This is a genomic window from Bacillus sp. AFS031507 (assembly GCF_002584635.1).
Lineage (GTDB): Bacteria > Bacillota > Bacilli > Bacillales > Cytobacillaceae > Neobacillus.
Map to the genome: position 1 here is coordinate 1 of NZ_NUOW01000036.1, position 57,671 is coordinate 57,671.

The following is a 57,671-nucleotide window of genomic DNA, read 5'->3' on the forward strand; positions in this document are numbered from 1 at the left end:
TTGGCTTAGCTTCACTTTCTGACGAAAGATTCACTAATAAAAAATTTGTTGACGTTTCTGCTTTGTTTAGTTTTCAAAGAACTATTTCGTGACAGAATAACATTGTATCATCTCGCTTCGATAAAGTCAAATATTATTTTGAAATAATTTTATTTGAATCAGCGAGGTTTTTATCATATCAATCTATATCATTTTTGTCAACTGGTGAAGGATTATTTTTTAAGAAGATCATATCCTCTTTCGCAATGCCCTCATCAGATTTACTATATTACTATCGTATCCTTCCAAAGTCAACTACTATTCTACTAAAAATCTAATTAATTATTTAGATCATGAAAATACCACCTCCCTGTTACTTAGTCGATTAGCATTTGGCTAATCAGGTGTCAGGTACCTTTCGTTATTATAGTGATTCCATCAATGCACTTGTTGTCGTCCACTGATACTACAAAACATCCTGGTTATATTATACAATTATGCAAAGATTAACTGAAAAACGCGGGATTGCAATGGTGTCAGGCACCGCTAAGGAAGGTACTTGTATGACAAACATTAAAGATGTGGCGAAGATGGCAGGCGTATCTGTAACAACTGTTTCTCGAGTGTTAAATAATCATCCTTATGTAAGTGAAGAAAAACGGGGTGCAGTTTTAGAAGCGATTAAACAGAGTAACTACCAACAAAATATTAATGCCGTCCATTTAAGTATGGGGAAAACCTTTCTTGTTGGTGTGGTTGTTCCTTTTATCGATCACCCTTATTTTGCACTATTAATTAAAGGGATAGCGAATGAAGCGTTACAAAACAACTACAAGTTGGTTTTATTTCAGACCAATTACGTGGAGACCAGGGAATTAGAAGCCCTTCAAATGCTCAAACAAAAGCAGATTGATGCTTTAATTATTTGTTCGAGAATATGTACTTGGTCGACAATCGAAGCGTATTTGCCTTTTGGACCCATTGTTTTATGCGAAGATACCAGAGGAAAAAATGTATCCTCCATATTCGTGGATCACTATAAAAGTTTCATTTTCGCCTTAGATTACTTGTATCAAAAAGGTCATCATAAAATCGGTTATTGCATCGGACGGAAATCAGGAACAAATAGTAGAAACAGGGAATTAGCGTATATGCATTTTATCAAGAACTATCATTTGCCTTTTGACCCTGCCTATATTTTTGAGGATTGTCTTCACTTTGAGGATGGAGAAAAGGTAATAAATCGGATTAAACAAATGTCTAATCCTCCTACAGCATTGCTAGTGACGAGCGATGAAGTCGCAGCAGGGATTGTAACCTGTGCGCAAAATTTAGATGTTAGGATACCAGACGACCTTGCACTAATTGGTTTCAATAATCAGCCCATTGCAAAAATGATGAATATCACCACAATTGAAATCCCCCTTGAGGATATCGGCAGGAAATTATTTTTACAAGGAATCATCAAAAATGAAGAGATTGCACAAAATGAAATCCCCGTGAAATTAATTGAGAGAAAAACGGTTTAATCTCAAGTATCAATTGACCTCTCCCTTCGAATTCTTACATTAAAGGAACTGCTAAAACAGATTTTTTTTACAAACCACTTGACCTGAAACGCGTTTCATAAAATATTCTGTTTTTGCAGGAACTCACAACACGATGTCGGCGTGATCGGAATCCTCTGAGCGTAACGACCGTGTTGTGTTTTAACGGAGGGGTAGAAAATGACAAAGCCTATTGTTTTTTTTGATATTGATGGTACGCTGCTTGACGAGGATAAAGTGATTCCGGATTCTACAAAGAAGGCCGTTCGTTTACTTCAGGAAAAAGGAGTTCACACAGTTATCGCCACTGGTCGTGTACCGAAGATGTTTTATTGGATTCAAAAAGAATTAAATATCGATTCTTTTATTTCCATGAATGGACAGTATGTCGTGTTTGAAGGGCAAGAAATATACGCGAATCCAATCAATGATGAGCTGCTTCAATCCATTACCACTATGACAGCAAGTAAAGGGCATGCCCTTGCTTACTGCGGCCACGATGATTATAGGGTCAGCGAAGGAAACCATCCACTTATTGAATCTAGTTTTGATTCATTGATGATGTCCTATCCTAAAGTTGATGAAGGATTTTATAAAAATAGGCCTATATATCAAGGACATCTTTACTGTAATAGCGGGAACGAGGATCTATATATCGACCGTTTCCCTGATTTCCACTTCGTCAAATGGCATGATCATGCTTATGATTTCCTTCCAAAAGGCGCCTCAAAAGCGGTCGGTATTCACAAACTGCAAGAGTACTTAGATACCAATAATGAGAATTGTTTTGCGTTTGGAGATGGTTTGAATGACTTGGAGATGTTAACAATGATTGGAACGGGGATTGCTATGGGTAATGGGGTTCCTGAAGCAAAGGCTGCAGCCGATTTAATCACGACGAATTCTTCTAATCACGGGATTCTCAATGGTCTTATCCAGGTGGGTCTTTTAGAAAAAGAGGCAGCCGATGAGTATGAAAACAAAGGATAGCAGCCGTTGAAATTGGTAGTTTTTTAGAAAGTTAGAAGTCATTCAAATATCTTATGAGGGACAGTGTCAAGCACTGTCCCCCATAAATCTATTCTTTATATACTAGTGGGATATGAATCATAAATGTACTTCCTTTGCCAAGTTCACTCGAAACTTTAATGGTTCCTTTATGTGTGTCAACGATCCACTTGGCGATGGAAAGCCCCAAACCATGCCCTCCCATTTGCCGGGAACGAGATTTATCGGACCTGTAAAAACGTTCGAAAATACGCTGATAATCCTCTGGCCTAATTCCGATTCCTGTGTCCTGAACAGAGATACAAAGCTGTTGTCCTACTATTGATAATGAGAGCTTAACTTCACCGCCCTGCGGGGTGTATTTTATCGCATTGTCTAAAAGTATATATAATAGCTGTGATAGTCTTTGCGGATCGCCGACTGTAATCAGCGAACCAAGTGTATTCAAGTGGAGCTTGATTTGCTTGGAAACTGCCAGCGGACGAACGGACTCAATTGCAGTTTCTGCCTGAGGACGGAAGTCAAAGGTCTCTAGACTAAGTTGGATTGTATTTGAGTCGGAACGGGCTAAGGTTAATAGATCGCTCACCAAATGTGTCATCCGCCTCACTTCTTGCCTCATATTCGAAAGTATTTTCTCTACCATGTCTCTCTGTTGAGGTTCGATTGTCATTTCCACCGCATCGATCGATGAGAGCAAGACACTTAATGGTGTTCGTAATTCATGTGAGGCATCTGCCACGAATTCGCGCTGCCTTGTAAATGCGCCGCTAATCGGAATCATCGCTCTTTTTGACATTACCACACTCATATAGATGGCAATACCCAAAAACAAGATGCCTATTGCTATCAGAATCAGCAATAGAGAGCGGAATAGCTGATAAGTAAATGTAATGTCTTTTCCCACATACAACTGCCCAATAAATTGACCTTTGTCGTAAATGGCTCGACTTGTAATTATTAGCCGAATATCTTTAGGTGCCTCACGCGGATGAAAGCCCCCCTTCATTCCCCTTCCGTTTGAATTTCCTTCATCATGCAGCGTTTCCTTTCGAATTTCTCTTTTGCTTTGAAATCTTCCATTTATTAGCTGCAGTAAATCAGAGCGCAAGCGGGGATCCGATTCATTCCCCATGATGATTTCTCCCTTAGAATTAACCACATAATAAAAGAACTGATTGACTCCAGCAAACACCAACTCTTGGTCATCCATTCCTTGGAGATCATTCTGTTCATCTTTTAATAAATAACTCTCAATGAAGTTTGCTTCCTGATTCACTAATGATTGAAGTTCTCGTTCCTGATTGTTTAGGATAACAACGTGTAGGACGATATAAACGATCGCAATAAAAAAGACAAGAAAGAGCATGAGCAGTCCACTATACATGCGTGTTAATCGGCCTTGTGTGCTCTTAAAAATATCTTTTTCACCTAGGTTCGTGAATGTCTGTATGAATGAGCTGAATTTAGTTACCAAACTTATACCCTACCCCTCTGATGCTTTGAAGCAAATTTTGTTTTCCGAAAGATTGGAGTTTCTTTCGGATTAATTTGACTGTCGCATCTATGGTTTTAGGGGCTACCTCTGAATCAAAGCCCCAGATTCGCTCAAGAATTACTTCACGCGGAAGGACCTGTCCCTTATTTTTCACCATTAAATCTAATAACTGAAATTCACGAGGGCTCAGTTGAATTTCCTCTCGATCCAAACGTACAATATGGCTTTTCCTATTCAGAACCAATCCATGAATTTGGATCTCGTCCTCCAAAATTGGTGCATAATTCCGTCGGGAAAGTGCACGCAGCCGAGCTAAAAGTTCGTCAATTTCGAAAGGTTTGACAAGGTAATCATCGGCACCAGAATCTAATCCCTCGATTCGGTCACCAACGGTATCTTTGGCGGTTAACATCAGAATCGCACCCGAATAACCCTGTTTCCGCAATCGGCTGCAAATTTCTACACCCGTCCCATTTGGCATCATCCAGTCCATGATTACTACTTCGTAGTGAGCAGAGGTGGCGTAATAGTAGGCATCTTCCCCGTCTACTACCCACTCAACCTGGTATCCGCCCTTTTTTTTGAGCATATAAACGATCAGCTCTCCGAGACGTATATCATCTTCTGCTAATAATATATTCATGGTATGAACCCCTTTTGAGATAGATTTTTAGATGAATCTATTCATCTCTAGCAACACAAATCTAGCATCGCAATCTTAAAGTTTGCTTAAGAAAAGATAATGATATAAAAAAAGAAGCACCATAAATAAATGGGTGCTCCTTTCTCGTCCTATTTTACGATTTCTTCTAATTGCATTACTTTTTCATTTTTTAGCTTTTCAAGTTCCTTTTCCAATTCTTCCTCGTTTACAAAGTTGCTGTACGCCGCATCATACTGGGCTAACGGTGCGGAAAACTGCTGACCAGCTTGTACCTCTGCTTCCATCATTAAAATCCGTTCTTCCGCACGGGCCACACCACTTGTAATGTTGTCAGTTTGGAAGGACACTGTTGCATTTTGAATCTGCTTCATCGACTGCGCCACATTCGCACGGGATGCTAGGAGGATTTTCTTATGCTGCATTTGGTTATAGGTCTCTTTCAACTCATTTAATTTTTCGATAAGAATTTGCGTTTGGGCTTTAACTGCTTCATATTGTTGCTTGTAAAGGTCTAGCTGCTTTTCATGGACTAGTTTCTCTTGCACCGCTAACTTCGCGATTCCATCCTCACCCTGTTCAATCGCTAGTTTCGCTTGACGCGTACGCTTTGCTACCAATCCTTCGGTTTCCAAAATGAGAGCAGCTTGTTTATTCTCCACAAAAATTTGACGAGACAAGGCTTTCTGGCCTTTTATAATTTCTTGCTCCATTTCTCGTGAATATTCATTTAACATCGCAATTGGATCCTCGATTCCATCTAGTAACCCATTGATTTCTGCCATCGTTATCGTCTTCACTCTTTTAAAAATACCCATTTTACACATTCTCCTTTTTATTGGTTAAATTTTTTTCCCATGTATCTAAAATACTTGCATTTTGATTTATTACCGGTATATGTGAACCCACTGGTGTGTTAATAAATTGTTTCATCGATGAGGCCTTTGCCTTCTTTCTAAACCATCTCACTAAGAGAACCACAACAGCTAGTCCTATGAGAAGGCCGAGCCAAGGAAATCCTCCGCCGTGGTGCGGTCCGTTCATAACCTGGTGAGAACCAAAACCACCTTGTTGCCCCACAGCGCTTCCTGGGCCATGGCTATGTCCATGCTGTCCGGCTGCATAACTACTACGACTATGACCTCCAAATAAATAGTGGAGTACATTGACCACCAAGATCATGGCGGCGATTGCCACGCCCCAGAAAATACCTTTTTTCACTTTCGTATTCATCTCTCTTTCCTCCTTTCTACTTGATACCTGAAGTCTAATAGAGAATAGTGAAAACTTGGTGAAAGCCTGTCCTGTTATTTAAAATTTCTCAAAAAAATAGAAAAGGTGTCAGGCACCATGTGAATTTTTCACATGGTGCCTGACACCTTTCATTCTACTTTTTTATCAGGGCATAAATTTTTTTAGCATTTCCTTTGTTTCGGAATCGGCAAAGCTTGCTTCGACACTATTAAGGTAAATTTGCTTATAGTCATTTTCATTAATATTGAATTCTTTAAATACGATGTTACATTCATTCGCCATTGTAGTATCTGAAACGGTTCGGTTGTCCGTATTAACTGTTACCTTGATTCCATCCTTATGAAACTGGTAGATTGGATGTTCACTAAACTGGTCCACTGCTTTTGTTTGTACATTACTGGTTGGGCACATTTCAAGGACGACATGTTTTTCCTTCACAATGTTGTATGCTTCAGCACAATCCTTTATGAATACGCCGTGTCCAATTCTCTCTGCACCCAAAAGTTCAACTGCCTCTAATACATTCTTCCCTATGCCTGTTTCACCCGCATGGATCGTTACTCTATAACCATATTCTCTAGCTAAGGCGATCGGTTCTACGAATCTTCCACAAAATCCTTCCTCTTCCGATGCGCATAAATCGATGGCCACTACACCTACTCCAAGGAATTTCTTCCCCTTCTCAACGACCTCAAAAGCACGGTCAGCAGGCATCGTTCTCATACAAGAAAGAATCAAATTTCCCTTTATCTCATATTGCTTTTCGGCATCCTTCATTCCAGATAAGACGCTTTGAATGATTTCTTCAACGTCTAATCCCCCTGCTGTATGAAGGAGTGGCGCAAATCTTACTTCCATGTATTTTACATTTTCCCGGGCTGCATCCTCAAAAAGTTCAAAGGTAATTCTTCTTAGATTTTCCTCTGACTGCATAACTAAATTAGGAATAGAAAATTTCTCTAAATATTCATCCAGGGATTTGCAATCTAATGGAGCAATCAGCTCTCTTTTAATCTCGTCTATTTTCATAGAGGGTAAACTGATACTCTCTCTCTTTGCGATATCAATGATTGTTTCAGGTCTTAGACTCCCATCTAAATGGCAGTGAAGTTCAATTTTGGGTAAGGTTGCGAAATTCATGTTGGATCTTTCCCTCCTAATTTTTGTTTGGTAAAAAAGTGAAAAAAAAAATTCCTGATTACGAAGAAAATACACATCCATGTATCTTCTTCGTAATCAGGAATTATTGGTTCCTGGTAGAGACCTCCAAACCATATCATTGGAGTTATACGAAATTTTTATTAAGTTACTATTGCTCAAGAATAATAAATCCTATTTTTATTGTCAAGAGTTTAAGTTTCGATTAAACCGGCAATATTTCCCTTTTTATTTGGAAGTACCTTATTTATTTTTATAAAAACGATCTCTTACTCTTTTCAACCGGGCGTGATAATTTAGAATGTCCAGTCTAGCTTTTTCTGCTTCTGGTGCAATCGGTCTTAATTTTTCCAATTCCCAATAATCAACAATCACATCTAGAACTTGATCAAAATATTCCAATGGGCCGTAGTTTGCCTCTTTTGCAATAATGGCCATGCGATCTTCAAAATCAGGCATTACTGTACCAGGCATTTGAAAATTCTTAATGACATGTCCTAAATGATAACAGTAATTGGGTTCCAATTGGAGATGAAATTTAATCACATCTCGATAAAAGGCATAATGCAACGTTTCATCCTTTGCAAGTCGGCGAAGCAGGCTAGCTAAATCCTTATCGTGCGAACCAGCTACTTTGGCAACATTATTATAAAAAACCATGGTTGCGAGTTCTTGTAAAGAGGTATAAACCATGGTTTCAAAAGGCGTATGGTAATCAGGATTCCAGCCATTCTCAACCGTTTGTTTGTGTAATTGGTGGAGGCGCTTCGGATCTACATTGCGTGTAATTAATAAATACGTTTCAATCAGGTTTGAATGCTGATCTTCTTCCGCAGTCCAAGTATGGACAAAATCTTTAATAACCGTTAAAGAACCTTTAAACGTTTGATCGAGATGAGAGGTAAACCATGGCAGGTTTACTTCGGTTAAAAGAGCCGTTTCAACCGCAGTAATAATGGATGGAGGCAGTGTGATCTGGCTTTCATCCCAGGGAACACGTCGAAAATCCATTGCCTTATCCCATGGTAAGAAATCATGGTAACCCCAATCTATTTTTTCAGACCGTTTTTTATGTTCTTCATATAAATCAATAAGTTTAGGCTCTAACCTAAAGTCCAAATCATTTGTTAACATCATAATCCCCCGTTGTTGTAAAAGTTTGTTTAGGTTTCCTGACAAGCGCTCATTCCAAATTCGAAAAATAGCACCACTTATAAATCACTTATAAAATCTGGAAAAACAGTTATTTTAATATCTGATATTAGTACCTACTACCAACCAAATTATAGCACACTATTCTGAATTTATCTAATGAAGGGATTTTTAATATTCTCAGGTGTCAGGCACTCTATTCATGATGAAGATGCTGAATCTTACAATTTCTTTACATTCTTTTAACACCAGCTTAAGAAAAAATTCTCTATTCCCTTATACAATAAAGTAAATAATATCAATTGGAGGGATTGGATGAAGATTACCGTTGCTGGAGCAGGATATGCAGGGCTGGTCACAAGTGCTTGCTTAGCAGAATTAGGGCATATGGTGACATGTATAGACATTAAGAAAGAGAAAATTGACATGCTCCAAAATGGTCGTTCTCCAATTTTTGAGCCTGGTCTTGAGTCTCTTTTAGAAAAAAATCTCCATAACGGTCAACTGAAGTTTACAGTGAGCCATCATCAAGCCTATTCAGAGGCTGAAGTCATTTTTATCGCGGTCGGAGCACCAAAAAAACATGATGGGTCACGGGATCTAAAATACATCCATGTAGTTTCACACACGATTGCTCACTATATCGAAAATGATGTAACCATTTGTACAATAAGCAAAGTCCCAGTCGGCACAAACGATCTTATCCAACAAATTATTAATAGAAGCAAGCCCCCTAACCTACTCGCAAACGTTGTCACCAATTCCGGGTTTCTTCGGGAAGGTTCTGCAATCCAAGATTTTTTCCACGGTGACCTAATCGTAATAGGAACCAATCATCCTGAAGCAGCAACAATAATCGAAAAAATTTATCAACCATTGAAAATCCCAATAATAATAACGGACATCCGAAGTGCTGAAATAATTATATAAGCATCGAATGCAAAGGGGAATAGACAATGATAAAAATGCTACATGTATTTTATGGTTTTGAATGCAGGGTCCTGCAAAAGGTAAACAGCCATTTTGATAAAAAGCTATTAAATCTTTTTTTCCGCACGGTTACACACCTTGGTGGAGCTAGAATAACTATTGCGGCCACACTTTTTCTCTTAATCCTCTCGCCAAGGGAAATCAGATTGATTGCCGTTGCTAGCGCACTTGCTTTATCAGCCAGTCATATACCCGTGCATTTTGTAAAGTTGCTATTTCCTCGTAAAAGACCCTATTTAATGATTGAAAAAACAAAGTTTCCTGCTAACCCATTACAAGATCATTCTTTTCCTTCAGGGCATACGACGGCAATATTTTCTCTTGTGACGCCATATGTCTTATTCATACCTCTACTTTCTTATGTCCTAATCCCTTTAGGGCTATGTGTAGGCATATCTAGAATTTACTTAGGTCTTCACTATCCTTCCGATGTGATTGCGGGAGGAATTCTAGGGACCCTATCCGGGAGCCTATGCTTTTATTTATTGTGGGTTTGAGAGTTCAATTAGGAGGGATTATATGAAAATTGCTATTTTCACAGATACCTTTTATCCAGACATCAACGGGGTTGCTGGGACGCTTAAACGATTGACTACCTATTTTGAAGATCAGAATATTGATTATAAAATTTTCGCACCCGATTCAAATTCTAACGACTATAGTTCTACGAATATTCATCTTTTTAAAAGCCGTTCCTTTTTCTTATACCCTGAATGCCGCTTAGCTTTTCCAAACCTTCTTCAAATCAAGTCAGAGTTACAACATTTCTCTCCTGATTTAATTCATGTTGCAACCCCTTTTAATATCGGCCTTTGTGGTATTTATTTTTCTAAGAAATTAAACATTCCCCTTGTTGGTTCCTATCACACCAATTTTGATCATTATTTACACTATTATGACCTTCATTTTCTTTCAAAAATCCACTGGAAATACATGCTCTGGTTCCATCGAACATGCAGCAAACTTTTTGTCCCCTCAACTGAAACATTCCTACAGCTTAAGCACCATGGATTTTCAAACTTAGAACTATGGCCTAGAGGTGTGGATTGCCAGCTTTATCACCCCTATTATGATAAAAACGCTGTTCAAAGACATTACAGCACACAAGGAAAATACCTGCTTACCTATGTTGGCAGATTAGCACCAGAGAAAGATATCAAAACACTATTTGCCGTCGCAAAATCAATCCCAGCTGAAATAAATGAAAAATTACATTGGTTAATCGTCGGTGATGGCCCATTACGCGAGGAACTGCAAGCCCAAGCAGAAGCTAATATGACCTTTACAGGATACCTATATGGAAAAAGCTTAGCCGAAGTCTATTCAGCATCTGATCTATTAGTTTTTCCCTCACCAACTGAGACCTTTGGAAATGTTGTTCTAGAGTCCCTTGCGAGTGGAACACCTGTCATTGGTGCAAAGTCTGGAGGTGTTAAGAATATAATTAAAGCAGGGATTACAGGTGAATTATGTAAACCAGGTAATGTTCAGGAATTTAGAGATGCCATTATTCAGATTTTAACGGATGATGGATTGCGAGAACAGATGGGAAACGCCGGAAGAGATTACGCCTTAACACAGAGATGGGATCGGATTTTTGAAAATCTGACTTGGCATTATACGAATGTAATCGAAGAACAAAACGGGCAAAAGTATGCATGATTAAGAAAAATAAAAAAAGTGAAATGGAAGGCCCGTCCTTCCATTTCACTTTTCGCAATTTTATGGATTAACTTTAGTGTTAAACACTTGCTTACCGTCTTTATATTCTAAAACAGTTGCTGATTTAATTGGATTGTGGTCTTTATCGATAGTGATCTTACCTGTAATCCTAGACAAATCTTTTGTTTTCTCTAATGCTTCTTTAATTTTTGTAGTATCCGTACCGCCAGCACGCTCAATCGCATCAGCTAATAGATAAACAGTGTCATAGCCAAGTGCATTAAATGCATTAGGTGATTCACCATTGAACTTTTCTTTGTAAGTCGTTACGAATTTTTGAATATTTTTATCTGGATCTTCAGATGTGTAATGGTTCGTGATAAATGTATTGTTTAATGCGTCCGCTCCAGCCAATTCCACTAACTTCGGTGAATCCCAGCCGTCTGCACCCATTAATGGAACAGTGATACCCATTTCACGAGCTTGTTTCACGATTAAACCAACTTCTTCATAGTATCCAGGAATAAAAATGAATTCTGGATTTTTGGCTTTAATTCGAGTTAAGGTTGCACGGAAATCAGTATCTTTCGCAACATATGCCTCTTCGGCAACCACTTTACCGCCAGCCTTTTCATATGTCTCTTTGAATGAAGCTGCTAAACCTTTCGCATAATCACTAGCGCTATCTGCAAAAATAGCTGCATTTTTTAAATTTAATTCCTTCGTAGCGAAATTCGCTGCAACGATCCCTTGGAATGGATCAATAAAGGAAGTACGGAAGACGAATTCGTTCAATTTTCCATTATCACCCACAGTTACGTTTGGACTTGTACCCGATGGTGTTAAAAGAATTGTTTTTGTATCATTCGCGATTTGAGCCTGTGCCACCGTATCACCACTTGTAGCTGCACCAATAATGGCTGTTACTTTGTCTTGACTTGTTAATTTAATGGCACCGTTTGTAGCTTCTGCTGCTTCGGATTTGTTATCCACTTTAATAATCTCTAGCTTTTTACCCTTTACTCCACCAGCTTTATTAATCTCATCAACTGCAATATCGATACCGTTCTCAAGTGACTCCCCGTAAGAAGCAACCCCTCCGGATAACTCTAAGTTAACTCCAACTTTAATCGTTTTACTGTCACTGCCTGAACTTTTTGGTGCTCCTGAACAACCTGCAAGTATTCCAGCTAATAAAGTGGAAGCCATAAACATTTTTGCCCATTTTTTCTTCATTATAATGACCTCTTTCTTTTTTTCTGATTTTTCTGACATAACAAAGCGTAGATTGATAGCCTTTTATGATTCAAAATACTTTTGTTTACTGTCTTAACTAATTGATAAATATTATTTTAAAACAATTTTTTCGATTCGTCTAGTATATTATTCGATTTATTTAAATATTTCTGATTTTTTTGATTAATATCGTTTTTGGCAGCGCTTTCTTTTGCGTATCACCAATAAATGCTATTCAAATCATGTTTTTTGGTTCACAAAACATTATACTTAAATTTTATCGACGTATGAATAATCCGATTATGGTTCTTATTATTCATTCGAAAAAATAATATGGTATATGAGGTCTCATTCTAAAGGTTATGGGGGTGCTTGCTCTGAAAATATTACGGCTTGGCCATGCCATGTACGTTCTAAAAAGTAAGGTTGGGAAAAAGTATCTTATTGATCCGTTCTTTGATTTAAATCCTGGCTTTCCTCCGCAATTAAATACTGCTGATTTCTACCAATCTATTGATTGTGTATTTTTAACCCATGGCCATTTTGATCATACAAGCGGTCTTACGAAGTTGGTTGACCATAAACCTGATATTATGATTGTGGCACAATACGAGCTGGCACTCATCCTTTTGCAGCAAGGAATTAAAAATGTCCTTCCCATTAATTTAGGAGGTTCTGTTTCCTTTGAGGATGTAAATGTAACCATGGTCCAGGCAAAACATACATCTTCTTACGGTGAAACCCAAGGCCAACCAGTATATGCCGGTGAGTCAGCAGGTTATATTTTTGACTTTAAAGATGATTATACCCTTTACCACTCTGGTGATACGGCATTAATGTCAGATATAAAGTTGATTCAAGATGTATATGAGCCGGAAATTGCAATCCTTTCTTCAAGCGGCCATTTTACAATGGGACCAAAAGAAGCCGCCTATGCTGTAAAAAATTTATTAAACGTTAAATATGTGATTCCCAGTCATACCTTTCCGACACATGAAACAGCTGCCTCTCCTAAATCATTAACCCAATTATTAAAGGCCTTCCCTGTTGTTGATTTTATGATTGATAAAGACAACGAGTTAAAGGAATTATTAAAGGATTATCCAAAGACAGCCGTGATTACACTCTCTTATGGAGAAGAAACAGAGTTCGATAAAAACCTTTGGTCAGAAGCTTTAGTTAATAAGGAATTCTCATGATGAGACGGGGCACCCTTTGAGAGGGTGCCTCCTTTTTAAATAAAAGAGTGTCAGGCACCGTTCGTGGACAAATGTCCACGGGTGGTGCCTGACACCTTTAGCTCTGTTCTCTTCCAAGCACTACAGCTGTGGTATTTTTAGTATTGAAGGAAGAAATCCGAAATGAAAGGGTAAAGTCTTCGAATTTACAGCGATATTTTTCGAGCTGGTCTTGGCCGCAGGAGTTGCTGCCGAGACCATTTTGTTTGTAGTCTATATTCAAGACTACGTAGTCACGCGGCTTTAAATCGACCGTATGCTTGGCAAGTTCTAGGTCACTAACTTCATAGTGTGAAGCACTGAAGTCAAATTGGTCATCAGCGATGAAAATGAGGCCATTAGACTGACGATCTGTTATGCTTACCCAGTCACAATCAGAACGGTTGCCGTTTTCTTGCGGTTTCACGTAGTTTGTGAACAACTCATCAACTGTTTGACGGTAAACACCTAAGTGATTTGCTTGCTTCGAATCCACATAACTTTCACCAGGTCCTCGGCCGCGCCACTGACTATTGGTAAACTCCTTATTCAAGCGCATATTCACACCGAGACGCGGAATCATGACCGGTGCATTTTCTTTCATACCGGATGCAATTCCATTTATGCTGCAAAGAATATCACCATCCGGATAGATTCTATATTGATAGTTTAATTGATAGTACCAAGAACTGTTTGTTGAACCGTACAGTGCATCTGTATCCCATTCGAATACTCCGTTTTTCAACTCATAGCGGATATCCTCGACAATTTCATGTCCGAGATGCATAAAGTATTTTGTTCGATAATCATTTAGCAAGTACATATCATTGTCAATCGGTGCACGCCAGAAGTTGAACTTCGGACCCTTTTCAATCTGGATTTTCCCATTTCGGGTAACTTGTTTTAGTGTTCCTTTGACGCAATCGAACGTGATGGTAAAATCAGTGCCACTAACGTTTAGTAGCGCTCCCTCTTTTTTAATGAGAAGCTCGCCATCACCGTGAGCTTTTGGTGATTTTGACTTTCCTGGGAGCACAAAGGAAGCGTTCGCTAATTCATGTCCTTTCGGTGCCCAAGGTGTATCCTGATTTAATTTATATGAAAATACAAAATAGTAATGGGCTCCACTAACTTTTTCTATGTCCTGTCCAACTGGCAAATGAATCTCTGCTGTTTCACGCCCAGCTAGTTTTGGAAGCTCCACATCAAAGGAATCAACCAATCGATCATCCTCAAATAACGAACATGTTAAATCCAAATGAGCTAATGATAAGAAATCATATCGATTCATCAGACGGAAAAGGCCCTTCTCGATATCAATACATTCTGTTTGAACTGGTTCAATCACTTTTTTATACTCATATAGACTTGGGGAAAGTGAACCATCCGGCATGATTAACCCATCGATACAGAAGTTTCCATTCGTCGGGTCATCACCAAAATCACCGCCATACTGATAGTAAACTGTACCATCCTCTGCTACAGCTTCAATTCCGTGGTCAAACCATTCCCAAACGAATCCGCCTTGGAGTTTATCATACTTATAAAATAAGTCTTGATATTCTTTGAGATTTCCAGGCCCGTTCCCCATAGCATGGGCATATTCACAAAGAATATGTGGTTTTTTAGACTTTTCAATAACCTGATCCATTGTCCTTCTTTCCTTATGTTCAAGCCATGTATACATCGTGCTGTATACATCGGTCACCTCTGCTTCAAAATCTCCTTCATAATGAACTAGGCGCGTTGGATCCATTTCCTTTGCTCGCTTGGCCATAGCTCGGAAATTATCACCAAATCCAGACTCATTCCCTAGCGACCACATGATAATGCAAGGATGGTTTTTATCACGCTTAATCATCCGCTCAATCCTCGAAACATATGCCGTTTCCCAGTCTGAATCATTACTGATCCAATCATACTTTCCTGTCAATTCAAACCCGTGACATTCTAAATCCGTTTCATCAATCACATACAGCCCGTATTGATCACAAAGATCATAAAGGTATGGGGCATTCGGATAATGAGCCGTACGTATGGCGTTGATATTGTTTTGCTTCATTATCTTGATGTCGCGCTCAATTTCCTCTCTCGTCACCACTCGGCCTGTCCTCGGGTTGTAGTCATGACGATTCACGCCCTTGAACTTAATGGCCACACCATTTACGAGGAATGTATCCTCTGCCATGACTATCGAGCGGAATCCTACATGCTGATGTACCACCTCAATAATTTTTCCATCTTCCATTACTGTCATATAGAGGTTGTATAAATAGGGCTGCTCTGCACTCCATTTTAAAGGTGACACTATATACCTGCTTAAAGGCTCGTTTGCCTTTTTTTCCTCGATAAAAACTGGCTTGCCTTCTGGATCAATTAATTCATAAGTAATGATTTGGTTGCGCTGTTCCGTCAGCTCAACCAAAACAGTTAAGGTCGCATTCTTCCATTCTCTATCAAACTCTGTCGTTACGGTAAAGTCATATACGCCAGAAACCGGCCGAGTATATAGTTCAACATCACGGAAGATCCCGCTCAGCCACCACATATCCTGGTCTTCAAGATAAGTCCCATCTGACCATTGGAAGACGCGGACAGTGATGGTGTTTGCACCTTGTCTGCATAGTTTCGTAATATCAAATTCTGATTGAATCCGAGCCCCCTTACTATAACCAGCAAATTCTCCATTTACATACAATTCGAAAGCAGAATCGACACCATTAAAACGAAGGATTAATTGTTCTTCATCCAAATTCCGATCGAACTCAAACTCTCGACGATAAATGCCCGTTGGGTTTTCAGTTGGGACACGGGGCGGAATAATCGGAAAATTGTACCACAGATCAGAATAATGCATCTTCCCGTAGCCTTGCATTTGCCAGTTGCCAGGAACAGCAATTTCGTCCCAAACTTTCGTATCCAAATCGTCATCATAAAAGCCATCCGGCCAATATTCGGGAGCTTCGAGGAATACAAATTTCCATATTCCGTTAAGGTTTTGATAGTAGTGACTATTGGCCACATTATGTGTTTCAGCCGCACTAAGTGAAGGATAGCTGATAAAATGAGCACGTGCACTTAAACGGTTTATGCCATCTGTATGGATGTCTTCCCATCTTTTTAGTTTTTTCATCATTAAACCTCTCAATCGTTAATATGTTTTTATTACAAAACGCTGTGCTTTGAGATGTAGTCGACTTACCTTCTCTTTAATCCTTAATTGAATCCTCTTTACTTAGATGTTGTCCAAGGATAAGGAATACGCTCGAGGTCCATGTAAATGCCGGATCACGAAGTCCAGATCCAGTTAGAGCGTCATAGTTTTCCGCCATGCCTGACTTGGTTGCCATTGAACAGAATTTCTCTGCCACCTCGAGAGCTAATTTCTTTTCACCGGATGAGACCAAACCATCTACTAGAAGCATAGTTGTTGGTGCCCAGATTGGGCCGCGCCAATAACCATCTTCCCTGTAAAATGGACTGTTTGGCAGCTCGGTTGCCAATCCATATTCTGTTAAAAACCCCTTGGTCTTTATATCTTCTACCAATTTCTTTAAGATTTCCGGCGGAAGCCTATCTCCAAGAATCAGAGGAACATACAAAACCAGACTGTCAGATTCGATGATTTCATGTGTGCCTGACCGTTTTGCTACAAATCGTTGTCCGTTCCAAAAATGTTCAATCATTCTATTTAACAATGCTTGCGACTCATCCATCCATTTTCTAGCTTCCTCATTTTTTCCAAGCTTACAGGCTATTTCCGACAAAACTTCCATTTGCAGCACTAGAAAGGATGAAAGGTCGGGACTTTCAACCGGAGTCCCTTTGTGGAAAATTGTACTATTATCCCAACCACTGTCATTTCCGTGATTGTATTGCGGAATCCCGTCTTTGTCACTGTCCTGGAAAGTCAGCCACCACTCCGTCCATTTAACAAGCGGCTGATAAACTTCTAGCAGTTTCTCCGCTGAAACAAAATCGTTTTGTTCCGACATGCGCCTTAGTGTCCAGCCATGGATAGGCGGTTTTGTGAAATTCCACAACGCAGACCTGTTATTGACAAAGTCTGGAAGCATTCCGGATTTATCCTGCAAATCAAAAAAGATCATAAGCTGGTCCCAGGCGAGGTCGGGGTTATTTTTTGCTAACGCCAGGGCATTAAAGCAGTGATCCCAGCTCCAAATATTTGTCATCCAGTTCTTCGACATGTACATCGCAGGCCTAGTCAGCATTCCTTCAGGCGCCACCACGCATGACCAGGTAACATAGGCCGCCATTTCTTTCCCTCGGACATACTTTTCAGGTATCTCAAGGGTATTATCGACCCATGATTCATATTCCTTTAAAACGTTATCGTGCCCTTCTGTAAAAGCCGAGTAGGAACGGGCTGTGTAAACCGTCATAAACTCCTCAATCACACCTTCCATTTCCCCCATGTCCGACTCTGGAAGAAAGTCGACAATAATTTTTTCACAACGCTGTTCAATAAAAGGTGCATCCACGACGAGGCGTCCTTTTATCGAAGTAAGCATATACCGCATTTCCTGACGGGAGTGATTAACTTCCCAACGATCATCTTCCACAGGAACCGCATAATCATAAGCTCCGGTAATTCCTGTCAGTCTGACCCCCACGCTATGACTTCTTATCTGTAAAACTCGGGCTTCTGTTATACAAAATTCTGCATAACCTTCCGCATTTTCGAGCCGGAGCATGCTCGGACTTAGTACTGCCTTATATGGCACGAGGTTCCCCTCATGAATAAGATCAATACGGAATACCTCGCCAAACTCATTGTCCCCATTTCGGATATTACGGAGGTAGAGGGGGCTGTCACCCTCCTCTTGGTGATTTCGCGAAATTGTAATAAATGAACCATAACGGCTGAAGGGAATTTTTTTTATATCAAACATAAGCTTCACTCTCTTTCAACATTCATTTGTTATCCCTTCCTGGGTGTTCTTCTGAAATTCTTGATCTGCTTCAAAGAATTTCGGTCTGATAATATAAGTAAAGTACGCATATCCGAGCAAGAGAAGCAGTCCTGCCAAAATAAATGGAAGTGTATAGTTCTTTCCAGCTAAGATGGTTCCGACTAGAAATGCGGCTAAAGCGGATCCAATACTACGGAATACGGCTCTCATTCCCGCATACAAATCACGTTCCTCATCTTTAAATGATGACATCGATAGACTGTCAACCAGATTGGTCAGCATGGTAAAAACCCCACCCCTTACTAATAAAAGTGTCGAAAAGAAATAAGGATGGATGTTTAAAAATAAAATAAAACAAAGAAGGATATTCACCATGTAAATATAAAGAAATGTCTTTTTCACCCCGAAGCGGTCAATCAATGAAGGTGAGAAAATAGAACCTATAAACAATGCCAGACCATTTAGAGCCAGTAGCATCGACACAGCCTCATTCGAGAAATCGAAACGGAACTTAATAAATAAATTCAAGTAAGGCTGGAGGCAAGATACTGCACCGCCAGTAATCAGTGCGAAGACAGCAAATAACAGCAATTTTTGCTGAAAATCACTCGAATGCTTACCTTGCCTTTGAAGGAAAGCATTCGGTTCAGAACCTGTTTCCCTTCGCTGGTTTAAATCCTCCCGTGTAACTTTTTTCCTTCGCTGCTCTGCAGGAAGCAGGCCTCCTCTTACACAGGCTAATAATAGAAACAATATTGAGGTAGTAATTAATGTATTTTGGTAGCCCTTCTCTGAAAGTTCAATCCAATTAGGCAAAAAACCGCCAATTAGTGTTCCCGCTCCCGTAAACGCAGTAAAGACTGCGAATAAAAAGCTATAGGCTTGGGTTTCTTCCCTTTTTGAACGGCTATAATGGAACAACAACTGTATTTCCGTCGTTTCCACAAGTGTTAGGCCAATGGAAACCACAAATTGAGCCAAGAAAAAGAATGCAAAGCCTTCTGCAAAAGCAAAAATAATGCATCCAATGGCAATACTTGTTATCCCTGTAACGAGCAGCTTTTTCCGACCTGCTTTTTTAGCCAGGATGCTCACAGGAATTGCAAAGATTCCCATTACTAAGATCCCCATCGATGTGATGAGTCCAATTTGCTTTTCTGTAATACCCATTTCAATTAAATGAAGATTCAAGATCAAGGTAAACATTCCAATGCTCAGCCCGTACAGTGATTCAGTGGCCAAGAAACGTTTCACACCCGACGGCATAGTAAGAAATCTTAATGACTGTATCATAGAGTGTTTCAACCTTTCATTTTCAAAAAAATTTCTGAGGAATCTCCCCTTCAATAAACTAATCAGAAGGTGCTTATCCCTTCTGATTAGTTCCTGTTTTGAGAAACAAATAAATACTTGTTATCCCTTTACCCCTGACTTAGAAACATCCTCCACTATATAGCGCTGTGCCGCGAAGAAGAGAACAAGCGGTGGTATGCTGATTAGGAAGGTTATTGCCATGATTCCTTCCATATCAACGCCAAACATTCCTTTGAACTGCGCAAGTCCAAGCGTTAGTGTATATTTGCTCTGATCATTCAAAAACACAAGCGGTCCTAGGTAATCGTTCCAGCAATTCAACATGCTGAACACCCCAACTAAAATTAATACCGGTTTCATGAGCGGAAGGTAAATTTTATAAAAAATTTGAAAAGAGTTGGCACCATCTATTCTTGCTGCTTCATCCAGTTCTTTTGGTATGCCCATGATAAACTGGCGCATCAAGAAGATATAAAATGGGGCACCAAACCAGGCAGGAACAATCAACGGTTTCAACGTGTTAATCCAGCCAAGGAAGTTAAATTCCATATATAAAGGAATCATCGTTACTTCCCATGGAATCATCATTGTGGCAAGTAGCACCATAAATAAGAAATCTCTTCCCTTAAAAGTAAATCTTGCAAATCCATAGGCCACCAGCGATGATGAAACAATTTGGCCAAGAGTTGCCAAGATTGTTACCGTTAGTGAATTCATCAGGAATTGCGTAAATGGCTGAGAAATCCATGCTTCCTTAAAATTCTCAAAGTGAAGACTGGAAGGAATCCACTTTGGCGGGAACAGATAGAGCTCTTCTGGTGATTTTAACGATGTCGTCACCATCCAAAATAATGGTGCCAAAAATAATAGCGAGAAAAAGATTAAGAGACCGTATATAAAGGTTTTTTCAACCCTGCTTTTCATTTTCATTGTAAACCCCCAGTATCAATAGATTGGCTGCAGTTTTATTTCTTCTTCACTTCTCCTTCGTAGTACACCCAGGCAGACGAGGATTTAAACACAAGCATTGTTAAACCTAAAACAATCAAAAACATAAACCACGCATTTGCAGAAGAATAGCCCATTTTAAAATATTTAAAGGCATTTTCATAAACATACATTGCGTAAAAATAAGTTGAATTGAGCGGCCCTCCGCCAGTTAATAACAGGGCTAACGTCAATTGTTGAAAGGCAGCAATAATCGTTGTAATGACATTAAATAGAATGGTTGGCGTCAAGAGCGGTAAGGTTATTTTGAAAAACTGAGTTATTTTATTAGCTCCATCGATGGATGCAGCTTCATAAAGTTCACCCGAAATGCCTTTTAAACCTGCCAGGAAGATTAACATCATCGTACCCTGACCCCAAAGGCTTGCTATCACCATCGCGATAAGTGCCCAGCCCGTCTCATCGAGCCAGTTAGGACCTGTGATATCAACCAAGGAAAGAAAGTAATTTAGAATACCGTATTCACCGTTGAAAACCCAAGCCCAAATCATCGCAAGGGCTACGCCGGAAATGACGGATGGAAGGTAGAAAAAGGTTCGGAAAAAGGAGTGGCCTTTTACGTTTTGATTCAACAAAATAGCTAAAACTAGGGCTACAATGATATTTAAAGGGACGAACAATGCGGCGAATTTCACCGTTACCCCTAGTGATTTCCAAAACAGGGGATCATCCATAAACATGGTCTTATAGTTATCAAGTCCGATAAATGTCGCCTCACCGACAACCGGCCAATCATAAAAACTGATAAATAGTGAATATAATAAAGGTCCTAGCGTGAAGGCAAGAAACCCGATTACCCATGGGGAGATAAATAGAAGTGGGACAATCTTGTCCCACTTTATTTTCTTTTTCTTATTTATTTCCACATAGGGTGTGGGAGAAGCAGGTAAAGAATTCAACATGAACACCCCATTTATTTAGTCTACTTCTTCATGTATTTCTCAGAATCGTGAACAGCTTTATTTAGTAGTTTATCAGCATCTTGCCCAAGCATCACCGCATTTACGGCTGCAGACAGGTTACGGTTGATTTCATTCCAATTCTTATTCAAAAGAAATGCTGGTGTATCGTCAGATCGTTCAAGCATTTTATAGAACGGACTGATCAATGAGTCCTGCTCCATATTCATTTCTTTTACAACACTGATTCGAACTGGCAAATCGGCTGTACGCATTTTAATTGCTTCTGTAGAGGAATAAAACTTTACAAATTCATAAGCAAGATCTTTATGTTTAGAATCCTTCGCTACCGAAACAGCTGATGAAGCAATAACCCCTTTTGCAGGCTTGTCGCCAAATGACGGAACTTCGACCGTTCCGAAATTAATCTTAGCTTCTTTAAAGCCTTCTAATGGCCAAATCCCGCTTTCCCACATGGCGATTTTTCCAGCTTTGAAAATATCATCGCCGCTTTGCTGATTTTTCCCGCCAACAAGAACAGCGCTTTTCTCTTTAAGAAGATTACTTAAAATTTGAATGGATTCAATTGTTTCAGGGCTGTTCATATAGCCCTTAACTTCTTTCCCGTCATTACTTATGAAGCTCCCGCCATTGCTCCATACCAGCCCTTGTAGATCATAGGTATCTGGTTCTGGTACAATTCCAACACCATATTGCTTTTTGCTTGGATCAGATAGTTTTTTGGAAATTTCTTTAAAATCATCCCATGACCAGCCATCCTTTGGATAAGGGATGTTTGCTGCATCAAATAAATCTTTGTTATAATACACAACTCGTGTTGTAAATCCAGCAGGCATTCCATAAATTTTTCCATTCATGCTCGAATAATTAAATAAACCTTGGTAAAAATCATCCATATCCATTTCGGTATCGCCTTCGATGTACTGATCAAGCGGCTCGAGTGACTCGTAATATGCTGGGAAATTCCACATATACATCATATCCGGTGGATTTTTCGCTCCAAAAGAGGCAGCCAACTTCTGGTCAAAACCATCACCGTAAGCTTCCACTTGAACCTTAACACCTGGATTCCTTTCCTCGAACTTTTTGGCAATATCCTGTTGAATTTTCAAGGCCTCTCCAGAGTCCCAGGTAGCAAAGCGAAGTGTAATATTGTCTTTTCCATCCTTCTCTTCTCCAGTTCCTCCAGAAGTATTTTCCCCTGAACTGCTGTTGGAACAAGCTGCCAAGGCGAAGACGCTAACTAATAATAAAATCATTGCTAAGATACTGATTTTCTTCATTCTGAATTTCCCCCTCTATAGAAAAAAATTAACCGCCTTCATTGTACTTCTAATGAAAGCGGTCTCATACTGAAATTCATCTTAAATTGTTCGTGATAATGTTTTAATTTTCTGTGAAGTTTATGGAATAGGGGTAAAATCGTCCGGGTGGATTCTCCTTTTTGTTTGACGATAATCAGATGGTGTTTGTCCGGTACATTTTTTAAACCATTTACTAAAATATTTACCGTCATGTACTCCGACTTTCTCCCCTATTTCCTGTAAGGTGAGAGAAGTGGTTTCAAGCAATTCGCTAGCAGCATGGAGCTTTAATTTTTCTGTAAATGTATAGAAACTTTCACCAACTGACTTACTAAAAAGGGTGCTAAAGTGGCTTCTACTAAGGCCGACCTCATAGGCAATATCAACTGAAGAGTGGGATTGTGATAAGTCTCTCGTAATCAGTTGAACGGCTTTTTGAATCGGTTCCGGCCATTTTTCATTAACCTCATTTATTACTGCTTCAGCTAGACTAGAGTCTTGTTCTTTACGTTGTGATTTTTCTATTTCATCAGAGAATTGCTTTAGGTATTCTTCAAATTCATCATCTTGAAAGGCCGTTTTTAAAATATAACCTGAAGCACCCAACCTAATGCCTTCCTGGGCATATTCGAAATCCCGGTGGCAGCTTAATAGCAGGATTTTTGTGTCAGGGGCTGCTTGTTTTATTTTCCGGGCCAGTTCTATGCCATTTTGTTCTGGCATGACAATGTCTGTAATGACTACCTCAGGGGAATGCTCTAGAAACACTTCCCAGCCTTTCTGACCATTGGAGGCATCCGCAACTACTTCCATATTGTATTTCTTCCAATTCACCGTTGCCATTAACCCTTTACGGACGATATATTCATCATCAACTACCATGACTTTGATCACTGCTCAACCTCCTTTTTGGCCAGCGTATTTTAAAAGTTGTTCCACTCTTCGGTTTTGATTCTATTGTAAGACCATATTCACTTCCAAAATGAAGCTTTAGCCGTTGATCAACATTAAACACGCCTATTCCACGGACTTTATCCTTAGGCGACTGTTCATTAAGTAAGTTTAAGGCCGTTTGTTCACTCATTCCTTTACCATTATCACTCAAGGTAAGTTCAAGTAAGTCTGATTTATCCTCAATAGTTAATTCAATTATTCCCTGTCCGTCTTCAAAGGCATGGAAAAAAATATTTTCAAATAATGGCTGCAGAGACAACCTGGGAATTAAATAATCGGAGCATTCTGGGCTGACCTTTTCATTGTAATCAAACATATGTCCATAACGGATTTCCTGCACCTTCAAATAGTGGCTTATCGTAGCCAGCTCTTTTTTTAACGGAATCAATTCATCAGAAAAATTAAGGTTTTCATGAAGAACCTCCGTCAGATGGTAAATCATTTGCTGAACTTCCTTGGCATTACTTAACCTTGCCTTCCACTGAATGGAGTTTAGTGTATTAAACAACAAATGGGGATTTATTTGGTAATGAAACGCCCTTAACTCTGCTTTCCTTTTTAACCGTTCCGTCTCACCGATTTCATCAATTAATTCATTAATTTGCTGGACCATCTGATTAAAGCTGATTGTTAATTTCCCAATTTCGTCATGTTCTTTAACAGGAATCTGAGTCTGCAGTTCGCCCACACTTACCAGTTCCATCGATTCCTTCAGCTTTCTGATTCGTTTTGCCAACGGTGCTGAAAAGACCAAAGCTAGTAGGATTGCGAGAATAATTAAAAAGAAAATGCCTAACATAGTATAGTTAAAAATAACCTCAGAGGATTGGTAAAATAGTTTTTCAGGGACTCGGATTTCAATGTTCCAGCCATAGGCTTCAATATTTTTCACCCTAACAATATCACTTGAAAGCCGCTCCACTTTTGCTTTTGTTCGGTAAAGGACTTTATTCTTTTCATTATGAATGGTTACAAAGGCGTGGACGTCTTTTTCAAGGTAGTTAATATATGAAAAAAGCTCCTCGGCATTTGTCTCAATTAACAACTTGCTTCCTTTTAAAATCCCATATTGGCTCTGGATCGGCAATACTAGACCAATCATTGGTTCAGGCGGTTTGCTGTTATCATGATGATCAGCTTTATAAAATCCAATCCATCGCTCCCCTTGTTTGATTTTACTTGCTTCCTTCCAAAACGGCATTTGAAACAGTTTTTGTGAATTAAGATGGTTTCCCCCGTAATAATAGCCAGAACTCGTTATTAGGTAGATTCCTTTTGTATTAAAAGTTCTATGGGCTTCAAGGAATCTTTCAAAGTTCTTTTTCTCTATGAATCCTTCATAGGTTCTTGGAATCTCTTCTTGAATAACAATTAAGGTAGGGTCGGATAAATATTGATGAATATCGTTTGAGACGACAAACATCTGATTAATCGTATTTTCTAATTGCTTTTCAAGCTGTGATACAGCAAAGTTTTCATAATCATTAAATTGCTTATTCACAATCGTGGATGACTTTTGATAGGAGAGATAGCCAAATAGTAGGAGAGGTATCAGTGCCACCACGATGAAAAACAGCATCAACTTGGTACGAAAGCTTCCATACAATTGATTCTTAAGATTTAAGGTAATATTTTTAATAACTTCGATCATCCTATCCCTCTTCAAGACTAGTGGTTTTCGTATGTTATCACTTTTTGCATAACAGCAAGTCTTTCCCTTTTTTTTCGTAATCGTTTTCATAAATCTCCCTAATCATAAACCAGAGTTGTTCCAATTTCCATAGACATCTCTTTAGATGGTAGTTACGACCACTTTTATGAAAATAAAAAATGAAGCATCAAAGAGAGAAAACTTCCCTTGATCCTTCATTTAGATTCAAAATGTTTCTATAATTCAATCCTATATTGCTGCTCACTTATGCCATCCTTAGTGAAGACTCGTTCCACGTATTGAATTTCTTTATCTGACATCAACATGACGGTCGAGCTTCTCGTCCCGTAGTTTCCGCTTTTGATAAACAATGGCGAAAGTATCCTTTCCCATTCTAAAGAAACGCCTGTGTGCGGAAGAAGTTCGTCTGGAGCTTGATCTGCATTTTGGAGGACACTCAAAAGGCATTCTACAAGTTCGACCTGTTCCCCGTTGATGATTTTGGACATGCCTTCCTTGCCTTTTTGCACCTTTGGCCATTCAGTATTTAATAAATGGTTGCTGACTCCATAAATTCCTGGCTCCACCTTCAAAAGCTCCTGCCCTTTATTTGAATAATAATATAGTTCCGTTTCATCCCCTGCTAGTAAGTTATAGCCAGGATACAGATCCTTTTTCTTTACAAGACTTTGCATATAATCCTTTATATTTCCTTTATGTTTCAAGGCATCGGCCACCAACTCACCCCTTGAACGCTTTCCTTCCGTTACTTCCTTTGGGTCGCGATAATTGGTCAAAGCCGCAAAACGTCCAGATGTGGTAACTCCCATCCAAGTGCCCATTTTTTCTAAATCTCTACCGGCAAGGATGTCAGGTCTGTCTTCCCAATAATGAGCAGGAGCAGTAGGCCGCCCGTAAAATTCATCTCGGTTTGCCGCTACAAGGAGCTTGTAGACCGGATGGACTCTGTAGGCAAAAACGATTAAACACATATACAATCACAGCCTTAAAAATAATTTAACCGGGGGCTTTTTATTGGATTAATGTCGTTCATCATCGAAACTAATTTACTAACCTCCAGGCCCAAACCGTCTTTTTGATCTATTAGGTATAATGTATCCAAATTCACTCCATAACCTCCATATAGAAAAATAAACCACCAGGTATTATTCGCCATGTCTCTAGAAAATCCTTTTAACATAGTGGAATCCCGAAGCGTTTTGTATCTTTTAAGTGCTAAAAATGCATAAGGAAAATAAATCTAATCCTGATTTTAATCGCAAGGTTGGAAATAATAATAGCTACGACCTAATTTAATTTGGAGGTGTGTTTCCATGTCAGAATTAGAGCCCTTAGAATACGAAACAGGGACTGCTATCCGCGAATACGACATTATTGATATTAACCAAACAGCAAACGGGTATGAAGTAGTGCTTGATATAGAATTAGACAGCGGCTATTCCTTAGCAGGAACCAAATTAGAAGTTACCAATGAGGACTTAGTAGGGTATGAAACAAATGAAATTGAGGAAGGGATTAAATTTGCCTTAGGGTTTTTCAATCATTAACAACAAACTAATATTTTTGAGGGCAAATCACCATGAACTGTGTTAAACTAACCAACGACGTTAGAAGAACGTACATTAATAATGGAGTGGTTAAATGAGTAGTGCGAAAGGGAAAGGCGGAACAGGCAGAGGAACCGGCAAGAAGGGCTGGACTCGTTGGCAAGCAGGTGTCAAAAAAGCGAAAAGCGCCAAACCATATGTCAGTAAAGGTGTTAAAAAAGCAAATGACGGAAACAACACCAGCAATAATAAAGGTGACACATCCGAAAAATAATAATAATACAAAGACTCAGGGGACCCCATCCCCCGAGTCTTTTTTTCCCCGCAAACGACCTTTTCAAAAAAAGCGACTGTCCACCACACGAGGGCAAATGTCCACGAGTGGTGCCTGACACCCTATAGCATCTTTATCCCTTTTTATTTGCTGGTTTCCCTCCGTACGACTGGTGCTACTTCTGTTGCTAATCGTTCGATGCTTTCGGCGACTTGTTTAAAGGGCATTCCGCCGATGTCCATTTGGGCGATAAATCGCTGGTGTCCGTAAAGATCGTATTGTTGGAGGATTTTTTCAATGATCTGCTGGGAACTGCCAACAAATAAAGCCGTTTCTGGTCCGGCCATCCGTTCAAAATCTTCTCTGGACATTCTTGTATTCATCCCACGCTGGCGATTAAAGTATCCCCAATAATTAGAATGATATGGATAGAACTCATCCTTTGCCTTTTGGGTTGTTTCCGAAATATATGCATGACCCGTCACTGCAACCTTCATCGATTCAGGATCATGGCCTGCTTGGCTGGCGGCCTGGCGGTAAATATCTACAAGTGGCTTAAACCGAATGTGTTCGCCTCCAAGTATGGCTATTGCTAAGTTAGTCCCTAATCTTCCTGCTCGTGCTGCGCTTGACGGAGTGCCCCCAACACCTACCCACAATGGAATATTTTCCTGTAAAGGTCGTGGAGCAATTTCCGCATCCTGCAACGGAGAACGAAATTGACCATTCCAGGTCACTCGATCCTGTGCATTCAGCTGCTGAAAGAGCTTGATGTTCTCTTCAAAAAGCTGGTCATAATCGTCTAACTCATACCCGAACAGCGGGAAAGATTCGATAAATGCCCCGCGCCCCGCAATAATTTCTGCCCGTCCGTTTGACAGGAGATCAAGTGTCGCAAAATCCTCAAAGAGACGAACAGGATCGACGGTGCTTAAGACAGTTGTAGCACTTGCCAGTTTAATTCGCTTTGTAACTTGCGAAATGGCGGACAATACGACGGGCGGTGCGGACACAGCATAGTCGAGGCGGTGATGCTCACCAACGCCCACTACATCTAATCCTGCCTCATCAGCCATTTTCGCTGCTTCAATAATTTCTTCAAGTCGCTGTCTTGTGCTGATAGTCTTCCCTGTTCCCCAATCCGGAACTAAATCCCCCAATGTATAGATCCCTATTTCCATACCTGAATGTTCATCTTTGGAATCTGGCTTCATCTTCATATCCTCCCTCAATCATTTATAAAACTAATCGAATTTGATTTCCTGAAGGATCTTCCGTTACAAAGAATTCAGCTTCTTCCGATATCTGCGCACCTAATTGCTTTAGCTGTTTCATCACATTCTCTCTTGCTGATTCATCAGGGAAAACGAGCGAGTACCAATTTAAGCCGACACTGTTTTTCGGTGGCTTCGCTGCCCCTTCACCTTGCCAAGTGTTGATAGCAATATGATGATGATAACGGCCCGTGGAAAGGAATGCCGCTTGTGGATAGTAACTAACAATTTCAAAACCAAGCCCTTTTGTGTAAAATTCTTCTGCTTTTTTCAAATTAGATACGTGAAGGTGAATGTGGCCCATAACTGTGCCCGCCGGGAGACCGCTCCATTCCGCATCACTCTCCGCGATAATTCCATTTCCATCAAGCTCTTCTGTTGCCATTTCTACTAAACCGTTGTTCCATCTCCATTCTGAAGACGGGCGATCTCGGTACACTTCAATCCCATTTCCGTCTGGATCGTTAAGGTATAACGCCTCACTTACATAATGATCTGCAGCACCCAGTGGATATCCCGTTTGAATCATATGCCGTAAAAAGACAGATAAATCAGCTCGTGATGGAAGTAAGATCGCAAAATGATACAAACCTGAACTACGTCCTGTTTTCGCAACCACATCTTTCGGCTGCTCTAGCGTTAATAATGGGTTTTTTCCGTCTGTCGTTAAGACTGCTTTACGATCTGATTTCTCCAATATTTGAAAGCCCATTATATTTTGATAAAAAGTGAGCGCATAATCTAGGTTTTTTACTTTTATGTTGACCTCACCGACATATATATTTAGTGCGTGATGAAATTTATCCATTTTCTCCTCATCCCTTCATTATTCATTTGTAAACGAATGTTATAAAAATTAATCTTTTTATTAATATGGTTATTTTACATTCCATTAAACCGATTACTATTTCCTATGCTTACAGTGTACCTCTAATTTATCTTGAATTCAAGTATTTCAAATTCATAGTATATGGGAGACCAACCTATTTTTTTCCCTTGCAACAGAAAAAGGACTCTTCCGCTAAGCGAAAAAGCCCTTGTACCTTGCTTCTCGTTTTTTATGCTTCGACGATATTAGGCTGCTCGTAAACCTCGTTTTCAAACTCGCCTGTTACTTTACTAGTGAGTATGCCTGATGTCATCGCTCCGCTGACATTTAGGGCTGTACGTCCCATGTCAATGAGAGGCTCAACTGAAATAAGCAGACCAACAATCGCAATTGGGAGATTCATCACTGATAAAACGATTAAGGCTGCGAAGGTTGCACCGCCACCTACACCAGCCACACCAAACGAACTAATCGCAACCACAAGAATGAGCGTTAGAATAAAGGATATACTTGTTGGATCCACACCTGCCGCTGGAGCAACCATCACCGCTAACATTGCAGGATAAACGCCTGCACACCCGTTTTGACCGATTGTTAGCCCAAACGAACCCGCAAAGTTGGCGATCCCTTCGGATACACCAAAGTCCTTTGTTTGTGTTTTAATGGTCATTGGCAAGGTTCCTGCACTTGTCCGGGAGGTGAAAGCAAAGGTTAAGGTTGGCAGCCCTTTTTTCACATAATTTATAGGGCTTAGTTTCGCAAATGACAAAAGGAGAAGATGGACAATAAACACAATAATGAGCGCCACATACGAGGCAATCACAAATTTACCTAGTTTTGCTATCGCGGCATAGTCACTCGTTGCTGTAACCCTGGCTATGATCGCTAAGATACCATATGGCGTTAAACGAAGAATCAATGTGACGACCCTCATGACAACAGAGTAGAAGGTATCAATGATCTTTGCAAAAAATTCACCATGCTCTGGGTCCTTACGCTTCACTCCAAGGTAAGCAATACCGATAAATACGGCAAAAATAACAACCGCAATCGTCGATGTTGCGCGTGCCCCTGTTAAATCCTGAAATGGATTGCTAGGGATTAACTCAATGATTTGTTGTGGGAGTGTCATATTTTCGATCCCTGCAACTCTCTCCTCTAACTGGGCATTCCGGGCTGCTTCTGCATCTCCTTCAGTTAGCTGAACCCCATCAAGACCAAATCCTAATGCAGAGCCAATGCCAACTGCGGCAGAAACGGCCGTCGTTGCAAGAAGGATGCCGATGACAAGAAAACTGATTTTCCCTATATTCTTCGTTAACTTTAACTTTGTAAAAGCCCCTACAATCGAAACAAAAATGAGTGGCATAACGACCATTTGTAATAGCTTTACATAGCCATTCCCGACTATGTTAAACCAATCAATCGAACCTATCGTTACTTCATGTGTCGTACCATAAATGAGATGAATAATAAAACCAAATATAATTCCTAAACCCAACGCACTAAAAACACGCTTGGAAAAAGAAACATGCTTTTTTTGCATCGTAAATAAACCAAACATGAGTAATAGCAGCACCGCGACATTTACAATGATAAGAAAGGTATTCATGGAATTCCTCCTCTTTATTTTTCGGAAAAATTGAAAACCAAATATTCCAATGCATTAAGTCGGAATTAAATTCGTCTTCATCGTCATCGGTAATTTCTGTACCTTTATACTTTAAAACAATCAAACGTTTGATATGGTAAATAATATGACATGGCCGCCCTATATATTCCAAGCCCATAAATTATTCAATCAAACGTTTGATTAGTTTTTCAATCATCCAAAAAGCTACGTGTACTATTAGGACTGCAAGGCGGATAAACTCATATCATTACAGTCGGAATCGGATGGATAGCATCCTTTAGTGCGGTTTCTAATTCGTCTTTGAACACGGCCTTCTCCTCCAATGTCCATCCAAGAGCATCTTCCATTAAGCCAATGATTGCTTCTTTCCACTCATGTACCCATTGAATATCAAAAAATAAAGCTCCCGTTCGACGGATAAAAAAGTCCACTGGTTTTACGGCCATTTCTTCCTCTAAGGAATAAATGATTTGAACATACACCTCCAGCGGCAAGCCAAATTTGTTATTTGGGTCATACGTTTTTGCAATTTCAAAAATACGATCAATATTGGAACCATAGCGATGGACTAATTTTCGGAATTGGTCCTTTGAAAATCCACTTAACTCTCCTTCTTTTTCCTTGGTCTCTATAAATGAAGCAAAGTTACGAGACCCATCCATATGACCTCCTGAAATAGGTAAATGTTTTGTTCGGCAAGATCCAATATGGCGTGCTTCGCCGCACTGTTTCGCGATCAAGTCTACCACCGTTTCTGCCATTTTTCTGTATCCGGTCAGTTTCCCGCCTGCGATTGTAATCATGCCAGAATTTGATACCCAAATTTCATCTTTTCGCGAAATTTCAGAGGGATCCTTGCCTTCTTCATAAATAAGTGGTCTTACCCCTGCCCAGCTTGATTCAATCTCCTCCGCCTTAATAGCAACGGTTGGAAACATATAATGAATTGCTTTAATAATATAATCTCGGTCAGCTGCCGTCATTTTCGGATGAATCGGATCGTTTCCATAATAGGTATCTGTTGTCCCCACATACGTTTTCCCATCCCTTGGAATCGCAAATACCATGCGGCCATCAGGTGTATCAAAATACACCGCCTGTTTAAGGGGAAATTTCGACTGATCCATCACCAAATGGACCCCTTTGGTAAGCCGCAGTTTTTTTCCAGATAACGACTGATCTTTGTCTCGGAGCGAATCGACCCATGGGCCAGTGGCATTAATGATGTGTTTTGCGTAAATATCATGAACGGTACCAGTTAATAGATCCTCAACTTTAGCACCAATCACCTTACCATCATGATAAAGAAGCTCAATCATTTTTGAATAGTTTACAGCTTTGACACCATGAGCGACCGCTTCTTTTATGACTTCGATGGTTAACCGGGCATCATCGGTCCGATATTCCACATAATATCCGCCGCCTTTTAATCCCTCTCTTTTAATCATCGGCACTTTCTGAATGGTATCATCCGGAGAAAGCATTTTTCTTCGTTCACTTTTTTTTACGCCTGCTAAAAAGTCATAGACTCGTAGTCCAATTGATGTACCGAATTTCCCAAACGTCCCACCTTTATGCATTGGCAGGAGCATCCATTCTGGTGTGGTTACATGCGGGCCATTTTCATAGACAATTGCTCGTTCCTTCCCTACTTCCGCGACCATCTTCACTTCGAATTGTTTTAAATACCTGAGACCACCATGAACAAGCTTCGTTGATCGGCTAGATGTCCCAGCAGCAAAATCTTGCATTTCTACTAAAGCCGTTTTCAGTCCCCTTGTTACAGCATCTAATGCGATTCCAGCGCCTGTAATTCCCCCACCGATGACAAGTACATCAAATTCTTCTGCGGCCATTTCCTTTAGGATTGTGTTTCTATTTGAACTCGAGAATTTTAACATTTCCACTATGGTTACCTCCATTGGGGATAAAAAGAGAGTACAATTATTTAAAAGCCCTTGCTGCATTTACAGCCTTTTTCCAACCTGTATATAAATTGTTTCGATCCTCTTCAGCCATATTTGGTGTAAATGCTTGATCCATATTCCATTGAGTCGCGATTTCTTCTTGGCTTTCCCAATAACCTACCGCTAATCCTGCTAAATAAGCAGCTCCTAATGCTGTCGTTTCTTTTATTTCTGAACGTTCCACTGGAACAGCTAACATATCGCTTTGGAATTGCATTAAGAAGTTATTAGCAACAGCGCCGCCGTCTACACGCAAGGCTTTAAGCGAAATACCTGAATCCGCTTCCATAGACGTTAAGACATCCTTTGTTTGATATGCTAGCGATTCTAACGTTGCGCGAACAAAGTGTTCTTTCGTAGTACCACGTGTTAAGCCAAAGACCGAACCGCGTACATCACTATCCCAATAAGGTGTTCCTAACCCGACGAATGCTGGAACGACATAAACACCGTCTGTAGATGTTACACTAGTAGCAAATTTCTCGCTCTCTTCAGCGCTTCTAAACATACGGAGCCCATCACGAAGCCATTGGATTGCAGACCCTGCAACAAAGATACTTCCTTCTAATGCATATTCCACTTTTCCGTTTATACCCCATGCAATTGTTGTTAACAAACCGTGCTCTGATTTTACTGCTTGTTCTCCCGTATTCATTAACATAAAGCAGCCAGTTCCATAAGTATTTTTCGCCATCCCTTTTTCATAACACGCCTGACCGAATAATGCTGCTTGCTGGTCACCTGCAACTCCGGCAATTGGCACATTATAGCCAAAGAAATGGGAATCAACTGTTTCTGCGTATACTTGTGATGATGGGCGTACTTCTGGAAGCATCGAAGCAGGAACTGAAAGAATTTCTAATAACTCTTCATCCCATTTAAGGTCATGAATATTGTACATCAATGTTCTCGATGCATTGGAGTAATCTGTTACATGGGCTTTTCCACCAGATAGTTTCCAAATAAGCCATGTATCAATTGTTCCAAAAAGCAGTTCTCCACGGTCTGCTTTTTCTCTCGCGCCTTCTACATTATCTAAAATCCATTTCACTTTTGTTCCAGAGAAATAAGCATCAATTAAAAGGCCTGTTTTATCCCTGAATAATTGATCATGTCCTTTTGCTTTTAATTCTTCACAAATCGCTGCTGTTTGACGGGATTGCCAAACAATCGCATGATATATCGGTTGGCCTGTTTCCTTATCCCAGACAACGGCTGTTTCCCGTTGGTTTGTAATACCTATTCCGGCCACTTGTTCTGGTATTACGTTAGCCCCTGCCAAACAGGAAGCCATTACCGCTAGGATCGAACCCCAAATTTCATTTGCATTATGTTCTACCCAACCTGGTAGAGGGAAGAATTGTTGAAATTCCTGCTGAGCGACTTGGACAATCTTTCCTTCTTTATTAAAAAGAATGGCACGTGAACTTGTTGTACCTTGATCTAAGGATAAAATGTATTTTTCCATATATGAACTCTCCCTTTAATTAAAATTATGCACTGATTTTTCTACCCGGACCATTTTCCTGAGGTTTCTTTCTAATTACGGAAGTTATTGCAAGAACAACTACTATTGCCCCTATTATAAACCAAAGACTCGTTTCTGTTTCACCTAGGAAGGCAGCTTAATAAAACAAGGCTCAAACCATACTCACAATCAGGACGCCTACAACAAGTGGATATAGTCTATCTGTAAATTTATTTGTACCAATCGCTATTATTCCTACAACAAGAATAATTTTCGCAAAAAAAAACCATAAAAACGCATAGGAATAGTAATAATCATTCCCAAGGGTTTTTATGGCTTTCTCCAAGTCTCTAAGCCTGCTATTATATTTTCTACATAAGCATATGCCAAAAATATTTCTTTGCAGAGGTAAATGGCATGTCAAAATCGAGAATTTTATTGAGGTATCTGAGGTAAAAGCTCGTATTTTTTATTTGATTACTTTTCTAATGCTTCGATGTGGTAAATACTCGAGGTGAAATCTCTTTTTATCAGTGGCAGCATTAATCCAATTTTCATTAGCTCATCGCCCACATATTCCTGTTCTCCTCTATTTACTCTATATATCTCATCCGACTTTAGCCCACGAAACTTCAGCCGGAAAAACGGTGGATTTGGTGTTGCCAACGTTTTAAAGTAAAAAACAGCAGCCCTTTCCTGATTCGGTGAAACATACATCCACGCCGAATCCATTCCATCAAACGGACTTAACAGCCTGAATAAGTCACCAAAACAGACGATATCCTTGATTTGATGATATCGTTTGATTTGCTCCATTACCACCTCCTTATCATCACTACTCAGCTTGTCGATATTTAATTCAAACCCCAAATTTGCAGCCATCGCCACATGGCATCTCATTAAAAGCGGTGTGGTTCTACCGACCTGGTGATTCGGCACATCTGATACATGTGCTCCCATTGTAATGGCAGGATAAATGAGACTTGTTCCGTATTGAATTTTAAGCCGTTCAACAGCATCAGTATCATCACTCGTCCAGGTTTGCGGCATATAATAGAGCATTCCAGGATCAAAGCGACCGCCTCCTCCGGAACAGCTTTCAAATAAAATCTTAGGAAATCGTTCGGTCAGTTTTTCTAGAATTCGGTACAAGCCAAGCATATAACGGTGCGCGGTTTCTTTTTGCCTGCGAGGTGGAAGCGCAGCCGAACCCAACTCCGTCATATTTCGATTCATATCCCATTTCACATAGGAGATCTTAGCACTGCTAAAGACTTCGGTCAGCGTTTCGATTAAAAAATTACATACGTCTTCCCGGCTTAAATCAAGAATTAATTGATTTCTGGACTGTGTTCGGTTCCGTCCCGGCACATGGATACACCAATCGGGATGCTTCCGATACAAATTACTGTCAGGAGAAACCATTTCCGGCTCGACCCATAACCCAAATTGCATCCCCTTTTTTTGGATATAATCAGCCAATCCGTTTAAACCATTCGGAAGTTTTTTCTTAAAAACAAACCAATCACCCAACGAACTTTTATCATTGTCACGATGCCCAAACCAGCCATCATCCAATACAAACAGTTCGATACCCAACTCTTTTGCTGCATCCGCAAGGTCGATAAGTTTTTTTTCATTAAAATGAAAATAGGTGGCCTCCCAATTATTAATGAGAATTGGGCGTGTTTTGTCGCGGTATACCCCACGACAAACCCTTTCCCTCAGAAATTTATGATAAGTCCTGGACATTCCTCCAAGCCCGTCCGAGGAATAAACCATTAAAGCCTCAGGAGTTTGAAACGTTTCCCCCGGCTTCAGCACCCATGTAAAATCAAAGGGGTTTATGCCGATGCTAAGTCTGGAAGTTTGATAAGGGTCCACTTCGATGGAAGCTTGAAAATTCCCACTGTAGACCAAACTGATGCCAAATACATCCCCATATTCTTCGTTGGTGTCTTTTGAAAGCAGCGCAACAAAAGGATTATGTTGATGGCTGCTTGAACCCCGAGCTGATGAAATGGTTTGAGTCCCGTGGCTGAGTGGCTGCCTTTCGATGTGACGCTCACGCCCCCATGTTCCATAAAGGTGCAGCCAGTCCCAATCTGATTGATGAATGTCGACTGACATACTCATACACTTATGTATTTCCACATCATGGCTGCCAAGATGCTCAAAGGAGACCGATCTCGTTATCACATCAAAATCACGATAAATTGTATAATGTAGATTCATCCCGATCCCAAGCATGGAATCTACCAGTGTCAGCACTAATGTTTCAGCATCAGAATTATCCTCGACATAAGCAGACGGTAATCCCTCAAGCGTATGTTTTCCTTGAAAAATTTCATGAGAATCAAAGACAAAGTCCGTTACCGTATTTCCGTCAGCAGAACGGATTTGATAAGCCGGCGAACGAAAGTCCCCGTTCCCAAAAGCAGGATATTCCTGTGGTAGCGTATCAAGTGAAAATTGCGGAAGAGAAGGTTCGGTAGTCGGCGAAAAAGCCCTGCCTTTAAACGCCAGAATGGAAGAAGGATGCAGCGTCTTAACCATCTTGCCCCAATACAAATGAGCAGGATATTTACCATGGACAATTTGAATCAAATAACTAATCTTGCCATTGTATAAATGAAAAATCCTATCCTTTCCATCCCAATCAATTGGCACGAGCGCTCATTCCTCCATTGTTAGATAACTTAAATTACTTACTTATCTTTCTATAAATATGATTTTCCCTATGTATATCAGAACAATAAATTTAAAAAGGGTGTCAGGCACCGTTCGTGGACATTTGTCCACGAGCGGTGCCTGACACCCTAAACAACACAAAAATGGCTTTTATAGTGTAATGGTGAAGGTGGTTCCCTTCCCTTCTTCGCTGTCAACACAGATGGTTCCCTCGTGCATTTCGATGATTTTTTTTACGATGGAGAGTCCTAAACCGCTGCCGCCTTTTGACCGGTCCCTTGCCTTATCTGCTTTGTAGAATCGTTCAAATACATGGATCTGATCTTTTTTCGTGATACCAATCCCCGTATCTGAAATTTTCACGATCGTTTTTTCATCGACCTGCTGGAGATGGACACGAATCCTTCCGCGCTTTTCAGTAAATTTAATACTATTGTGAATCAGATTGGTCCATACCTGGCTCATCAAATCTTCATCCGCAATGATAATGACCTTCTCTAGGGACACATCCAGTTCCAGTTCCTTTTCTATCCAATGCGGTTCACAGGCCAAAATAATCGTCCGTAATTGTTGGTCTAACCGATAGCTATGTCGCTCAAAAGGATGATGCTTGGATTCTAGGGAGGTTAGTTTTAGAAGATTATCACTTAATTTCGATAATCTTTTGCTTTCTGTTTCAATAATACTGAGATAATGACTTCTTTCATCGCTCGAAAGCTGGCCATATTGAAGTGCTCTTGCAAAACCCATGATCGACGTCAGCGGCGACTGAATTTCATGTGAGACGTTAGAAATAAACTCCTGCCGCATCTCTTCCAATTGCTTTAATTGCTTAGCCATATGATTAATATGGTCAATCAGACTTGTGAATTGATTTCTTTTACCAGCCTTTAAATCGAGGTATACATTAAAATCACCTTTAGAAATCCTACTTAACGCATCCAGTACTTCATGAAAGAGATTGCGTCGCCTTGAACGAGTGAATAAAGAGATAAGAAAACCAACTAAGCTCATCGTCAATAAACCAGTAATTACCGATGCCATATGACGAAGGTAATCGGATGTATGAAAATCGAAAAATCGATAAGTTCCGGAGACAATGAAATAACCTGCTGAAAAACCAAAAGAGACAAATACAAAGAAAAAGACAATCCCAAATAGATGTTGGAAAAAGTGCTTGATTTTCATGATTTTACCTCAAAGCGGTAGCCTAATCCCCATATCGTCTGAATCCGGAACGGGAATTCTCCTTCTGAAAAACGCTCCCTTAACCTTTTAATATGAACATCGACCGTTCGTTCGTCTCCTTCATAGTCATAGCCCCAAATGTCTTCAATGAGTACCTCTCGTGAAAACGTTTTTCCAGGATAGCTGGCCAGTTTAAACAACAGCTCGAATTCTTTCAACGGAATCGTATATTCCTTATTTTTAAAAGAAATTTCGTGTGTCTTTCGATTCAACTTAAATTCATTAATCGAAATCGTTTGCGAAACCGTTATATTATACCGTTTTAATAATGCTTTAACTCGAGCGGTTAACTCCATTGGGTCAAAGGGTTTAACTAGATAATCGTCCGCTCCCAACTCGAATCCTTTTAGCTTTTGTGTGGTTTCTCCTTTGGCGGTCAGCATTAAGACGGGGATATCACTAAACTCCCGCAGCTCTTTGCATAATTCCCAGCCATCCATATTTGGCATCATAATATCAATGATCGCTAAATCCATCTTTACTTTTTCCATCAGTTGTAATGCCATTACACCATCTGATGCCTCATAAAGTTCGAATCCTTCTTTTTTTAAAAAAAGTTGGAGTAGTTCGCGAATATTGGCATCATCATCGACCATTAGAACTTTTGTCATTCATCCTCATTCCTTTCCTTCTATTAAGCAGGTTCGTTGATCCGTAATTGCTGCTCGGCAAATTCACGATACAAGGAGTGAGTTCTTAAAAGTTGTTCATGTGTACCGCTTCCGGTAATTTTTCCTTTATCCAAAAAGATAATTTGATCAGAATCGATCACTGTTGACAGACGATGCGCAATCACGAGGGTGGTTCTTCCCATCATTAAATTTTGCAATGCCTGTTGAACAACACGTTCTGATTTGCTATCAAGACTGGAAGTTGCTTCATCTAACATTAAAATTTTGGGATCCCTTAAAAAGGCACGAGCAATCGCAATCCGCTGACGCTGCCCACCCGATAACTTTATTCCTCTTTCACCAACTTCTGTATCATACCCGTTTGGCAGTTCCGCAATAAATTGGTCCGCATAGGCCATTTTTGCCACCCTTTCGATATCTGCTTGCTCAATTTTTTTATCCATTCCGTAACAAATATTATCACGAATCGTTCCCACAACAATCGGGCTTTCCTGTGATACATAGCCAATTTGACTTCTCCAGGAATACAGGGAGAAGTGATTAATCGGTTCTTTCCCCAGACGAATAGCGCCTTGTTGCGGTTGATAATAACGCTCCAATAAAGAAAATAGGGTCGTTTTTCCGCTCCCGCTTGGACCGACAATCGCAGTCACCTTGCCTGCTTCAGCGGAAAAGCTAATATTCTTAAGTACGTCTTCCCCATTTTTATAAGAATAGTTCAGATCCTCTATAGTGATCGATTGATTCACATTATGAATATCCTGATTCGAATGGTCTTCTTCCTCGTTCATATCCATGATGGCGATAATTCGTTCTGTGGCACCGGTTGCTTTTTGAAATTGGGTAAAGAAGGCGGCTAATTGCCCCATTGGCATGACGATTTGAAACAGATACATAATAAATGCAACTAAATCACCCGCCATTAATGCACCTGATGATACCCTCATTCCACCGTAACCTAGAATGACGACTAGTAATACCATGATCACTAAACCAATCAGGGGGGTGATTAATGCTTGAATCTTCGCCTCTTTCAACCCATATTGAAACAACTGGGTGATCCCGTTTTTACCATTCTTATACTCGATAGCCTCGGCGTTGGAAGCTTTGACTAATCGTATTTCTGATAAAACTTGCTGGAGAACTGAGGTAAAACGTGCTGTTTCGGTTTGCATCCCTTTTGATACCTGATGCATCTTTCTTCCAAGTGTCATTAATATTACTGCAGCAAGCGGCAGTGCTATAAACATGAGCAAAGCCATTTTCCAATCCAATAGCAGCAAAACAACAATCGAACCAATGATGGAAATCGTTCCTGATAGGAAATTGGCAAGATGATCGGTAATTAATCCTTTGACCACGGCTGTATCATTGGTCATTCTACTGACGGTTTCGCCGGTTTGATTTTCATCATAAAACGGTACCGGTAAGACGAGCAGCTTTTTCCATAAACGGTCTCGAATCCCGGCCACAACTGATTGGCCGAGATGATTTAATAAATAGATGGATATCCCGCTAGCCACTGCTTGTAGTAAAAGCGCAGCAACAAGAAGAATAATCCTACCCGTACTTAAAGAGCTAATCGAAAAATCATTAATAAGATTTTTAGTAAACAGCGGGACCAATAGCCCCACTAATGTGGTACCTACACTTAATAAAAGGGCGATACCAAGGAGCAATTTAGATGGATTGGTATGTTGAACCAATCGAATAAATTGGCTCCAACCCTTTTGACTCTTTACTTCAGACATTTATATTTTCATCCCTTCTATAGGTCACGTTAATTTCAAGTCTACATTCTCGATTACAAACTCGATTATATAAAGAATATATGAATTGAATATGAACTATCGAAAAGCGGAAGCGCATAAAAAGGTGTCAGGCACCGCTCGTGGACAAATGTCCACGGGTGGTGCCTGACACCCAAATAATCATACTCAACTTGCAGATGGTAATTTTATTTCGACCATAGTACCTTTTATGCCATTACTTATAAAAGTAAGACTTCCTTGGTGTTGTTTGATAATTTTATGACTAATCATAAGTCCGAGGCCTGTTCCCTTTTCTTTCAATGTATAAAACGGCTCTCCTAATCGAGGCAGGAGTTCTTCTGGAATCCCGCAGCCTTGGTCCTGAACAGTTATTATACACTCATCTTCTGGCCCTTTTCGAAGTTGGATTTGAATTTCTCCCCCTTCTTTCATAGCCTCCATGGCATTCTTTAGGATATTAAGGAAGACTTGCTTTAATTGATTTTTCTCACATGTAATAAAGTAAGAGCATTCTTCAAACTTGAGTTTAAATTGGATATTACTCATCATCGCCTCAGGGGCTAAAAGCACAAGTGTCTCTTCAATCAATTCTAAGACATTCGTCCGGTTTAACTCCACTGCTTGTGGTTTTCCCAGCGTAAGCAGTTGGCTTGTAATGGTTTCAATGCGATCCAGTTCACTTAGAAGCAATTCATCAATCGAACTATCGTCTCTTTTATAAAGCTGCATGAAGCCTTTTATGGTTGTTAGAGGATTTCGTATTTCATGAGCCACACCTGCTGCTAATTCCCCGACAACCGATAACTTCTCAGAGCGCAAAAGAATGTCTTCCGCCTTTTTCCGTTCAGAAACATCCCTGCTAATAATAACAATATTCTTAATAGAATCGTGTTCTCCTTTAACAGGCATACAGCGTGACTCAAATTCAATCCAATGCTCTTCTTTGTGTTTTAAGCGGAATTCCATCGATTGTGATTCTTTATTTTCATACATCATTTGGATTTTACTTCTGAACATATTCACATCGTCCGGATGTACTAGCGAGTCTAATTCGAAACTTTCAAGCTCACAGCTTTTGTACCCTAAAACAATCTCGTGTGAAGGGGAGTAGTAACTGATCGCCTGCTTTTTATCGATAACCAGGATGAGGTCTGAAGTATTCTCAGCAATGAGGCGGTATTTTGATTCACTTGCCTCTACCATCTTATACATATCTGTTAAACGATTATTCAATCTATGGAGATTTACATAAGACTCAATAAGTAATCCTCCTATGAATACTCCTATCATTACAAACACTATATATTGAAAATGAAAGATAGGTTCATTCATAAATATTTTGAACGTGAGAACAGTGATCCCATAAATCACCATATAGGCAGCAAATAAAATAAAACTTCTTTTTAAAGCTGTGAGACGTTTAATATAGAAGTGGATTACTGAAAAACCAATCATCAAACTTACCCACCCGATAATGGCCGGGTACCAATGACCACTTGTCATCAGTCTTGCGAGTAATGAAATTAGCCCAGTAATGAATCCTGCGAGTGGTCCAAGATAGGCAAAAACAAGAATAACAGGGGCATACCGAATATCGTATGAATACCCCTGTTGTTGAAATGACAGCATAACGAGGAGAAAGGAAACCACTCCCGCATACACGGATCCCCAAAGGCGAACTTGCTTAAATGGTTTATGCTTGATGAACGAGAAGATGACTAAAGGTGTACTTACCAGCAGTGAAAAAATTGCGAGATTAACAATATAGTCTAACAGGATCAAGTTACTTCCACCCATTCTAAACAGTTTTCTTAATATTCTATCTTATCATAAACTAGTGTTATGCCTATTACCATAGTAATAATTTTCATTTTAAAATAGGAATTTTAAATAGTTTTATATAGATAATTTTTACTATTTTATTGAATACAATTTACATTTCTCATAGAAGCTAGTTTTCCCAATTTCCAGTAGTTTAGCGGCCTCCTGCTTATTGCCATTTGTCACCTCTAATGCATTTAAAATGGCTTTCTTCTCGGCATGAGCAAGTGTTTCTTTTAATGAGAATATCGGTAATAGCGGTTTTGGCGTCGTCTCAAGATTCTGGATATTAGCTCCCTTAACAAAGTTAGTCTCCGGTTCCATGTCACGTAAGTATAATGGCAGGTGGACCATTTCAATCGTTTTCCCATCCAGAATATTGATGGATCGTTCCAAGACATTCTCAAGTTCCCGGATGTTTCCCGGCCATGAATGCTCCATTAGTCTCTCTTCTACCACAGTAGATAGCTCAATTCCTTTGCGGTAAAATTTCCCCTCTAATTTTTTCAATAAGCTTTGAGAGATTAGCGGAATATCCTCTTTTCGTTCTCTAAGAGGGGGAATTTCTATTTTGATGACATTTAATCGATAATACAAATCCTGACGAAACTTTCCTTCTTCCACCAGCTTCTCTAAATCCCGGTGTGTTGCTGCAATGATTCGCACATCTACCGCAATAGACTTTTGACCTCCGACTCTCTGAATCTCTTTTTCCTGCAACACCCTCAAAAGCTTACTTTGCATCGAAAGTGGCATATCGCCTATTTCATCTAGAAAAATTGAACCATTGTTGGCAATTTCGAACTGCCCCTTCTTTCCGCCTTTCTTTGCTCCTGTAAACGCACCGTCATCATAACCAAACAATTCCGATTCTAGTAAATGTTCAGGTATTGAAGCACAATTTATCGCAACAAAGGGTAAGGAGGCACGCATGCTGCTATTATGAATGGCATGAGCGAATAATTCCTTACCCGTGCCAGAATCCCCGATCAGTAAAACGGATGAGTTGCTTCCTGATATTCTTTCTGCTAGTTTTTTGGTTGCTAGAAAAGTAGAGCTTTTTCCAATTAAATCATTGAATTGGTACTTACTTTTCAGTTCTTTTTCTAGTTTGGTTTTATAGTACTTTAATTCTTCTACTAGACCCTGTATTTTTGTTCTATACATTCGCCATTCCTCAGGGGAACGAAACATGACTGTTCCCACAGCTCCGACGATTTTACCATCCTCAATTATCGGGAAACGGTTTGCTATCATTTCACTTCCATTAATCGGATGAAGAGCAGCAAGCTCTTTTTGTCCTGTTTTGGCAACGATGTGCATGCGGGTATTTTCGATGACATCCTGTACAGGCCGGTTGATCGCATCTTTAATCGTCGTTCCTAAAAACTGGCAATACGCCTCATTTATATAAAGAATAATACCATTATCATCGACGACTATGATTCGTTCCGCTAATAGATGAATCATTTGTTCATGCCAATTTTGGGGGATCTTCTCAAATCCTTGGTACATTCTTTTCCCACCTTTGCACATTAGATATTCAAATTATACCAAATTTAGACGTTTGTTTGAGCGACTGGAAGCATTTTCATACAATAATAAAATCCTATTCGATCAATCGAATAGGATTCTCTTTGGAATTATTGTGCAGTGTAGCCGCCATCTAGAATAACTGCTTGACCTGTAACGCCTCTTCCTTTATCACTTGCTAAAAAAACCGCATAATCCGCAATTTCTGTTACGGATAATAGCCTTCTTTGTGGAACCAGCGGGAAGAGTACTTCTTCAATTACACTGTCTAAGCTGACATTCCTTGTTTTAGCCAAATCTCCCAATTGGTTTCTTACGAGCGGGGTATCAACGTATCCAGGACATAAAGCATTAACGGTGATTCCGTCGGCGGCGCCTTCCAATGCCGCAACCTTTGTCAAACCAATGACGCCGTGTTTGGCACTATTGTAGGCAGCCTTGCCAGCAAATCCGATTACCCCATTAATGGAAGCCATATTGATTACTCTTCCAAAGCCTTGTTTCTTCATGATTGGGAATACATGTTTAATCCCAATAAATGGGGCGGTTAACATGATTTTTACTAGCAATTCAAATTTCTCAGTGGGAAATTCCTCAATTGGTGATACAAACTGCATTCCTGCATTATTGACTAAAATATCAATACTGCCAAACGCTTTATAAGCTGACTGAAGACTATTTTTAAATGCTTCCTCGTCGGTCACATCACATGGCGCCGATAATGCTTCAAATCCTTGCTCCCTTAATTCAGCAGCCACTTCTTCGCTTTTACTAGCATTTAGATCTGAGATCACCACTTTTGCGCCTTCCTGCGCAAAGGTCTTCGCGATTTCTAATCCAATCCCACTTGCAGCCCCTGTAATAAATGCTGTTTTTCCTTCTAATGACTTGCTCATACGAGCATCCTCCTTAATAATTAGAAACCTATTTTTCTATATTTATACGCAACGATTTTAGATAATCCCAAATAAGGTGTAGATACCAATGATGACGAAAACGGCTAATGTTTTAATGACTGTAATAGCAAAAATGTCACGGTATGATTGTTTGTGCGTTAAACCTGTAACTGCAAGCAAGGTAATGACGGCTCCGTTATGTGGAAGTGTATCCATACCACCTGATGCCATCGCGACGACACGGTGCATTACTTCTGGTGGAATATTCGCTGCTGCAATTGCCTGATTGTATTTATCAGCCATCGCTCCTAGCGCAATCCCCATACCACCTGAGGCGGACCCAGTAATACCTGCAAGGGAACTAGTTGTAACCGCACCATTTACAAGTGGATTCGTAAAGGTACTAGAAATTCCATCGCTGATTTTTGCAAAACCCGGAAGTGAGGAAATAACTCCGCCAAAACCGTATTCGGCCCCTGTATTCATCGTTGCAAGCAAGGCTCCGGCAATACTTAGGTTTAATCCTTCTTTAAAGTTTACCGTTACTCGCTTCCAATCAAAGGCAAGTGATGTGATTATTCCAACGACTAGCGCCATTTCAATTGCCCAAATCGCTGCAACAACCGGTACATCTACTGTATATGCTTTTAAGCCAATCGCTGAAAAATCGAATCCATTCGGATACCATTTTGGTATATAAGTAATGAAGAGTTTATTCGTAACCGCTACCAATACAAGCGGCACAAATGCCATAATTTGTTTTAACACAGATTGATTAGTTGTTAAATCTGGAACAGCTGCGTCCTTTTGATTTGATTCGGCCAATTCCAAAGCGGCGGCAGTTTCGGCTTCAAACCCATAATAACCTTCACCTGCTTTTGCTGCCTTCTTCCTTCTCATCTCTAAATAAAGCAAGCCTAGCGTTAAGACGAAAATAGCCCCGATAATTCCAAGAGTTGGAGCCGCATAAATATCTGTTTTAAAGAACGGAATTGGAATAACGTTTTGAATTTGCGGTGTTCCCGGTAAAGCATCCATTGTGAACGTGAATGCACCAAGGGCAATCGTTCCTGGAATAAGGCGTTTTGGGATATTTGCTTCTCTAAACATTTGAGCTGCAAACGGGTAAATAGCAAATACAGCTACGAATAAGCTTACGCCGCTATAAGTTAAAATGGCGCCCAATAGGATGATGGTTAGCATCGCACGTTTCGCACCGAGCAGACGGACGATCGTTTTCGCAATCGATTCTGCAATCCCTGACATTTCAACCACTTTTCCAAAAATGGCTCCTAATAAGAAAACTGGGAAGTATGATTTAATAAATCCGACCATTTTTTCCATGAACACGCCGGAAAAGAACGGTAATACATGGCTCGGGTCTGTTAGTAAAACAGCTAAAAGAGCACAGAGTGGAGCAAATAAGATAACAGAAAAACCACGGTAGGCAACAAACATTAACAGGCCAAGCGACAAAAGAATAATTAATAATTGCATTTAAATCCCCCTTTTTATTTTTTGTATGAGCTTCAGCATCTCTTAGTAAGCGTTTACAGTCTGAAGTTCACTTAATAAAAGTGCAAGTTCCGTGCCAAAATCGGTTATTAATTTCTCAAAAATGTAAATTTTCTTTATTATCATACAAGTATTATACTAAATTAAAAGTTTATAACTATACCTTGCCAAAAACCACCTTTTATTCTCTCGTTTATGATTCCGTAAATTCGGAAAATTCAGTGCGATCGGATTCCGAGAATCCGGAATTTTCCGTTTTTTCGGAATCGGTTTATTTAAAACACTAGCTTTAACAGCATTTGATAAATGCCTAATCCCTCGGAATCTATGAAACTCGATTTACCTTTCATTTTCTATCATCAGAACTAGGGCAGCTCCGCCATCGAAGAAACTTCAATAGGCAAACCCGCTTTGATGGAAGCTTGACGGGCAGGACCTTGACCAAGACCAGCTTGAAGCACGTTTCCCATGGTGACTTCATCCACTTGTTCACCGGTTACACCTGCACGATTTAAGGCTTATTTGATCACAATGCACCTAATTCTGGGACGGGGTGTTACTTAATGCCCCCATAAAACTACCAATCGCTGTACGAACAGCACTTACAATCACAACATCAAGCATAAACTTTTCCCTCCTGAACTAATAAGTTTTAGGTTGCTTTATTTGCAAAAAATTGAACACTTTTCCGCATTAATTAACCGTTTTTTGCTTTTAAAATAGCTGGATTGATCGTAAACGCAGCTTCCGTTTTTTCCTTAACGGTATCAAGTTCGACACCATCTTGAAGTTCTTTAAGCACCAACCCTTCAGCTGTTACACGAAAGACCGCTAGTTCCGTCACAATCAGGTCCACTACGCCCTTTCCAGTCAAAGGCAATCGACATTGTTCTAATATTTTGGATGATCCGTTTTTGGCCATATGTTCCATTGCTACAATAACTTTCTTGGCTCCAGTAACTAAATCCATTGCTCCACCCATACCAGGCACCATTTTTCCAGGAACCATCCAGTTGGCAAGGTTGCCTTTCGCATCAACCTCTAATCCTCCAAGGACCGTTACGTCCACATGTCCTCCACGGATTAATTCGAATGAGAAAAGGCTGTCGAAGAACGCACCTCCTGGATTAATACCCGAAGGCTGCCCACCCGCATTAACCAAATCCGGATCAATATCTCCGTCTACAGGCCCGAGTCCAATATATCCATTTTCAGATTGGAGAATGACGTTAACATTTTCAGGCAGGTAGTTTGGGACCATAGTCGGCAGTCCAATCCCCAGGTTAACTACATCTCCATCTTGCAATTCCCTCGCAACACGAGCGGCGATCACTTGTTTTGGATTCACGAGCGTATTAATCATTATCGACTACCTCCCTGAACGAAAATTTTATCAACCAAGATTCCGGGTGTCATTACTTCATCCGGGTCAATTTCGCCAACTTCAACGATTTGTTCTACTTGAACAATCACGAGATCTGCCGCCAAGGCCATCAATGGGTTAAAATTCCGGGCCGAACGATGATAAACCAAATTGCCCGCTTTATCTGCTTTATATGCTTTTAGCAGGGCAACTTCAGCGCGAAGCGGTTTTTCGAGTAAATATTCACGGCCATCGACGGTGATCTTTTCTTTGCCTTCTTCGACTACAGTTCCAACACCGGTAGGAGTCAACACTCCGCCAAGGCCAGAGCCTCCCGCGCGAACGCGTTCAGCAAGTGTTCCCTGGGGAACTAGTTCCACTTCCAGTTCACCTGCAATCATTTGTTTGCCGGTTTCAGGGTTTGTGCCAATATGTGATGCAATTACTTTCTTTACTCGTTTGTTTACAATTAATGGTCCTACACCCATTCCGATGAAAGCGGTATCATTTGCGATTAGCGTTAAATCCTTCACATCTGCTTCAAGCATGGCAGTTACCAGTTCTTGTGGTGTACCTACCCCCATAAACCCACCTGCCATAATGGTCATTCCATCTGTCAGAATGGAGGAAATTTCCTCTATTGAAATAATTTTATTCACTTTAACGCACCTCCTGAATGAATTAAATGAAATTAGTGTTAGTTACACTCATTTAATATGCAAGAAGTGTGCCAAAAATAGAGTCCCTTAAGGCGATGTCCGAAGTTTTATGAAAATCAAAATTACGAGGAGCAATATAAAAAACGAAGTGCATCCAAGTGCCCCTCACTTTTTGTCCAAACTGTAATATTATTCCTATAAATTAACGATAAGTGTCCACACAGGGTGGATAAATCGACGAAGTGTCCACGGACGGTGCCTGACACCCTATTTTTGACACCCTATTTTAATACCCTATTCCTTCCCAACTTTAATATAGCCAATCTCTTCAACGAGCTCCTGCCCTTGTGGCCCCTGCATCCATTTCAGGAACGGTTGGATTGTTCGCATTTTTTTGTTGTCCTTCACTGTGATTGCGTAAAGGGAGGCGGTGAATGGGTATTTACCGCTCGCGATGTTTTCAGGAGTTGGTTCAATCCCATTAATAGCAAGTAGTTTAATGTCAGTGTTCGCCTTCATTCCGGTTGCAAAGAAGCGAAATGAAAAACCAATCGAGTTTTCGTAGTTTCGGTAATCAGCAACCTGTTCAATAATCCCGCCCATCCCTTCAGGTACATCTTCTTTCAGGGGCTTCATAATTGGCGTATCGCCCATTATTTTCTCCAACAGGGTTTGGCTTCCTGAATTTTCGGGGCGTTGAAAGGCAATAATTTTTTCGTTCTTGCCGCCGAATTTTGACCAGTTTTTTATTTTTCCCGAGTAGTGTCTTTAATCTCTGAAACAGCTAAGCTATCAATCTTATTGTAGTGATTAACAAAGAAGACAAACGCTTCCTTACCAATCGGGGTCATAACCAGTTCTTTTCCTGCCTCTTTCGCCATTTGCTGCTGTTGTTTCGATGGCTCTGCTCCAAAGTATATATCGACATCTCCTGTTATAAGCCGTTCATAAGCATAAATCGTATTGGTGAAGGTGACGACCTCCCCGTATTCTTGATAAACCTTTTCGATATTTTCATAGGCAGCATTGGCAAAGGCAGAATAAACCGGGAACGCCGCTTCCGCTCCATCTAAAATAGGCATTTCACTCGGGTTTTTGATTGTAAAGGTTGAGGCAGTCTTCAGCTTTGGCAGGATATTATCTGGGTTGTTAACATCATAAGGATAGAGATCCGTACTAGAATATCCCCCTCCATATTTAAAACCATACGATGGCAGGACCGTTTGACTACGGTGCCATTGAACAGCCGCACCCGTACCCATTGCAAGCACAAACACCAACACAACAGACAGAAGTTGCTTTTTATTAAAGGCTGGGCGCGTCCTCCTTTTCAACACGCCAAACAATACTCCTAAAACAAAGGAAAATTCATAGGCTAACGGTGCCCACAGAAATAATCTTCCTTCCCCCAAAAGGATGGCCATAAAATAGATTGGTGCGAAGGCCAGATGAAAAACACTATAGTACAACCAAACATCACCTCCGTAAAACCCGCTGCTTATCAGCATAAATACAGCCCACAATACTGCTGTATAGGCAAGAGGAACAAGGACAAGGATCAGATAGTCTTTCAAGTTGGCCTGCTTAAGGAGTTTTTTACTAGCTAGAAACCCAGCAAGGCATCCGAAGATAATCAAGACAGGCAATGATGCTAAAAGGATATGATCAAACTCCATCAGTATTGCTAATTCTCCAAATGAAACTACAAGCGGCACAATCCCAAAATACAACAATATGAACTTTACTTTTTTCCCCATATCAACGCTCCTTTTTACCAACAAAGTAGTTACACCGTTAATATATAATAGTGTAATTTTACACTTTACTGGCAAATTTTACAATACAGAACTTTTTTAAAAAAAGATCACCAAAAAAAAAGAGACCCTTCCGCATCACGAAAAGGTCCCTTTAAAGCTAGCTTATTTAATTAAAAACTATTTTGCTAACATCGTTAAAACCGTATCTAATAAAACATTGATCCCTTTTTCGCAATCTTCCCAAGTGGTTAACTCTTCTTCACAATGGCTTTTGCCGTTAATACTAGGGACAAATAGCATAGCCGTTGGAACAAAGCTAGCAATGAATTGCGCATCATGGCCGGCACCACTTACCATTCTTCGATTAGAGTACCCGAGCGACCGTGCTGATTCTTCTAAAAGTTGGCAGACTTCTGGTTCGAACCAAACGGTGTCCCTCTCCCATAATTTTGTTGTTTTTACCTCACAGCCTTCATTTAACGACTTTAAATTCGGAAGTGCTTCGATGAAGTTTTTAACCGTGCGGACAATTTCCATGTCCTTGTGGCGTGCTTCAAGAGTAAAGACCACCTTGTTCGGAATGACCGTATGGATGCTTGGGTACACGTTTACTCTGCCAATCGTGAAGACTAAATCTTCATCTAAAACTCCTAACCGCCTGCGGATTTCATTGATTAAGTTATTAGTGGCAAACAAGGCATCTTTTCTCATATTCATTGGAGTTGTGCCAGCATGGTCAGATTCCCCTGTTACTTCAATCTCATAGCAAGCCATTCCCACTACACATTCGACGACACCGATTGTGAGTGCTTCCTTTTCAAGGATTGGGCCTTGCTCAATGTGGAGCTCTAAAAGGGCCGATGCCTCTTTCAATCGATTCTCCACATCGCCTTCGTACCCGCTCGACTTTAAAGCCTCCCCAAAAGTAACTCCCTCTGAATCTACCTTTTTTAACATAACTGACTTCTCAAATTTACCAGAGAGTACACCAGAAGCCATCATTGAAGGCTCAAACCGCGCACCTTCTTCATTCGTAAAGTTAACAATCGTGACTGGAATTTGTGGTTTAATTTGATTCTCGACCAACGTTCGAACCACTTCTAAACCTGCCACAACCCCTAAGACGCCATCGAAACGGCCGCCTTTTTTCACCGAATCCAAATGGGATCCAATAAGAATTGGAGGCTTATCTTCTGTTCCAGCCAGTGTCGCATACATGCAGCCCATATCATCAACCTTGACAGTTAACCCTAATTCCTCGCAGCAGGAACGGAAGTAATCTCTTACCCGAATATCTTCCTTTGATAAAGACAACCTTGTGACCCCATTGTTTTCTGTCCGGCCAAAGTTTGCAAATTGTTCCAATGTCGTCTTCAGTCTTTCTCCATTAATCAATAATTTTTGTCGTTGCATGATTAAACACTCCCCTTTTTTATCTGAGATTAAGTGCATAATTCATTGTTAAAAATCTCGTGGAGGATAAAAACAGAAATTTGCGTACTTTTGATTTTGAAGCTGTTCTGGGGTCCAAAGTAAGCTTATTGCTAAATTTATGTAAATATTCAGTCAATAACCTAATTATACACCACTGCCTAGACCTGTCATTAGACAAAACATCAAATCTTACACACAAAATGTTTTATAGTTTGTATGTATTGGTAACATCACAAAATATAAAAAGGTGTCAGGCACCACTCGTGGACATTTTTCCACGAACGGTGCCTGACACCAAATTTTTAATAATAATCTACTTATTTTTTCTTTGCGTGTTTGCGCATGTCGAAGGCTACTGCGACGATGATGATTAAGCCTTTTACGATGAATTGAATGTATGGGCTTACGCCAAGGAAGGCTAAACCGTAGTTGATGACTTGGAAAATCAGTACCCCTGTGATAACACCAGGGACGGTTCCAATTCCACCTGATAGTGATACACCGCCGACTACGCAGGCTGCGATTGCATCTAGTTCATACATGTTACCTGTGTTGTTTGTTGCACTACCTACACGTCCAGCTTCCAGCGTACCTGTTAAGCCGTATAGAAGACCTGCGATCGTGTAGATGATAATCAGGTTTCTTGCTACGTTTACACCCGAAACCTTAGCAGCTTCTGGGTTTCCACCAATGGCATACATATTTTTTCCTAGCTGTGTTTTATTCCAAATCACCCAAATGATAAGTGATACTACAATGGCATAAATAATGAGATATGGAAATTCATATTGGCCAATTTTTATTCCGCGTTGCGCAAAAGTTGTAAAAGCTTGGCTTAATCCGCCAATTGGCTGCGCACCATATGGCGGGCGGTCAAAATAAATCGAAGTTAGTCCGTAAACACCAATCATCATACCTAAGGTAGCAATGAATGGAGGAACGTGAAATTTTGCTACAATGACACCGTTTAATGCTGAAATGAGACCTGTTGCTACCATCGCAATGACAATCGGAACAATTAACGGTAATTCCGGCAGGTTTGGATACATTCGATAAGCATAATCCCCTGCTTGCAGCATCGAGGCTGATATGACGGCTGCAAGTCCAACCATCCGGCCCGCTGAAAGGTCAGTACCTGCAGTAATTAAGATACCAGCTACCCCAAGTGCGATAATAATACGTGAGGATGATTGACTTAAGATATTAATTAAGTTCGTCATCGATAAAAAGTCCGGAGAAGCAGCGACAATCCCGACGACAAGAAGGATTAAAACTACATAAATTACGTTATCAACAAGCCATTTTGATACGCTTGATTTTTTTGAAGCTTGAGTATTCATATCCATTCCTCCTAATACAAAGCTGCTAATTGCATAATTTCTTCCTGAGATGTTGCGTGAGTCTCAACAATTCCAGCTGCTTTTCCATTACTCATGACTAAAATTCGGTCGGTTACACCCAAAAGCTCAGGCATTTCGGAAGAAATCATGATAATTCCTTTTCCTTCCGCAGCTAATTGGTTAATGAGTTGATAAATTTCAAACTTTGCCCCGACATCAATTCCCCTAGTTGGTTCATCAAGCAATAAAATATCTGGTTTTGTTAGCAGCCATCGGCCAATAATTACCTTCTGTTGGTTACCACCTGATAGACTTCCAATCGATGTCTTTTGAGAAGGTGTCTTTACCTTCATGGAGTCAATTACCCACTGGGTATCATCGGCGACTTTGCGGTCAGATAAGAATCCGCTTTTTGTTTTATATTGCTTCATGTTAGAAATGATCGAGTTAAAGCTAATGCTTAGTTCTGGGAAAATACCTGTTGATCTTCTTTCTTCCGTCACAAGGGCAAAGCCATTTTTGATGGCCTGCTGCGGTGAATGGTTTTTAACTACCTTGCCATTTAATTCAATCGTTCCTGATGTTAGCGACCTCATCCCAAATAATGCTTCAACCACCTCGGTACGTTTCGAGCCAACCAATCCGGCAATACCTAAGATTTCGCCTTTTCTTAACTCGAAGCCGACATTAGAAAAAGAAGGCTGTGTTTCTGCAGTCAAATCAGATACTTTCAATATTAATTCCCCTGGTTTGTTTATTTTTTCAGGGAACCGTTGTGAAAGGTCACGTCCTACCATCAATTTAATAATTTCATCGGTTGTTAGATCCTTCGAACTTTTTGTTGCTATATACTGACCATCACGCATGATTGTTACTTCGTCAGAAATCTTTAAGATTTCCTCCATTTTGTGTGAAATATAGATAATCGCAACGTTCTCACTTTGAAGCCTTTTGATGATTCTGAACAGATGATTTACTTCCGTCTCTGTTAAAGAGGAGGTTGGTTCGTCCATTACTATAATTTTAGAATGATAGGAAACTGCTTTTGCAATTTCCACCATCTGCATTTCGGAAACAGAAAGCGTGCTCACCTTACTACGTGGATTAATACTGATATCAAGACTTTTAAAAATAGCTGCGGTATCTTCGTACATTTTCTTTTCATCGATGAAAATGCCCTTTTTCGGATAACGCCCCAGCCAAATATTGTCCATAACATTCTGTTGACGTACCTGATTTAGTTCTTGGTGTACCATGGAAACTCCGTTTTCGAGGGCTTGCTTCGAATTGGCAAAGGAAACTTCTTTCCCACCAAAGAGAATTTTGCCTTCATCCATCGAATAAATGCCGAATAAGCATTTCATTAACGTCGATTTTCCTGCCCCGTTTTCGCCCATTAAGGCATGTACCGATCCAGGCTTTACTTTTAGGGAAACATTGTCTAAAGCGAGTACCCCTGGGAACCTTTTTGTTATATTCAGCATTTCTAGTAAATTCGTTGTACTTGATTCTGACATGAGCGAACCTCCTCTGAAACCATTTAAAAAAGGATGAGAGCTCCATGGGATGCTTCTCAAACTTTTAAAGAGAGTAATAATTTTTTTGCGGTATCCAGCTCCAAATATTTGGAGTCTTACCCCGAACGAAGGAAAAGCGTCCGCTTTTCCTTTGTTCGAAGAGCGCCTAAGGGCTGATTCCAGCCCCTGGACAAGGCGCTTCTGCTTTTCTTACTGTCTAGCTCCAGCGCCTAGGGCCTCGGGGTCATATGCCAATCCGTCAAGAAGGTCAAAGAGCAACCTTCTCGCCGGCTCGTCTTATGCCTGTCGCCCCTGGACAAGGCGCTTCTGCTTTTCTTACTTATAAGCGTCTCTACCAACTTGGATATTATCTTTTGTTACTTCGATGTAAGGAACACGAACTGCTTTATTATCGTCTAGCTTCCACTCAGTTCCGTCTAGTACATCTTTGCCATTTGCTGCATTTGCTGCTAGCTCGATCGTTGCGCTACCTTGGTTTTTCGCATCATTTAAGATGGAACCAACCATTTTACCATTTTCAATCATTTCAAGTGCTTCTGGAATCGCGTCAACACCTACAACAGGCATGAACTTGTCGCCGGAGAAGTAGCCTGCTTTTTCAAGAGATGCAATTGCACCTAATGCCATACCATCGTTGTTGGCAATAACAAATTCGATTTTGTCATTGTATTTTGCAAGCCAAGCATCCATTTTTTCAGTTGCTTTCATTGCATCCCACATCGCCGTATCCATAGCTAATTCTTCCACTTGAATTCCTTTTTCTTTGACAGTATCCACTGCAAATTTTGTACGAGCTTCTGCATCTGGGTGTCCTGGTTCACCTTTTAGTAAAACGTATTGAAGCTTGCCATCTTTGTTTTTGTCATATTTATCTTTGTTAGCTTCCCAAGCTTTTGCAATCAGTTCACCTTGAAGTACACCTGATTCTGAAGATGTTGTTCCAACATAGTAAGCTTTATCATAGCCTTTTAATACACTTGCATCAGGCTCTTTATTAAAGAAGATAACAGGAAGATCTTTTGCTTTTGCTTTGTCCACAATGGTTTGCGCTGCTTTTGGATCAACCAGGTTAATTGCTAGAGATTTTGCTCCTTTAGCAATTAGGGTATCAACTTGTTCAATCTGTTTTGCTTGGTCGTTTTGGGAGTCATTTAGCATGAGCTTTACTTTATCTTTTGCTGAAGTCTCCATTGCACGGCGAACATAGGACATGAAGTTGTCATCAAATTTGTAAATAGTTGCCCCAACTGCTGGAAGACTGTTGTCCTTGCTCTTTCCAGAATCTGTACCGCTTGTTGAATCACTGCATCCTGTTGCTAATAGAATACTAGATGCAACTGTTAAAGATAGAATTAGACCTTTTTTCTTTTTAAACATGTTGTCATTCTCCTTTTACTATTTAGTAAAGACTCTGGTAAGGCAGCAGAACCGCTCCACTTAACCTTGGTGTAAGCCCTTACACTTATGTTAGCATGGGGGGATTCGCTTCAATAGGTCAAAAGTCTAGCATTAATTTGTGATTACCTAGACTTTTTTGCAAACGCTTTATTTTTTATAAAAAAAATGAGAACAATCCACTACGACGGATTGATCCCATTAGAGAAATAATATTAACCTACTGTTACTTTACGAAATTCTGTTGGTGATAAGCCTGTATGCTTTTTAAACACGCGGCTAAAATAGTTTGGATCCTTGTAGCCAATCGAATAGCATATTTCCTTCAAGCTTTTTCCTGGGTCAACCATTTCAGCTTTGGCATGCTTGATTCTTATTTCCGTCACATAATCAATAAAGGTCATCCCAAAACGATCTTTAAATAATTTGCTAAAATAATAGGGACTAAGCTCCACATATTCTGCCACTAATTCCAATGTAATCGAAGCTGCATAATGGTTTTCGATATATTCCTTTGCCTTATGGAGCATGCCCTTAGCGTGATTGTTTCGCCACACCTGGACATGATGAACGACGGCTAATAAATGGGCCTTTCCTTTTTCAAAAATCGCCATAATATCCTCAGACTCATCCACTGCAGGTGTTCGTTCATAGCTTATACCTAAATCATGGAGCATTCGGGAAATAAGAATAAACAATTCATCAAATGACTTTTTAACTAGTGACCCTTTTATTTTCTTATCATCTGCCAGCATCGTTGCAAACGATTCAAAGATGAATAAGACCTGATTGACATCTCCCTGCCTGACAGCTTCTAATAGTTTCTTCTCAATCTCTAACACCCCTGATTGAGAAGGGAGTTCAGTAGACCCTTGTTTAACTGCAAATAAATATTTTCGATTTGGAGTTTTTACAAGGTGCTGCAGGGCCATTAGCGCTTCATGATAAGATTTATTTAGTTCATGTGCATGGTTATAAGGAAGACCGACCCCAATCCTTAGGTCCGCATCCAAGTATTTCTTTTCAAAAAGACTGTTCAGACCATCGATGACCGCCTGCGCATTGGTTTTAAATTGGACCTTTTCCGTCGCTTTTTTACAGAGGAACAAAACAGGTACCTGTGCGTCAGTTAACGGCCCAACCATCATTTCCTGTTTCTTCACGACAGAATTAAGGGTATCCTTAAGCCATAAATACCAGTTCTGTTTTTCAACTGCTGAAAGTTCCGTCATGCCTCGAGGCCGCAGTGAGAAAAGCATGATATACCCTGAAGTAATTTCAACCCCAAGCAGCTGCCCCCATTCATCAAAGGTAATATCCTGGACTTGATTAACTAATACCGATGATACCCATTCTTTTTGCGCGATCGATACGGCACGGTCCAGGTTTTGGCGCAAATTTTGCTGCTCTTCCCGCTGTTTACTCTCCTCTAGGATTTCACTAGAAACGCGCTCTAATGCGGCAAGAATATCTTGTTTTCTGCTGGGTTTTAAGATGTATTCCTTAACCCCCTGCTGCATTACTTCCTTTGCATATTCAAACGTATTAAAGGCGGAGACCATAATAAACCGAATTCCAGGGTCGATTTTTTTTATCGCTTTGACAGCTTGAACGCCA

47 protein-coding genes, 1 pseudogene and 1 riboswitch (1 of these 49 running past the window's edge) are annotated in these 57,671 nt (G+C 40.2%); of the genes and pseudogenes, 8 read left to right on the top strand and 40 right to left on the bottom strand.

Annotation, left to right across the window (positions count from 1 at the left end):
- Nucleotides 1–542: 542 nt before the first annotated feature.
- On the top strand, nt 543–1,508 hold the full coding sequence (locus COE25_RS25300) for a LacI family DNA-binding transcriptional regulator (protein ID WP_098934588.1): 966 nt from the start codon (nt 543–545) through the stop codon (nt 1,506–1,508).
- A gap of 198 nt (nt 1,509–1,706) precedes the next feature.
- A complete protein-coding gene (locus COE25_RS25305) occupies nt 1,707–2,516 on the top strand; it encodes a Cof-type HAD-IIB family hydrolase (RefSeq protein WP_098934589.1) in 810 nt (269 codons plus the stop codon).
- 88 nt (nt 2,517–2,604) lie between these two features.
- Here the strand turns inward: COE25_RS25305 and COE25_RS25310 are convergent, their stop codons facing one another.
- From COE25_RS25310 to COE25_RS25335, 6 genes are all read right to left on the bottom strand, one after another.
- The gene (locus tag COE25_RS25310; RefSeq protein WP_257208958.1) at nt 2,605–4,011 is read right to left on the bottom strand and encodes a sensor histidine kinase; all 1,407 of its coding nucleotides are present in this window, start codon (nt 4,009–4,011) and stop codon (nt 2,605–2,607) included.
- Complete coding sequence (locus tag COE25_RS25315; RefSeq protein ID WP_098934590.1) at nt 4,001–4,675, bottom strand: response regulator transcription factor; 675 nt, start codon at nt 4,673–4,675, stop codon at nt 4,001–4,003. Before COE25_RS25315 ends, COE25_RS25310 begins: the two co-directional genes overlap by 11 nt.
- Before the next feature lie 149 nt (nt 4,676–4,824).
- On the bottom strand, nt 4,825–5,511 hold the full coding sequence (locus tag COE25_RS25320; RefSeq protein WP_180247600.1) for a PspA/IM30 family protein: 687 nt from the start codon (nt 5,509–5,511) through the stop codon (nt 4,825–4,827).
- Between the two features lies 1 nt (nt 5,512).
- Complete coding sequence (locus COE25_RS25325; protein WP_098934592.1) at nt 5,513–5,926, bottom strand: hypothetical protein; 414 nt, start codon at nt 5,924–5,926, stop codon at nt 5,513–5,515.
- 165 nt (nt 5,927–6,091) lie between these two features.
- The gene (gene add / locus COE25_RS25330) at nt 6,092–7,087 is read right to left on the bottom strand and encodes an adenosine deaminase (RefSeq protein WP_088085259.1); all 996 of its coding nucleotides are present in this window, start codon (nt 7,085–7,087) and stop codon (nt 6,092–6,094) included.
- 73 nt (nt 7,088–7,160) lie between these two features.
- A riboswitch (purine riboswitch) is annotated at nt 7,161–7,260 on the bottom strand.
- Nucleotides 7,261–7,348: 88 nt separating this feature from the next.
- On the bottom strand, nt 7,349–8,239 hold the full coding sequence (locus COE25_RS25335) for an acyl-ACP desaturase (RefSeq protein ID WP_098934593.1): 891 nt from the start codon (nt 8,237–8,239) through the stop codon (nt 7,349–7,351).
- Between the two features lie 333 nt (nt 8,240–8,572).
- Between COE25_RS25335 and COE25_RS25340 the strand changes: the two genes are divergently transcribed.
- From COE25_RS25340 to COE25_RS25350, 3 genes are read left to right on the top strand one after another with little or no spacing between them, the layout of a single operon-like run.
- Nucleotides 8,573–9,187, top strand: coding sequence for a UDP-glucose/GDP-mannose dehydrogenase family protein (locus COE25_RS25340; RefSeq protein WP_088085257.1), 615 nt, complete (start codon nt 8,573–8,575; stop codon nt 9,185–9,187).
- Between the two features lie 35 nt (nt 9,188–9,222).
- Nucleotides 9,223–9,744, top strand: a complete 522-nt coding sequence (locus COE25_RS25345; RefSeq protein WP_257208968.1) for a phosphatase PAP2 family protein — start codon at nt 9,223–9,225, stop codon at nt 9,742–9,744.
- Between the two features lie 22 nt (nt 9,745–9,766).
- Nucleotides 9,767–10,909 carry a glycosyltransferase family 4 protein gene (locus tag COE25_RS25350; RefSeq protein ID WP_098934595.1) on the top strand — a complete coding sequence of 381 codons (1,143 nt, stop codon included), beginning with the start codon at nt 9,767–9,769 and terminating at the stop codon, nt 10,907–10,909.
- A 60-nt stretch (nt 10,910–10,969) separates the two neighbouring features.
- On the opposite strand, the gene COE25_RS25355 is transcribed toward COE25_RS25350, so the two are convergent.
- Entirely contained in the window at nt 10,970–12,145 is a 1,176-nt protein-coding gene (locus tag COE25_RS25355; RefSeq protein ID WP_179195696.1) for an ABC transporter substrate-binding protein, read from the bottom strand.
- A 368-nt stretch (nt 12,146–12,513) separates the two neighbouring features.
- On the opposite strand from COE25_RS25355, the gene COE25_RS25360 reads away from it, so the two are divergent.
- On the top strand, nt 12,514–13,344 hold the full coding sequence (locus COE25_RS25360; protein ID WP_180247601.1) for a metal-dependent hydrolase: 831 nt from the start codon (nt 12,514–12,516) through the stop codon (nt 13,342–13,344).
- A 97-nt stretch (nt 13,345–13,441) separates the two neighbouring features.
- Here COE25_RS25360 and ebgA read toward each other — a convergent pair whose 3' ends face one another.
- The 9 genes from ebgA to COE25_RS25405 form a co-directional block, all read right to left on the bottom strand.
- Nucleotides 13,442–16,498 carry a beta-galactosidase subunit alpha gene (gene ebgA, locus COE25_RS25365; protein ID WP_257208959.1) on the bottom strand — a complete coding sequence of 1,019 codons (3,057 nt, stop codon included), beginning with the start codon at nt 16,496–16,498 and terminating at the stop codon, nt 13,442–13,444.
- A gap of 73 nt (nt 16,499–16,571) precedes the next feature.
- Nucleotides 16,572–18,275 (bottom strand): amylo-alpha-1,6-glucosidase, encoded by a 1,704-nt coding sequence (locus tag COE25_RS25370; RefSeq protein WP_098934598.1) that lies wholly within the window; start codon nt 18,273–18,275, stop codon nt 16,572–16,574.
- A 15-nt stretch (nt 18,276–18,290) separates the two neighbouring features.
- Complete coding sequence (locus tag COE25_RS25375) at nt 18,291–19,589, bottom strand: MFS transporter (protein ID WP_098934599.1); 1,299 nt, start codon at nt 19,587–19,589, stop codon at nt 18,291–18,293.
- Between the two features lie 120 nt (nt 19,590–19,709).
- Nucleotides 19,710–20,540 carry a carbohydrate ABC transporter permease gene (locus COE25_RS25380; protein WP_088085250.1) on the bottom strand — a complete coding sequence of 277 codons (831 nt, stop codon included), beginning with the start codon at nt 20,538–20,540 and terminating at the stop codon, nt 19,710–19,712.
- A gap of 35 nt (nt 20,541–20,575) precedes the next feature.
- The gene (locus tag COE25_RS25385; RefSeq protein ID WP_098934600.1) at nt 20,576–21,520 is read right to left on the bottom strand and encodes a carbohydrate ABC transporter permease; all 945 of its coding nucleotides are present in this window, start codon (nt 21,518–21,520) and stop codon (nt 20,576–20,578) included.
- 20 nt (nt 21,521–21,540) lie between these two features.
- Nucleotides 21,541–22,821 carry an ABC transporter substrate-binding protein gene (locus tag COE25_RS25390; RefSeq protein WP_098934601.1) on the bottom strand — a complete coding sequence of 427 codons (1,281 nt, stop codon included), beginning with the start codon at nt 22,819–22,821 and terminating at the stop codon, nt 21,541–21,543.
- A gap of 120 nt (nt 22,822–22,941) precedes the next feature.
- Complete coding sequence (locus COE25_RS25395) at nt 22,942–23,736, bottom strand: response regulator transcription factor (RefSeq protein WP_306298914.1); 795 nt, start codon at nt 23,734–23,736, stop codon at nt 22,942–22,944.
- Nucleotides 23,714–25,447 carry a sensor histidine kinase gene (locus COE25_RS25400; RefSeq protein ID WP_088085247.1) on the bottom strand — a complete coding sequence of 578 codons (1,734 nt, stop codon included), beginning with the start codon at nt 25,445–25,447 and terminating at the stop codon, nt 23,714–23,716. Before COE25_RS25400 ends, COE25_RS25395 begins: the two co-directional genes overlap by 23 nt.
- A gap of 236 nt (nt 25,448–25,683) precedes the next feature.
- Complete coding sequence (locus tag COE25_RS25405) at nt 25,684–26,439, bottom strand: NRDE family protein (RefSeq protein ID WP_098934602.1); 756 nt, start codon at nt 26,437–26,439, stop codon at nt 25,684–25,686.
- Between the two features lie 342 nt (nt 26,440–26,781).
- On the opposite strand from COE25_RS25405, the gene COE25_RS25410 reads away from it, so the two are divergent.
- Nucleotides 26,782–27,015: a hypothetical protein gene (locus COE25_RS25410; RefSeq protein WP_098934603.1), complete on the top strand. Its 234-nt coding sequence runs from the start codon at nt 26,782–26,784 to the stop codon at nt 27,013–27,015.
- A 94-nt stretch (nt 27,016–27,109) separates the two neighbouring features.
- Nucleotides 27,110–27,289 (top strand): DUF3934 family protein, encoded by a 180-nt coding sequence (locus COE25_RS25415; protein ID WP_088085243.1) that lies wholly within the window; start codon nt 27,110–27,112, stop codon nt 27,287–27,289.
- 143 nt (nt 27,290–27,432) lie between these two features.
- Here the strand turns inward: COE25_RS25415 and COE25_RS25420 are convergent, their stop codons facing one another.
- From COE25_RS25420 to COE25_RS25525, 24 genes and pseudogenes are all read right to left on the bottom strand, one after another.
- Nucleotides 27,433–28,503 carry an LLM class flavin-dependent oxidoreductase gene (locus COE25_RS25420; RefSeq protein WP_098934604.1) on the bottom strand — a complete coding sequence of 357 codons (1,071 nt, stop codon included), beginning with the start codon at nt 28,501–28,503 and terminating at the stop codon, nt 27,433–27,435.
- 22 nt (nt 28,504–28,525) lie between these two features.
- Entirely contained in the window at nt 28,526–29,371 is an 846-nt protein-coding gene (locus COE25_RS25425; protein ID WP_098934605.1) for a VOC family protein, read from the bottom strand.
- Between the two features lie 250 nt (nt 29,372–29,621).
- On the bottom strand, nt 29,622–31,004 hold the full coding sequence (locus COE25_RS25430) for an L-cystine transporter (RefSeq protein WP_098934606.1): 1,383 nt from the start codon (nt 31,002–31,004) through the stop codon (nt 29,622–29,624).
- A 260-nt stretch (nt 31,005–31,264) separates the two neighbouring features.
- The gene (locus COE25_RS25435) at nt 31,265–32,926 is read right to left on the bottom strand and encodes a glycerol-3-phosphate dehydrogenase/oxidase (protein WP_180247604.1); all 1,662 of its coding nucleotides are present in this window, start codon (nt 32,924–32,926) and stop codon (nt 31,265–31,267) included.
- Nucleotides 32,927–32,969: 43 nt separating this feature from the next.
- Nucleotides 32,970–34,460 (bottom strand): glycerol kinase GlpK, encoded by a 1,491-nt coding sequence (gene glpK / locus COE25_RS25440; RefSeq protein ID WP_098934607.1) that lies wholly within the window; start codon nt 34,458–34,460, stop codon nt 32,970–32,972.
- 172 nt (nt 34,461–34,632) lie between these two features.
- Nucleotides 34,633–34,806 carry a hypothetical protein gene (locus tag COE25_RS31035; RefSeq protein WP_180247602.1) on the bottom strand — a complete coding sequence of 58 codons (174 nt, stop codon included), beginning with the start codon at nt 34,804–34,806 and terminating at the stop codon, nt 34,633–34,635.
- Nucleotides 34,807–34,937: 131 nt separating this feature from the next.
- Nucleotides 34,938–37,130, bottom strand: coding sequence for an alpha-galactosidase (locus COE25_RS25445; RefSeq protein ID WP_098934608.1), 2,193 nt, complete (start codon nt 37,128–37,130; stop codon nt 34,938–34,940).
- A 171-nt stretch (nt 37,131–37,301) separates the two neighbouring features.
- Nucleotides 37,302–38,339, bottom strand: a complete 1,038-nt coding sequence (locus COE25_RS25450) for a sensor histidine kinase (protein WP_098934609.1) — start codon at nt 38,337–38,339, stop codon at nt 37,302–37,304.
- Nucleotides 38,336–39,010 carry a response regulator transcription factor gene (locus COE25_RS25455; RefSeq protein WP_098934610.1) on the bottom strand — a complete coding sequence of 225 codons (675 nt, stop codon included), beginning with the start codon at nt 39,008–39,010 and terminating at the stop codon, nt 38,336–38,338. The genes COE25_RS25450 and COE25_RS25455 overlap by 4 nt, the downstream gene beginning before the upstream one ends.
- Before the next feature lie 23 nt (nt 39,011–39,033).
- A complete protein-coding gene (locus tag COE25_RS25460; RefSeq protein WP_098934611.1) occupies nt 39,034–40,782 on the bottom strand; it encodes an ABC transporter ATP-binding protein in 1,749 nt (582 codons plus the stop codon).
- A 186-nt stretch (nt 40,783–40,968) separates the two neighbouring features.
- Nucleotides 40,969–42,585 (bottom strand): ATP-binding protein, encoded by a 1,617-nt coding sequence (locus COE25_RS25465; protein ID WP_098934612.1) that lies wholly within the window; start codon nt 42,583–42,585, stop codon nt 40,969–40,971.
- A 132-nt stretch (nt 42,586–42,717) separates the two neighbouring features.
- Entirely contained in the window at nt 42,718–44,139 is a 1,422-nt protein-coding gene (locus COE25_RS25470) for a sigma-54 interaction domain-containing protein (RefSeq protein ID WP_098934613.1), read from the bottom strand.
- Nucleotides 44,140–44,267: 128 nt separating this feature from the next.
- Entirely contained in the window at nt 44,268–45,053 is a 786-nt protein-coding gene (locus tag COE25_RS25475; RefSeq protein ID WP_098934614.1) for a 3-hydroxybutyrate dehydrogenase, read from the bottom strand.
- A gap of 57 nt (nt 45,054–45,110) precedes the next feature.
- Complete coding sequence (locus COE25_RS25480; protein ID WP_098934615.1) at nt 45,111–46,550, bottom strand: GntP family permease; 1,440 nt, start codon at nt 46,548–46,550, stop codon at nt 45,111–45,113.
- Between the two features lie 398 nt (nt 46,551–46,948).
- Nucleotides 46,949–47,192: pseudogene (locus tag COE25_RS25485) on the bottom strand (thiolase family protein); the annotation flags it as partial.
- Between the two features lie 73 nt (nt 47,193–47,265).
- Nucleotides 47,266–47,931 (bottom strand): 3-oxoacid CoA-transferase subunit B, encoded by a 666-nt coding sequence (locus COE25_RS25490; RefSeq protein ID WP_306572948.1) that lies wholly within the window; start codon nt 47,929–47,931, stop codon nt 47,266–47,268.
- On the bottom strand, nt 47,931–48,590 hold the full coding sequence (atoD, locus tag COE25_RS25495; RefSeq protein ID WP_098934616.1) for an acetate CoA-transferase subunit alpha: 660 nt from the start codon (nt 48,588–48,590) through the stop codon (nt 47,931–47,933). The genes COE25_RS25490 and atoD overlap by 1 nt, the downstream gene beginning before the upstream one ends.
- Before the next feature lie 294 nt (nt 48,591–48,884).
- The gene (locus COE25_RS31860; RefSeq protein WP_306572975.1) at nt 48,885–49,340 is read right to left on the bottom strand and encodes a substrate-binding domain-containing protein; all 456 of its coding nucleotides are present in this window, start codon (nt 49,338–49,340) and stop codon (nt 48,885–48,887) included.
- Complete coding sequence (locus COE25_RS25500) at nt 49,337–50,347, bottom strand: hypothetical protein (RefSeq protein WP_257208960.1); 1,011 nt, start codon at nt 50,345–50,347, stop codon at nt 49,337–49,339. The genes COE25_RS31860 and COE25_RS25500 overlap by 4 nt, the downstream gene beginning before the upstream one ends.
- A gap of 177 nt (nt 50,348–50,524) precedes the next feature.
- Nucleotides 50,525–51,760 carry a Zn-dependent hydrolase gene (locus COE25_RS25505; RefSeq protein ID WP_098934617.1) on the bottom strand — a complete coding sequence of 412 codons (1,236 nt, stop codon included), beginning with the start codon at nt 51,758–51,760 and terminating at the stop codon, nt 50,525–50,527.
- A gap of 338 nt (nt 51,761–52,098) precedes the next feature.
- A complete protein-coding gene (mglC, locus tag COE25_RS25510) occupies nt 52,099–53,121 on the bottom strand; it encodes a galactose/methyl galactoside ABC transporter permease MglC (RefSeq protein ID WP_088085227.1) in 1,023 nt (340 codons plus the stop codon).
- A gap of 11 nt (nt 53,122–53,132) precedes the next feature.
- Nucleotides 53,133–54,638, bottom strand: coding sequence for a galactose/methyl galactoside ABC transporter ATP-binding protein MglA (mglA, locus tag COE25_RS25515; RefSeq protein WP_098934618.1), 1,506 nt, complete (start codon nt 54,636–54,638; stop codon nt 53,133–53,135).
- Nucleotides 54,639–54,974: 336 nt separating this feature from the next.
- Nucleotides 54,975–56,036 (bottom strand): galactose/glucose ABC transporter substrate-binding protein MglB, encoded by a 1,062-nt coding sequence (mglB, locus tag COE25_RS25520; RefSeq protein ID WP_088085225.1) that lies wholly within the window; start codon nt 56,034–56,036, stop codon nt 54,975–54,977.
- 233 nt (nt 56,037–56,269) lie between these two features.
- On the bottom strand, nt 56,270–57,671 hold the 3' portion of the coding sequence (locus COE25_RS25525) for a response regulator (RefSeq protein ID WP_098934619.1). Its footprint extends 185 nt past the window's final position; only the last 1,402 of its 1,587 coding nucleotides appear in the window; its start codon lies off the right edge, out of view; it ends in the stop codon at nt 56,270–56,272.

Coding starts and splice junctions, on each gene's coding strand:
- COE25_RS25300 (WP_098934588.1), top strand. CDS start 543: ATGACAAACATTAAAGATGTGGCGAAGATGGCAGGCGTATCTGTAACA.
- COE25_RS25305 (WP_098934589.1), top strand. CDS start 1,707: ATGACAAAGCCTATTGTTTTTTTTGATATTGATGGTACGCTGCTTGAC.
- COE25_RS25315 (WP_098934590.1), bottom strand. CDS start 4,675: ATGAATATATTATTAGCAGAAGATGATATACGTCTCGGAGAGCTGATC.
- COE25_RS25320 (WP_180247600.1), bottom strand. CDS start 5,511: ATGGGTATTTTTAAAAGAGTGAAGACGATAACGATGGCAGAAATCAAT.
- COE25_RS25325 (WP_098934592.1), bottom strand. CDS start 5,926: ATGAATACGAAAGTGAAAAAAGGTATTTTCTGGGGCGTGGCAATCGCC.
- add (WP_088085259.1), bottom strand. CDS start 7,087: ATGAATTTCGCAACCTTACCCAAAATTGAACTTCACTGCCATTTAGAT.
- COE25_RS25335 (WP_098934593.1), bottom strand. CDS start 8,239: ATGTTAACAAATGATTTGGACTTTAGGTTAGAGCCTAAACTTATTGAT.
- COE25_RS25340 (WP_088085257.1), top strand. CDS start 8,573: ATGAAGATTACCGTTGCTGGAGCAGGATATGCAGGGCTGGTCACAAGT.
- COE25_RS25345 (WP_257208968.1), top strand. CDS start 9,223: ATGCTACATGTATTTTATGGTTTTGAATGCAGGGTCCTGCAAAAGGTA.
- COE25_RS25350 (WP_098934595.1), top strand. CDS start 9,767: ATGAAAATTGCTATTTTCACAGATACCTTTTATCCAGACATCAACGGG.
- COE25_RS25355 (WP_179195696.1), bottom strand. CDS start 12,145: ATGAAGAAAAAATGGGCAAAAATGTTTATGGCTTCCACTTTATTAGCT.
- ebgA (WP_257208959.1), bottom strand. CDS start 16,498: ATGATGAAAAAACTAAAAAGATGGGAAGACATCCATACAGATGGCATA.
- COE25_RS25370 (WP_098934598.1), bottom strand. CDS start 18,275: ATGTTTGATATAAAAAAAATTCCCTTCAGCCGTTATGGTTCATTTATT.
- COE25_RS25375 (WP_098934599.1), bottom strand. CDS start 19,589: ATGATACAGTCATTAAGATTTCTTACTATGCCGTCGGGTGTGAAACGT.
- COE25_RS25380 (WP_088085250.1), bottom strand. CDS start 20,540: ATGAAAATGAAAAGCAGGGTTGAAAAAACCTTTATATACGGTCTCTTA.
- COE25_RS25385 (WP_098934600.1), bottom strand. CDS start 21,520: ATGTTGAATTCTTTACCTGCTTCTCCCACACCCTATGTGGAAATAAAT.
- COE25_RS25390 (WP_098934601.1), bottom strand. CDS start 22,821: ATGAAGAAAATCAGTATCTTAGCAATGATTTTATTATTAGTTAGCGTC.
- COE25_RS25400 (WP_088085247.1), bottom strand. CDS start 25,447: ATGATCGAAGTTATTAAAAATATTACCTTAAATCTTAAGAATCAATTG.
- COE25_RS25405 (WP_098934602.1), bottom strand. CDS start 26,439: ATGTGTTTAATCGTTTTTGCCTACAGAGTCCATCCGGTCTACAAGCTC.
- COE25_RS25410 (WP_098934603.1), top strand. CDS start 26,782: ATGTCAGAATTAGAGCCCTTAGAATACGAAACAGGGACTGCTATCCGC.
- COE25_RS25415 (WP_088085243.1), top strand. CDS start 27,110: ATGAGTAGTGCGAAAGGGAAAGGCGGAACAGGCAGAGGAACCGGCAAG.
- COE25_RS25420 (WP_098934604.1), bottom strand. CDS start 28,503: ATGAAGCCAGATTCCAAAGATGAACATTCAGGTATGGAAATAGGGATC.
- COE25_RS25425 (WP_098934605.1), bottom strand. CDS start 29,371: ATGGATAAATTTCATCACGCACTAAATATATATGTCGGTGAGGTCAAC.
- COE25_RS25430 (WP_098934606.1), bottom strand. CDS start 31,004: ATGAATACCTTTCTTATCATTGTAAATGTCGCGGTGCTGCTATTACTC.
- COE25_RS25435 (WP_180247604.1), bottom strand. CDS start 32,926: ATGTTAAAATTCTCGAGTTCAAATAGAAACACAATCCTAAAGGAAATG.
- glpK (WP_098934607.1), bottom strand. CDS start 34,460: ATGGAAAAATACATTTTATCCTTAGATCAAGGTACAACAAGTTCACGT.
- COE25_RS25450 (WP_098934609.1), bottom strand. CDS start 38,339: ATGAAAATCAAGCACTTTTTCCAACATCTATTTGGGATTGTCTTTTTC.
- COE25_RS25455 (WP_098934610.1), bottom strand. CDS start 39,010: ATGACAAAAGTTCTAATGGTCGATGATGATGCCAATATTCGCGAACTA.
- COE25_RS25460 (WP_098934611.1), bottom strand. CDS start 40,782: ATGTCTGAAGTAAAGAGTCAAAAGGGTTGGAGCCAATTTATTCGATTG.
- COE25_RS25470 (WP_098934613.1), bottom strand. CDS start 44,139: ATGTACCAAGGATTTGAGAAGATCCCCCAAAATTGGCATGAACAAATG.
- COE25_RS25475 (WP_098934614.1), bottom strand. CDS start 45,053: ATGAGCAAGTCATTAGAAGGAAAAACAGCATTTATTACAGGGGCTGCA.
- COE25_RS25480 (WP_098934615.1), bottom strand. CDS start 46,550: ATGCAATTATTAATTATTCTTTTGTCGCTTGGCCTGTTAATGTTTGTT.
- COE25_RS25490 (WP_306572948.1), bottom strand. CDS start 47,931: ATGATTAATACGCTCGTGAATCCAAAACAAGTGATCGCCGCTCGTGTT.
- COE25_RS25500 (WP_257208960.1), bottom strand. CDS start 50,347: ATGGGGAAAAAAGTAAAGTTCATATTGTTGTATTTTGGGATTGTGCCG.
- COE25_RS25505 (WP_098934617.1), bottom strand. CDS start 51,760: ATGCAACGACAAAAATTATTGATTAATGGAGAAAGACTGAAGACGACA.
- mglC (WP_088085227.1), bottom strand. CDS start 53,121: ATGAATACTCAAGCTTCAAAAAAATCAAGCGTATCAAAATGGCTTGTT.
- mglA (WP_098934618.1), bottom strand. CDS start 54,638: ATGTCAGAATCAAGTACAACGAATTTACTAGAAATGCTGAATATAACA.
- mglB (WP_088085225.1), bottom strand. CDS start 56,036: ATGTTTAAAAAGAAAAAAGGTCTAATTCTATCTTTAACAGTTGCATCT.